Source organism: Streptomyces sp. NPDC001219 (genome assembly GCF_053597915.1).
The window spans coordinates 1-54808 of sequence record NZ_JBSFJF010000047.1 but is presented as its reverse complement, the minus strand read 5'-3'; the positions used below and the strand labels follow the sequence as shown (position 1 = coordinate 54808).

Here is a 54808-nt window from a genome sequence, read left to right as displayed (position 1 = left end):
CCCCTCCGGCACGGACCCGGCACCAGGCGGCGGCACCCCGCCACGCGGGACGGCCGCGTACTTCGACGCCGCGAACCGCTCCAAGCGCGGCCTGGCCCTGGACCTCGACGCCCCGGAGGACGCGGCCGCCGCCCGCGAGTTGGCGCGCCGGGCCGACGTACTGATCGAGAACTTCCGCCCCGGCTCGCTCGCCCTCCCCCAAGGACCCGACAAGCTCCGTCCAGGGGGGACCCCCATCGGCCTGGACCCCACCGCCACCCTCGCCGCCAACCCGGGCCTGGTGCACTGCACCATCACCGGGTTCGGTTCCGGCGCCGGCGCCCGGCTGCCCGGCTACGACTTCGTCGTGCAGGCCGTCGGCGGGCTGATGAGCATCACCGGCGAGCCCGGCGGCACCCCGCTGAAGGCGGGCGTCGCGCTGGTGGACGTGCTGACCGCGAAGGACGCCGCCACGGGCATCCTCGCGGCGCTGTGCCACCGTGACCGCACCGGCCGGGGCCAGCTGGTCGAGGTGAATCTGCTGTCGTCGCTGCTGGGGTCGCTGGTCAACCAGGCGTCCGGCCATCTGGCCACCGGCCGCGACCCGGGCCCCATGGGCAACCGCCATCCGAGCATCGCCCCGTACGAGACGCTGGCCTGCCGCGACGGGCAGCTGCTCGCGGTGGCGGTGGGCAATGACCGTCAGTTCCGGGAGCTGGCACGAGCGCTGGGCGCCCCGGAACTCGCCGACGACCTCCGTTTCGCCCGTAACGAGGACCGGGTGCGAAACCGCACAGATCTCATCAAAGCGCTGGAGGACCGGCTGGCCGCCGACACCCCGCACGGCTGGACCGAGCGGCTGTCCGCCGTCTCCGTGCCGTGCGGCCCGGTCAACAGCCTCTCCGAGGCCCTGGAGTTGGCGGCGCGCCTCGGCCTCGATCCGGTGACCCCGGTCGGCGAGGGGCGTGTCCCCCAAGTGACCAGCCCACTCCGTCTTTCGGGGACGCCGGTGGCCCAACCCTTCGCCCCACCCCGCCTGGACGAACACGGCACGGCACTGCGAACCTGGCTGTCAGGGCCGACCGACCGCCCCTTGCCGCCGCGATTGTGACCTTCGTCACAAGAGAGCCGTACCCGCAACCAAATCCGCCCGCTCGTGCTGTTTACCAGCACGGAAAACCACAACACCCCTGTTATGGAGCAGCTCGTGACAACGCCGGACACCCCCGCTCCCGCTCGGTCCCGCACCCCGCACCAGCTGCTCCTGTCAGCCGAGCAGCAGGCGCCGGGCGCGCCGCGCCGCACCCGGCGGATGCGCCGCACGCTCGCCGTGACGGCCCTGTTCGCCGCGAGCGCGCTGACCCTGTCCGCCTGTGGCGGGGACGCCTCGGCCGGTGGCAACGACGACGGCAAGAACGGCCAGGCCGGCGCGGACGCCGCGGCCGCCAAGAACGCCTCCGACGTCAAGATCGAGGTCTCGTCGAAGGACGGCGCCACCAACGCCAGCATCAACGACACCGGGGTGAAGACCACCGGCGGCAAGCTGACCGAGGTGAAGCTCACCGAGGCCGACTCCGGCAAGGACGTCGCCGGTGCCATATCGTCCGACGGCACGTCCTGGAAGCCCGGCGTCCAGCTGGAGCGCGGCACCAAGTACCGGATCGTGGCGAAGGCCAAGGACGCCAAGGGCCGGGCCGCCACCGAGAACGCCTCCTTCACGACGGTCTCCTCGGCGAACAGCTTCATCGGCAGCTACACCCCCGACAACGGCAAGACCGTCGGCGTCGGCATGCCGGTGTCGTTCAACTTCGACAAGGCGATCAGCAACAAGAAGGACGTCCAGTCCCACATCACGGTGACCTCCAGCAGCGGCCAGAAGGTCGTCGGCCACTGGTTCGGCACCCAGCGCCTGGACTTCCGTCCCGAGGACTACTGGAAGGCCGGCTCCAAGGTCACCATGAAGATCGACCTGGACGGGGTGAAGGGCGGCCAGGGCATCACCGGCGTGCAGTCCAAGACGGTGTCCTTCACCATCGGGCGCTCGCAGGTCTCCACGGTCGACATGAACACCCAGCACATGACGGTCAAGCGGGACGGCAAGACCCTCAAGAACATCCCGATCTCCGGCGGCAGCCCCGAGAACCCCACCTACAACGGCCAGATGGTGATCTCGGAGAAGTTCGAGCAGACCCGGATGGACGGCTCCACGGTCGGCTTCAAGAAAAAGGACGGCAAGGGCGAGTACGACATCCCCGACGTCCCGCACGCCATGCGGCTCTCGGCCTCCGGCACCTTCCTCCACGGCAACTACTGGGGCGCCCCGTCGATCTTCGGCCAGGCCGGCACCAGCCACGGCTGCGTCGGCCTGCGTGACAACAAGGGCGGCGGGGGCGACACCCCGGGCAAGTGGTTCTTCAACGAGTCCCTGATCGGCGACGTCGTCATCGTGAAGAACTCGAAGGACGAGACCGTCAAGCCCGACAACGGCCTCAACGGCTGGAACATGTCCTGGTCCGAGTGGCAGCAGGGCAGCGCGGTCTGACGCACGACGACGCGCCAGCGGAGCACAGCTGAAGGCGGTGGCCGGTCCCTTGGGGGCGGCCACCGCCTTTGTGTGTGCAGGGGCACGCCGCCCCCAGTAGGAGGGGCAGCGCGTCCGTCCGGCCTCTGTCAGTCGCCGCCCGGGGCGGGCTCGTCAGGCACCGCCCGCGTCAGCCCGGGACGTCCGTACCAAGAGGGCGGCGAGCGGCGCCAGCAGGCCCGCCGCACCGGCCCACAGCCGCCACGCGCCGTTGTCCGGCACGGCCAGCAGGGCTCCCATGATCGCCACCGAGCACGCCAGTCCGACCAGCAACGGCTTCGACACGGTCGCGGACCAGGCGGCGCCGAGGTCCAGCAGCGGGACCTGACGCCCGGTCTCAGCCCCGGGGGCCGGCCCGCGCTCCGGGGCCGGGACGTCCGCCCGCACTTCCTGAGCCACCCGGACGGGCACCGCACCCGGCAACTGCCAGCCGTCATCGCCGATCAGCTCGGCGAGCACGTCCTTGCCCCGGCCCCGCTGCGGGTGCCACACCAGCAGCCCTGATGCCCCTGCCAGGACGGTCCCCGCGACGGTGCTGGACAGCTCGCCGTGGAAAGGAACGGTCCGCTCCGTGCCGTCAACGGCGAGCAGCAGACACTGCAGCCGCCGGGTGTTGTCCCGGCGTTCGCGCGCGGTCATCTGTTCCGTGCCCTCGGCCGGCGGGGCGTCGGTGTGCTTTCCGCCGCCCGTGACGCGGACCCGCAGGGCGACCCAGTCCTCGCCGGTGCTGCGCGCACCCCGGCGCGTGACGCCCTCCCGCCACCAGCCTGCGCAGAGTGCCAGCGTCACCAGAATCCAGATGCCCGCCGCCACCCAGTACACCGAGGCTTCCACCGCCCGGCCGGACAGCTTCCTCTCCACCTCGGCCCGCTGGTCGTCGCCCACGGCCCCCAGTTCGGGGTGCCCTGGCACGTGGCCGACGTATATCGTCCCGCCGGCCTCATGGCGCCGTTCGGTGGCCGCCGTGAAGGTGGCCGGAACCCCACGGCCGCCCCGCTGCCCGTTCGCCGGTGGAAGGAGGACGGTGTAGTCGGCCGTGGCGTGCGCCCGCCGACCGCGCCCCTCGGTCACCTCGTGCTCGATGGCGGCGATATGGAAGCTGCCGGTGACGGCGCCGGCCTCGCGCAAGGCCGGCGCCCGGCTCCCGGAGTCCGGTTCCGCCGCCGCGAGCATGATCCACAGGCACACCAGCGTCGGCAGCGCGACGAGCAGGCCGACGGCGCGGAGCGACGGCCACGGTGTGCCGTGCAGCCGTGCGGGAACGGCGGCGGGCCGGGTGCCCGCCGATGCCGCGGAGGCGGCCCGCACCGCCCGTGCGTAGGTCTGGTTCCGGGGCGCACCGGCCCGGAACACACTCACCCCGACGGCTCCCAGGCACAGCGCCAGCACCCCGAAGGCGAGCCAGACAACGACCGTCCGCACGGCCCCGGCCCCGAGAAAGAGCCAGGCCGCGGTGAGCGCCACCAGCGCGAGAGGCGCGGCCACGGACACCCACCGGCCGCTGCGTGCACCGACCGCCCCGGCCACGGACGGCTGTTCCCGATCACCGGGCCGGTCGTCCGGCTCGGACAGGGTCACCTCGGACGCCTGCTCGCCCTTCATCCGGACGCTCCGTACGTGCCCGTGCCGGGTGTTTCCTTCATCTGCTTCGTGCCCTCTCCGGCCGCGTCCAATTCCGTGACGATGGTGCCTTCGAGGCCCCGGCCGCTACTGACCGGGGCCTCGACCAGCGCCTCTGCGCACACGACGCCGGCCCCCGTCACCGGTGGGCGACGGGGGCCGTGTCGTGGAGTTCAGGCGCTGGTGAGCCCGCCGCTCTTCACGGCAGTGACGAAGGACGACCACGCGGAGGCCTCGAAGAGGAGGGCCGGGCCGTGGGGGTCCTTGCTGTCACGGACGGGGACGACGGCGGGGAAGTCGTCGGCCACCTCAACGCACGCGCCGCCCTCTTGGTTGCTGTAGCTGGACTTACGCCATCGAGCGGCACTCACTTCGAATCGGGGAGCAGGCATGGGACTTCCTCCAGGAGACGCTGAATGAACACCGCGGACTCACGCGGGGACAGCGCGTGGTCGCGCAGCCGATCGTAGCTGAACTGAAGATGCTCAACTCCGGCGTTTTCCTCGACCAGTTGCCCGTCGTATCCGGTCTCCACCCAGGCGACGGTCCTGCCCTCCGGAAGTCGCAGAAGTGCCGTATCCGTGTTGATCAACTCGCACGGCCCAGCGGCGAACGGGAGGATCTGGAGCGTCACATTGGGCTTCCCGGCCATCTCGTCGAGGTGCCTCAACTGCTCCTGCCACTCCTCGCAGTCCAGCAGCGTGCGACGCAACACGTTCTCGTCGAGGATCGCGCGGAAAAGCGGCGCCCCGTTCTCGGACAGGATCTCGCGACGGGTCATCCGCGCCGCCACCTGCTGATCGAGTTTGGCACCTGGCCCTAGGCTGCCACGAAGCAGCAGCCTGCGGGCGTACGCCTCGGTCTGTAGCAGGCCCGGCACCACACACGGCGAGTACCAGAGAATGCCTGTCGCTTCGGCTTCCAGTGACATGTACCGCCGATATTGCTCCCGGAACTGCGTAGGGTCCCCCGCCGCCAACTCCCACAGCGTCAGCAGCAGTCCAGCCGTCCCGTAATGCTGGTCCAAGGCCTGAGCGACCTCCGGGCCGCCGAGGGTCTCGCCCTTCTCCATCTTCCCGAAGAGCGACCAGTCCCACCCCAGCACGTCGCCGAGCTGGCGGAGGCTGTCGCCCTTCTGCTGCCGCAGTAATCGCAGCTCTTCTACGTAGCGCTGGCGCGGCTCCTGGCTCCGACCGGTGACCGCTCGCCTCGGCGGCATGGCGACCTCCTCCGTGGAAGGTGTGGAACTAACGGTGCGTGGCGGCGAAGTACCGCGGACAAGCGGCATTCGCGCCCAATTCCGGGCCCTTTCCCGTAAGGGCCGGAATACGCACGGTAGTGGTCCGCCAGGGGCTCGGGCAGGGAAACGGCAGACAGGGGCGGCAGGGATCAGGCGGCCGCCGGTACCTCGTTCGGGGTGTCGGTGGGCGTGGGTGCCGGCTGCGTGGGGGACGGCTTGCGCAGGCCCTTGAGGAGGATCACCAGGGCCGTGCTGACGCCGGTGCCCGCGGCGATGGCGAGCAGGTAGAGGAGCGGCTGGCCGATCAGCGGGACGACGAAGATGCCGCCGTGCGGGGCGCGGAGGGTGCAGCCGAAGGCCATCGACAGGGCGCCGGTGACCGCGCCGCCGGCCATCGCGGACGGGATGACGCGCAGCGGGTCGGCGGCGGCGAAGGGGATCGCGCCCTCGGTGATGAAGGAGGCGCCGAGCACCCAGGCCGCCTTGCCGTTCTCGCGTTCGGTCTTGGTGAAGAGCCGGCCCCGGACGGTCGTGGCCAGCGCCATCGCCAGCGGCGGGACCATACCGGCCGCCATCACCGCGGCCATGACCTTCAGGCTGCCCTCGTTGGGGTTGGCGAGGCCGCCGACCGCGAAGGCGTACGCCACCTTGTTGAGCGGGCCGCCGAGGTCGAAGCACATCATCAGGCCGAGGATCACGCCCAGGATGATCGCGTTGGCGCCGGTGAGGCCGGACAGCCAGTCCGTCAGCCCCTTCTGGAGCGCGGCGACCGGCTTGCCGATCACGAGGAACATCAGGAGGCCGACGACCGCCGAGGAGACCAGGGGGATGACCACGACCGGCATGATGCCGCGCAGCACCGGGGGGATTCGGACCTGCTGCAGCGCCATCACCACGGCGCCCGCGAGCAGACCGGCGATCAGTCCGCCGAGGAACCCGGCGTTGATGGTGAGCGCGATGGCGCCGCCGACGAAGCCGGGGACCAGGCCCGGCCGGTCCGCCATGCCGTACGCGATGAATCCGGCCAGGACCGGGACGAGGAAGCCGAACGCCACACTGCCTGTCTGGAAGAGCAGCGCCGCCCAGCTGGCGGACTCGGTCCAGAGGAAGTGCTCGGCGACGGACGGCGCCTTGTCGACCGTGTAGCCGCCGAGGGCGAAGGCGAGCGCGATGAGCAGACCGCCCGCGGCGACGAACGGGACCATGTAACTCACGCCGGTCATCAGCCACTTGCGCAGCCGGGTGGCGAAGCCGTCGCCCGTGTCGGCGCCCTGGTCCATGGGGGCGGTGGCCCGCGCCGGGGCGCCGGTCTCGCCGTGGGCGGCCTTCTGGCGTACCTCGGCGATGAGTTCGGCGGGGCGGTTGATGCCCGCCTTCACCCCGACGTCGACGGTGGGCTTCCCGGCGAAGCGTTCCCTGTCCCGTACCTCGACGTCATGCGCGAAGATCACGCCGTCCGCGTCCGCGACCAGCTGCGGGTCGAGCCGCTGGAACCCGGCCGAGCCCTGGGTCTCGACGAACACCTCGACTCCGGCGGCCTGCCCGGCCTTCTCCAGTGACTCGGCGGCCATGTAGGTGTGCGCGATGCCGGTGGGGCAGGAGGTGACGGCGACGATGCGGAAGGGGGCGGGGGTGGGCTCGTCGGCCGCCTCGGGGGCGGGCTCGTCGGCCGCTGCGGCAGGGGCGACCGCTTCCGGCTCCGTCTCGCCTTCGGCCCCCGCCGGTTCGTCGCCGCGTATCAGTGCCGCCGTACGGTCCGGTTCGGTGGCGGAGCGCAGGGCGCCGGTGAAGGTGTCGTCCATCAGGTGGCGGGCGAGGGTGGAGAGGATCGACAGGTGGTCGGCGTCGCCGCCCGCCGGGGCCGCGATCAGGAAGATCAGGTCGGCCGGGCCGTCCGGTGCCCCGAAGTCGATACCGGAGGCGCTGCGTCCGAAGGCCAGCGTGGGCTCCGTGACGTGCGCGCTGCGGCAGTGCGGGATGCCGATCCCGCCGTCCAGCCCGGTCGGCATCTGGGCCTCGCGTGCCGCGACGTCCGCGAGGAAGCCCTCCAGGTCGGTGACGCGGCCGGCGGCGGCCATCCGCTCGGCCAGGGACCGTGCGGCGGCGTCCTTCGTTGCTGCGGACAGGTCGAGGTCGACCAGTTCCGCGGTGATCAGCTCACTCATCGCGGGCTCCCTTGCGCGCGGTACCGCCGTGCGGGCGGTGGGGACGGGACGGGGGGTGGCTGAGGCGCCGCCCGGCGGGGGCCGGGGGAACGGCGGAGGGGACGCGGGGATGCGCCGCGGACCCGGCAACCACCGCTCCGTACGCGGCGGTCACGGCAACGGCCCGGAGCGAGGTGCTCATGGCACCGGCGAGGCGCGCGGTGCTCATGGCACCGGCTCCGTCAGCGGGCGGTCGAACGGCACCGCGTCGGTGGTCCGGACCGCGGCCGGGTCCAGGTCGTCCGGCGTCGGCATCTGGCTGCCGGGCAGCTGGACGGCGGCCGCGCCGTGGGCCAGCGCGACGGCCAGCGCCCCCGGCCCCGTACCGCCCGCCGTGAGGAAGCCCGCCAGCGAGGCGTCGCCCGCGCCGACGTTGCTGCGGACGGCGGCGACCGGGGCGCTGCCGAAGAAGGCGCCGTCCGCGTCGACCAGGAGCTGGCCGTCCGCCCCCAGGGAGGCCAGTACGGCGCGGGCTCCCCAGGTGCGCAGTTCCTCGGCGGCCTTGACCGCGTCGCCGAGGGTGGTGAGCGGGCGGCCGACGGCCTGCGCCAGCTCCTCGGCGTTCGGCTTGACGACGTCGGGGCGTTCGCGCAGCGCGGCGGTCAGCGAGGGTCCTGAGGTGTCCAGGGCGATCCGGGCGCCGGCCCGGTGGGTGCGGGCGACCAGCTCCGCGTACCACTCGGGGGCCAGGCCGCGCGGCAGGCTGCCGCAGCAGGCGATCCAGTCGGCGCCCACGGAACGCTCGCCGACCGTGGCCAGCAGCGCCTCCGACTCCTCGGCGGTCAGTTCGGGCCCGGTCGCGTTGATCTTGGTGAGGGTGCCGTCGGGTTCGGCGGCCGCGATGTTGGCGCGGGTCTGCCCGGCCACCGGCACGCCCGCCACCTCGATGCCCTCGGCACCCAGCAGCCCGGCCAGCGCCGCACCGGCGGCTCCGCCCACCGGCAGGACGGCGACGGTGCGGTGTCCGGCGGCGGCGACCGCGCGCGAGACATTGACGCCCTTGCCGCCGGGGTCGACCCGGTCGCCGGTGGCCCGGAGCACGGCCCCGCGGTCCAGCGCCGGGATCTCGTACGTGCGGTCCAGGCTGGGGTTGGGGGTGACGGTGAGGATCATGCGCGTACCACTTCCGTGCCCGCGCGCTCGATGGCGAGGGCGTCGTCGGGGCTCAGCCCGGTGTCGGTGATGAGGACGTCCACGTCCGACAGCTCGCCGAAGCGGGCGAAGTGCTGCTGCCCGTATTTGGCGGAGTCGGCGAGGAGGACGACCCGGCGGGCGGCGGCGATCAGCGTCCGCTTGACGGCGGCCTCCGCGAGGTCGGGGGTGGTCAGGCCGCCGTCGACGGAGAAGCCGTTGGTCGCGAGGAACAGCACATCGGCGTTGATCTCGCGGTAGGCGCGCAGCGCCCAGTCGTCGACCGCGGCCCGCGTACGGTGCCGGATGCGACCGCCGACGAGGTGGAGGGTGAGCCCGGGGTGGTCGGCGAGGCGGGCGGCGACCGGCAGACCGTGGGTGACGACCGTCAGCTCGGCCTCCAGCGGGATCTCGGCGGCGAGCCGGGCGGCGGTCGTGCCGGCGTCCAGGATCACGCTCCCGGAGCGGCCGGAGCTGCCGGTGCCGCCTTCGCCGCCGGGCAGCTCGGCGAGCGCGGCGCGGGCGATGCGCTGCTTCTCGTCGGCGGCGACGGCGTCCCGTTCGGCGAGGTCGGGCTCGAAGTCCAGCCGGCCGGCCGGGATGGCTCCGCCGTGCACCCGGCGCACCAGACCGGCCCGGTCCAGGGCCTTCAGGTCGCGCCGCACGGTCTCGGCGGTGACCTGGAACTCGTCCGCGAGGGAGAGCACATCGACCCGGCCGCTCTCACGGGCCAGCCGCAGAATCTCCTGCTGGCGCTCCGGTGCGTACATCAGCGTGTGTCCGTTCCATGCCCGAGCCTGTGGTTTCAGCGGGATGCTACGCCCGCATATCCGCGAAGTAAACAGATCCGGGCTTCGGTCGGACTCAAACAGACATCGGGAGGAGGCGGGGGTGTGGATGCGGGCGGCCGGTGCGGACGCGAGGCGGGGGGCGTGGATGCGGGGCGGCCGCTGTGGACGCGCGGCGGACTGGTGCGGACGCGTGGCGAGCCGGTGCGGACGCGTGGCGGGCCCGTGCGGACGCGTGGCGGGCCCGTGCGGACGCGTGGCGGGCCCGTGTAGCTGACGGTGCTACCTACCCCCGCGGGCTCCGGACGCGACGGAGCCCCGACGCCGGAAGGGGCGTCGGGGCTCGTCCGTCACAGACCGGGCCTCGGATCTCGGCGCGCGCACCCGCGCACTCGCTATGCGGCCGCGTCGAATCCCGTGTCATGCGCCATCCGCTTCAGCTCCAGCAGCGCGTGCTTCTCGATCTGGCGGATGCGCTCGCGGGTCAGGCCGTGCTGCTTGCCGACCTCGGTCAGCGTGCGCTCGCGGCCGTCCTCGATGCCGTAGCGGGCCTTGATGATCGAGGCGGTGCGGTGGTCGAGACGGTCTATCAGGTCCTCCAGCTCCTCACTGCGCAGCAGCGTGAGCACGGACTGCTCGGGCGAGGCCGCGGAGGTGTCCTCCAGCAGGTCGCCGAACTGGGTGTCGCCGTCGTCGTCCACCGACATGTTGAGACTGACCGGGTCGCGCGCCCAGTCCAGGACGTCGGTGACGCGGGCGGGCGTGGAGCCCAGTTCGCCGGCGACCTCCGCCGGCTCCGGGTCACGGCCGTTCTCACGGTTGAACTCGCGCTGCACCCGGCGTATCCGGCCCAGCTCCTCGACGAGGTGCACGGGCAGCCGGATCGTGCGCGACTGGTCGGCGATGGAGCGGGTGATGGCCTGGCGAATCCACCACGTCGCGTACGTCGAGAACTTGAAGCCCTTGGTGTAGTCGAACTTCTCCACGGCGCGCACCAGACCGGCGTTGCCCTCCTGGATCAGGTCCAGCAGGGGGAGGCCGGCGCGCGGGTAGCGGCGGGCTACCGCCACCACGAGGCGGAGGTTGGAGCGGATGAAGATGTCCTTGGCCTTGTCGCTCTCCTCGACCAGCGCCGCCAGCTCCTCGCGGTCGGCCCCCACGGCATTGCCGTCGGTGACCTCGCCGTCCAGGATCTGCCGGGCGTAGACGCCCGCCTCGATGGTCTGGGACAGCTCGACCTCCTTGGCCGCGTCGAGCAGTGGCGTACGCGCGATCTCGTCGAGGTACATGCCGACCAGGTCGCGGTCGGCGATCTCCCCGCCTACGGCGCGAACACTGTTGGCCCCGTCAGAACCGCTGCTGGCTTCCTGACGGCGGGCGACGGCACGGGTTGCCATGCGTGTGCTCCCTTTGCGATGAGTCGGTCGCGGGACGGTGGGCGGGCCAGTGGTGATCGAAACCGATGCTTGCCGAGTGGCCCGTCCGAAGGAAACAACGGCTGGAATCCGGACAGAATTCCCAGGCGTCCCCGCTATTTTTCTGATCATGCAGTACCCTGCGCCTCGCTCTAGGAGGTCACATGCGGCAACAGCACGGGGAAGTGCAGGTCAGGGCGGGCGTGGAGGCGGACCTTCCGGCCCTCACGGATCTTTACAACCACTTCATCCGCGAGACTTCCCTCACATTCGATCTGGAGCCCTTCACTCCGGAACAGCGCCGCCCGTGGTTGCTCTCCCACCCCCAAGACGGCCCGCACCGACTTCTGGTTGCCCAAGAGGCGACAGAACGGACGAAAATCCCGCACAACGGGCCGCCGCCCGCTCCCTCCATAGGCGCGGCGGCACCCGGCGGGGCAGGACACCCGGACGGTGCGCTGCTCGGCTACGCGACCAGCAGCGCGTTCCGCCCGAAGGCCGCCTACGGCCCGTCCGTCGAGGTCACCGTCTACTGCGCCCCGGACGCGGGCGGCCGCGGTATCGGCACGCTGCTCTACAAGGCCCTGTTCGAGGCGCTGGCCGGCGAGGACGTGCACCGCGCCTACGCCGGGATCGCCCAGCCCAACGAGGCCTCCCAGCGCCTCCACGCCCGCTTCGGCTTCCGGCACATCGGCACGTTCACGGAGGTGGGCCGCAAGTTCGGCCGCTACTGGGACGTGGCCTGGTACCAGAAGGACCTGGGCTGAGCCCACGGGCCAACCGGCTCCTCGCGCCGCTCCCGGCCCCGCCGCCGCCCGTTCCGGTTGCCGCGGGCGGCGCCCGGGTGTCGCCTGGACAGAAGGGGCCGCGGGGGAAACCGAGAGGAGCCCGCCATGGACCAGCACGCCCAGCGGCACGGCGCGAGGGCCGCCCGCTCCCACGGCACGGTCGAGACCGAACACGGCGCGACGGCCGCCACCCGCGGCCCGGAGGAGTCCCCGCGAACCGCCGGGATGAACGGGATGAAGGAGCGGGCCAGGCACATCCCGGCGACCGTCTCACTGCCGGTCATCACGGCGCTCGCCTTCGGCTGCTTCATCATCTTCCGCACCCACACCGCGGGCATCAAGGGCGGCCCGGCCATGCTGTACGGGCTCTCCGGGGCCGTGGTGTCCGGCGCACTGGGCCTGATCGTGGCCCACTTCCAGTCGACCCTGATCACCGAGACCCGGGCGGCCGCCTACGGCGCGCTCTTCGGCTGCTCGATGGGCTGGGTCTACAGCCTCGGCGGCGAGGCCATCCTCAAGTCGTGCGCCTTCGGCTTCACCATGGGCGCCGTGATGTTCGTGGCCGCCCTCTACGTCTTCCGCACCCACCGCACCCGCGAGCCGCACGGCCTGCACCGGCCGCACCAGCACCACCACCGGGGCGAACGGTCCCACCGCCTGCCGGTGGCCACCCATTGACGCCCGGCGGAGCCCGCCGCCCCTGCGGAGGCCACCCCTTGACCTCAACCGCGCTTGAGGTCCTAGCGTCGGCGACATGACCACCCCCTCTCCCTCCCCGAACCCCGGCGCCCCGGCCCCGGACGCCGCCGGCCCGTCCTCCGCGGAGGCGTCCGCCCCCGGAACCCCCGGGCAGGTCTTCACTCCAACGGAGCGCGCCTACCTCGCGGGCCAGCCGCTGGCCCGCCTGGCGACCACCGGACCGGACGGCGGCCCGCAGGTACGCCCGGTCGGCTTCGTGCTGAACGACGACGACACCCTCGACATCGGCGGGCCCACGATGCGCCGCACCCAGAAGTACGGCAACGCCCAGGCCCGCCCCGAAGTCTCCCTGCTCATCGACGACATGGCCCCCGCCGACGACCCGGTCGCCCCCGGCTGGGGCCGCGGTGTGGAGATCCGCGGCCGCGCCGAACCGCTGACCCTCGACGCACCCCCGATGGCCCCCGACTTCTTCAGCAACGACGTGCTCCGCATCCATCCGCGCCGCGTCATCAGCTGGCATCTCGCACCGGACGACGGCCGCTCACAGGGCCGCGACGTCGGCTGAGCGCGGGCCGCGCCGCCTCCTCACTCCACCTGGCGCGCCGGGTCATGGGACGTCCGCCGGATGGTGCGCGGCGCCCGGCCCGGCACCCAGGCCTCCACCACCACGTACGGGTCCTCGATGGACGTCCGCACCACCTCCGTCAGCTCCGCACGAAACAGGTGGAACGGCTCCGGCGGGCGCACCGCCGCCGCATAGCGCGCGACCGGACCGGGGTCGGTCACCTCCACCGCCCGCCCGGACACCCGTACGTCCCCGCCGGCCAGATCCGTGCCCGGCCCCGGATTGGCGTGCAGCGAGAACCGGGGGTCGCGCCGCAGGTCGGAGACCTTGCGCGAGCCCGCCATCATGCCCAGCCACAGCTCCCCGTGCCGGAAGTCCGCCTCCAGACCGGTGAGCCGGGGCGCGCCGTCCTTCCGTACGGTCGCCAGGACGTGGTGCCGGTACGCCCCGAAGCGCTCCCGCACCCGCCCGGCCAGTTCCGGTGCCGCCGCCTCCACCACCGACCAGCCGACCGCCCCGCCCACGCCGCTCTCCCGGTATGCCGTACCGCTGTTTTTCTCCGTCATGGCAGCACCCTCTCCCGGATACCCGACACCTCCTGTCCGGTATGGAGAAGCCGGTGGGGGGATGGGGAGACGGGGAGCGGGAGCGGGAGCGGGGGCCGGCGCCGTGGCCTGGCTCCGGCGGCCGCACCGCCCGCCCTCCACCGCGGCCGTACGACCAGCGCCGTGAGCCGCCGACCAGCGGTGTAGGCCGAAGGCCCGATGTCTGGCGCCGCCCGCCGAACCTGGCCTCGGGCCATGGACACGACGAACGGCACGCTCGACGAGGCCCTGTTACGACTGCACGCCTCCGGACCCGAGTTCGCGGGCTTTCTCAGCAACCACGGGCCGATGGCCGTGGAAGCCATGGTCCGCAACGGCCAGGCCTGGACCGTCCACCGCTGGCTCGACGGCTACGCGCCCAAACTGGAGGACGTACCGGCTCCCCGGGCCCGTATTACCGACGCCAACTGGCGGCAGGCACTGGGCGATCCGAGCCGGGTCACCGACTGGACCCGCTACTTCACCGAGCAGATCGCCGAGCACCCCTGGCGCGAGCTCCTCGCCGCGTGGTGGCCACGGCTGCTGCCGGGCATCGCCGGAGCCGCCACCCACCCCGTCATCCGCGTGGGCCATGCCGTACGCAGCCTGCTGGCGGAGGGGGAGAACCCGGCGCTGACCGCGGAGTTCGCGCACGCTCTCGGCTACTGGGCCACCCGCCATCTGCCGCTGCCCACCGCGGTGCACCCGTCGGGCAGCGCCACCCCGGCGGCGGCGCTGGCCGCCCTCCCCCGGCTCGCCGACCGGCCCATGTCACCCCTGGACGGCTACGCCCAACTACCCGGCACTCCCGGCTGGTTGCGCACCACCGAGTCGCTGCACGTCCCCGACGACCCCGAGGCCGCACGCGACGGCCTGACCGCCCTGGTACGTGCCGCCACCCTCAACTACGCGGACCACGGCCACGGTCACGGCATTCTGCTGGTGCACGCCGCCACCGCGCCGAACGCGGTGCTGCGCACCCTGCCGGCGCTCCCCCGGGAGCTGTGGGCGGGCTCGTTCGCGGTGGCCTGGGCGGCGGCCTCGGCGCTCACCACGCTCTACGCCGCGGACGCCCCGCGCCCGGCACCGGACGCCCGCACGGTCACCCCCGAGGAGGTGTTCGCGCGGGCGGTCGCCCACGGCAACGAGCACGCGATCAAGTTCGCGGACACCGCGCTGGACGTCGCGGCGGGCGCCGAGGACGGCGACACCCGCGCCCTGTCAGCGGCCCTGAACGCCCTCGCACTGATCGACACGGACGACGACTGACGGACGCCCCCGCGCGGCACGGCTTCCTCACCCCGGCCCCTCGCCGCCGCTCCTCACCTCACCCGTACTGCACCGACCGCCTCGCCAGCCCCATCCGGAACCCGTCGATCACACTGCGCACGCTGTCCAGCTGCCCGTAGGCGTCCGCGGCCCCCAGGGTCACGAACAGCGGCGCGAAGTGCTCGGTACGCGGATGGGCCAGCCGCCCGGCCGGTGCCTTGTGCGTGAAGTCGAAGAGGGCGTCGAGATCCTGGGCCTCCAGGGCCTGCCGCCCCCAGTCGTCGAACTCCGCCGACCAGGCGGGCGTCCCGCCCCCTGGGTGCCGCAGCGCGGCCAGATTGTGGGTGAAGAAGCCACTGCCGATGATCAGCACGCCCTCCTCCCGCAGCGGTGCGAGCCTGCGGCCGATCTCATGGAGCCGGCGCGGGTCGAGGGTCGGCAGGGACATCTGGAGCACCGGGACACCGGCGTCCGGGAACATCTCCACCAGCGGGACATAGGCACCGTGATCGAGCCCCCGGTCGGGGATGTCCACTACGGGCATCCCCGCCGTCCGCAGCGTTCTACGGACCCGGTCGGCGAGCTGCGGCGCCCCCGGGGCGGGGTAGCGCACCTGGTAGTAGCGCTCCGGGAAGCCCCAGAAGTCGTAGACCAGCGGCACCGTCTCCGTGGCGCCGAGCGCGAGCGGGGCCTCCTCCCAGTGCGCGGAGACGATCAGTACGGCCCGCGGGCGCGGCAGCGCGGCGGACCAGGCGGCCAGTTGCCCCGGCCACCACGGATCGTCGGCGAGCGGGGGCGCACCGTGGCTCAGAAAGAGGGCCGGCATCACGGACATCGCCACCTCACCAGATCACCGCTCGACGGCGTCACACTTGGCAGTAGTCGGTGCGGATGACCGGAGCACCCGCAGGACCCTGTGCTTGAAAGTTCAAGCGTTGCCTCAGCAGCATAACGCGACGTTGTTAAAACTTAAATAGCTCTCCGAGTGGTGAGAGAGTGGATGGTATGAGCAACGAACCCGCAGCCGAGCCGCGCTGGCTCAGCGACGAGGAGCAGTACGCCTGGCAGTGCTACCTCCATGCCACCACGCTCCTGGAGGATCACCTCGACCGTCAGCTGCAACGGGACGCCCGGATGCCGCACGTGTATTACGGCCTGCTGGTCCAGCTCTCCCGTGCACCGCGGCGCCGGATGCGGATGACCGAGCTGGCCCAGAACGCCAAGATCACCCGCTCCCGCCTCTCGCACGCGGTCGCGCGCCTGGAGAAGAACGGCTGGGTACGGCGCGAGAACTGCCCCTCCGACAAGCGGGGCCAGAACGCCCTGCTCACGGACGAGGGCATGCGGGTTCTGGAGAAGGCCGCCCCCGGCCATGTCGCCGCCGTACGCTCCGCGATCTTCGACCGCCTCTCCCCGGAGCAGGTCGGCCAACTGGCCGAGATCTGCCAGGTGATGACCGAGGGACTGCAGCCGAAAGGCGCCGACCTCCCCTGGCTGCGCTGACGGATCAGCGGAGCTGGGGAGGACGACGCCGGGTGTGCGCGGGGCGGTCGGGCGGGGTGGGGCGGTGGGATGCCGCTACGGGCCGGCCGGCCCGGCCCGTCGGGGCATCCCGTACGGGCCGGGCGGGGACGCCCGTACGGCCCGTAGGGGGGCGCCGTACGGCCCGTAGGGGGGACGCCGTAAGGGCCGTAGGGGACGCCCTACGGGATTGCGCCCGTCGGGTCAGTGCACCATCACCGGAACCTGGATCTCGCCGTCCTCCTCGGACGAGCCCAGGGCCTTGCCCTCCCCGTCAGCGGAGGACGCCACCGGTGAACCGGCGCCCGGTCGACCGGTGTTGATGAAGGTGAAGGCGATCACGCCTGCCAGGGCCAGGATGCCGACCGCCCACCAGATGGCGGTGGTGTAGCCGTGCACCATCGACTGGAGCTTGAGCAGATCCGCCGAGCGCGCACCGGCCGCGTGCGAGGTGGCGTACGCGGTGGTGGCGCTGGCCGCGATGGTGTTCAGCAGGGCGGTACCGATCGCGCCGCCCACCTGCTGCGAGGTGTTGACCATCGCGGAGGCGACACCGGCGTCGCGCGGCTGCACCCCGTGCGTGGCCAGCGACATGGCCGGCATGAACGCCGTACCCATGCCCAGGCCCATCAGCAGGAAGCCGGGCAGGATCAGCGTGGGGTAGGACGTGTCCAGATCGATCCCGGTCAGCACCAGCATGCCGAGCGCGGCGACCGCGAAGCCGGGCGCCATCAGCAGCCGCGGCCGGACGCGGTTCATCAACCGGGCACCGATCTGCGTGGAGCCGGTGATCATGCCGACGATCATCGGGAGGAAGGCCAGGCCCGTGGTGACCGGCGTGTAGCCCTTCACGATCTGCAGGTAGTAGGTCAGGAACAGGAAGAGCCCGAACATGCCGATCACGGCCAGGCCCAGCGAGGCGTAGACACCGGCACGGTTGCGGTCGGTGACCACCCGCAGCGGCAGCAGCGGGGCCTTCACCTTGGACTCGACCAGCACGAACGCCAGCAGCAGCACCGCGGCCGCCACGAACAGACCCAGGGTCGGGCCGGCCAGCCAGCCGTCCGACTCGGCGCGGGTGAACCCGTAGACCAGCGACACCAGTCCGAGGGTGGCCAGGATGACGCCGGGGACGTCCAGCCGGGACGGGTTGCGGCCCTCCGCCGGCTCCCGGATGACCAGGAGGGCGCCGGTCGCGGCGACCACGGCGAACGGGATGTTGACGAAGAAGGTCCAGCGCCAGTCCATGTACTCGGTCAGCACCCCGCCGAGGATCAGGCCCACGGCGCCGCCACCACCGGCGATCGCGCCGAAGATGCCGAACGCCTTGGCGCGCTCCCTGGCCTCGGTGAAGGTCACCGCCAGCAGCGACAGCGCGGCCGGTGCCAGCAGCGCACCGAAGACACCCTGGAGCGCACGTGCGCCCAGCAGCATCCCCTGGTTGACCGCGGCCCCGCCGAGCGCGGAGGCGACCGCGAACCCGACGAGCCCGATGACGAAGGTCCGCTTCCGTCCCCACAGGTCGGCCACGCGCCCGCCGAAGAGCAGCAGACCGCCGAAGGCCAGCGCGTAGGCGGTGATCACCCACTGCCGGTTGGCGTCGGTGATACCGAGGTCCTGCTGGGCGGAGGGCAGCGCGATGTTCACGATGGTCGCGTCGAGCACGACCATCAGTTGGGCGAGAGCGATGAATATCAGCGCTTTCCAGCGCCGGGGATCGACGGACGGGGCGGTTTCAGGCATGGCGGTATCCACCTAGTGGTGCGGTGAGCGAACAGGAGCGAAGACGGGACGGCGGGACTACAGGACTACGGGTCGGCTGAGGCGCCCGTCGGCGCGACGGCGACGCCGACGGGCGGGACGTGGCAACGGACGGGGCGTGGTGACGGACGAAAGGAGACGAGGCCGGAGAACGGAGTCAGGGACGGGTCGGGTACGGGGATGGGGACGGAGTCGGGGAGGGAATCGGAGACCGACGGCCGGGAGGCACTCGGCGGGGACGGGCGGTACCGGGGCGGCGGGACGACCCCGCGCACCCCTCCGGCTTACGAGCGGCGCCTCAGGTCGTCCAACGTGGCGGCGGTGCCGGGGAGTTCGGAGCGGGCGGGCGCCTGCAGACCGTCCAGGAACAGCTGCAGATGCCGGTGTACGAACTGGTCGAAGTTCCCACAACGGCTGCCCGGCAGCGGCCGGGTGAGCTGGGTGATCGCGACCATCAGATCGCCGACGGCGATATCCGTCCGCAGCTCACCGCTGTCGCGCGCGGCCGCCATGACGGCCTCCACGGCAGCCTCCAGCCGCTCCCGCGCCGCGACCAGCTCGGGATGATCCCGGTCGACGCCGTCGGAGAGCAGCGGACACAGCGCCCCGATCCGCTCCTCCACCGCGTCGTGGACGAAGCGCCTCAGCGCCTGGAAGGCATCGGACTCCTCGGCGAGGGCGCTCTCCGCACGGTCCGCGGTACGGGACATGACGGAGAGCGTGACGTGGTGGATCAACTCCAGACGATCCGCGAAGTGACGGTAGAGCGTCGCATTGCCGACACCCGCACGACGAGCGATCTCATCGAGCGGGACCTCGGCCCCGAACTCGACCATCGTCTCGCGGGCGGCCGCGATGATCCGCTCCCGGTTGCGTGCGGCATCGGCCCGCAGCCGGGGCTGCTGCTCCGGCTCCCCGGCCTTCCGCTCCGGCTTCCCGGACCTCGCACCTGCGGCCACGGCGGTCACGGCAGCTCACTCCTCTCGCCTCTCGTCCGTTCAGGGGCCGGCGTGAACCGGGGAGCAGCTCCCCGTTTCAGCCGGACGTCTGGTTAAACGGGGACACCCTCCCCGGATATTTCACGCCCTCATGTGACCTGCGCCACAGCTGGGCGCGACCCGGCCTGCCCGCCGCGTCGGCCCCCACGGCAGCCATCTCCCCCAGCCCCCACCCACCACGGCGGCCCGCCCCTCAGGCCGGCTCCCCACCCACGGCGGCCCACTCCCCAGGCCCCACCCACCGCGCACACCCGAGCGGGCCCACCACGCCCGGCACCGCCCCGCCGCCACCGAGCCCGGCGCACCCACTCCGGATACGCCCACCCCCGACACGCCCACCCCGACCCATCCGGCCCCGCCATGACTCCGGTTGATGTAATTCCGCGCGCGAGCGATCACCCGCCGAACCAAGGTGATCGATATGAGGCACAAGGTAACCGCGGTTCTGGCCGCCGGTGCGGCCACCGCAGCCGCGGCCATAGCCCTGGGCTCACCGCCCAGCGCCGTGGCCATACCCTCCGTGCCCGGAGCCCCGCCCAGCGGCCCGTGCGCACTGCGCGGCATCAGCGACGACGTCGCCGAATCCGCCGACACCCCCGCAGGCTTCTCCCGCTCGTCCGGCACCGTAGAGGCGCTCACCCTCTTCATCGACTTCCCGGACGCCCCGGCCACGATGTCGCCCGGCGCCCGCTTCGCCGAGTTCTTCCCGGCCGCGACGGACTACTTCCGCACCAGCTCGTACGGCAGGCTGACGTACCGCCCCAGACCGCTGCTCCGGTGGCTCCGTATGTCCCGGCCGCTCGCCGCGTACGGCATCCAGCGCGGCGCCGGCTTCGACCCGGCCTCGGACGGCGGCTACCACGCCCTCTCCCGGGAGGTCGTACGCGCCGTCGACCCGCTCGTCGACTTCCGCGACTACGACGTCATCAACATCATCGCCACCCCCAACGCCGGGCCGCCCGCGACCCGTACGGTCCTCTCGGTCACCTTCAGCGGCGGCGACATGGGGCTGCGGACCGCCGACGGGGTGCCGTTCCGGAACGCGTCCTTCATCTGGAGCCGGCAGTCCGGGGCGAGCGCCTTCCGCGTCCTCAACCACGAGAACGCCCACAGCTTCGGCCTGCCCGACCTCTACTTCACGGACGGCCGCAACGCCCCGCCGCCCGCCGGGCACTGGGACCCGATGGACGAGGACTGGGGCCCGAGCAACGACTTCGTCGGCTGGCACAAGTGGAAACTCGGCTGGCTGTCCCCCGGTCAGGTGCACTGCGCACCACGCCGCGGGACGCCCCACGAACACACCCTCACCCCGGTCGCGGCCCCCGGCGGCACCAAGATCGTCGTCATCCCGACCTCCCCGCACACCGCCCTGGTGGCCGAGGCCCGTACCCGTGGCCTCCTGGACCCGACGGTCTGCCGCCCCGGCATCCTCATCTACCGTGTCGCCACCCACGTCCCCTCCGGCCGCGGCCCCCTCCGCATCGTGGACGCCACCCCGCACAGCGGCGGCTGCTACCGCGACAACAAGTACGTCGACCCGGAACTGACCGACGCCACCTTCCGCCCCGGCGACACCTACACGGACCGCACCACCGGCGCGGCCGTCACGGTCCTGACCGAAAACCCGGACGGCACCTTCCGCGTACGAGTCACCCCGGCCCGCGCCTGATCACCCCCGGCGGCACACGCACGCCCACGCCGCGCAAAACCGCCCCACCACTACTGCCGAACAGCCCAGCCCCCAACACAGGGCTGCCCCGCCGCCGAGCCCCCACACCGCTCTACTCCCTACTCCCCACAGACCACACCTCCCCCCTTCCCCCTCCCCTCGGCCTGCCAGTGCCGCCGACCGATGCTGATCAGCCGCATCTGACGGCGCGCCACCCGTACGACCTGCTCGGCCGCGCCCTCCGCACCGTCCGCCTCGGCGTCGAGCAGCGCCGCGGCCGTCGCCACCAGCCGGTCCACATACAACTCGGCCAGCATCCGCACATCGTCATCCCGCCAGCCCTCCGACACCGGCTGGGACTTCAGCGCCGCCGCGACCTCCTCAGCGAACCGGTCCAGCTCACCCGCGATGGCCTGCCGCACGGCCCGTACACCGCCGTGCCGCTCGCGCGCCACGAACCGGATGTGCAGCGGATGCAGGCGCACATGCTGCTCCACGACCGCGACCGTCCGGTCGATCCGCTCCTCCGCCGCGTCCTGCTCGGCGAGTATCGCCCGCACCATCACATGCAGGCTCCCCAGCGCCTCCTCGACCAGCGCGACACCCAGCTCCCCCATGTCCTTGAAGTGCCGGTAGAACGCGGTCGGCGCGACCCCCACCACCCGCGTGACCTCCCGCAGCCCGAGGCTGCTCAGGCTCTGCTCCTCCAGCAGCCCGAGCGCCGCGTCGAGCAGCGCCTGACGGGTCTTCTGTTTCTGGGCCTGCCGGACTCCAAGACTGTGACTCATGTCATCCAGTAAACAGCCGTTCTCTGAACTACTCCACCCGGAGACGGTCGTAGACTGAAGGAACTGAGTGAACAACTGTCCTCTGGAATCGGAAAGGAAGATCATGCTCTTCCTCGTCGCAGCCCTCCTCCTGATGGGAATCCTGCTGGGCACCGCGGCACATCTCCCCGTCCCGGTCACCCTCGCCGCGGCCGCCGTCATCGCCGGCTGGCTGCTCGTCTTCTTCCTCCGCGAACGCCGCCACCACGACGAGGTGACCTCCTGATGACCACGCTCAGCGAAACCCTGCGCACCCCCTCGGCAAAGCCGGCCAAGGCCGCCACCGGCCCGACCACGTCCCGCCTCCGCGCCCAGGCCGACGGCATGGCCGTGGCCTCCTTCATCCTGGGCCTGCTCGGCACCCTGGTCCTCAACGTCCTCCTCGGCCCCTGCGCCCTGGTCCTCGCCACCCTGGCCCTGACCCACGGCACCACCCGCCGCGCCCGCGCCCTCCTGGGCCTCACCCTCGGCGCCACCGACCTCCTCCTCCTGGCCCTCCTCATCACCACGGACGGCACAGTCAGCTGGTCCATCACCGGCTGACCCCAGCCGGAACGTGAGACCACACAACGGTGGCGGTGGCCCCAGGCCCCCGGGACCACCGCCATCTCCACCCCCACCCCCAGGCCCCCGAACCACACCCACCACCCCACATCCCCCACACAAGCGATCTCCAGCGAACGCATCAGCTACCCTGTCAGGGGTCCCATCCCATGCCTCCGTAGCTCAGGGGATAGAGCACCGCTCTCCTAAAGCGGGTGTCGCAGGTTCGAATCCTGCCGGGGGCACCATGCGATACCGCTCTGAACTGGGGTTTCTCCCCCAGGGAGGCGCTCTGTTCGGCCCCGGGCTCTTCGTCCGGGGCCGTTCGCATGAACGGCCGGTGGGCCCGCGTCCTGGCGCAACCGCGCCCGACGAGCGGGACGACTGCGCACCCTCGCATCCCTGTACGGGCCGGGCGCAGACGCTGCGCACCATCAGGGGCCTCGCCACAGGAACCTGGCGACGCTGAGGCGTGAAACGTAATCAGTCGCTTCAGTCGCTTCAGTCGCTGAGATAGAGGGCTTCCATGTGGCTGGTGGCGTGCTCGCTGTGCCGTACCCGGAGTGTGGAGGCGTCCAGGTCGGCCCTCCCCCAGGGGTCAGCGCCGGCGAGGCAGGCCGTGGCGAGGGCGGCCCAGTCGTTCTGGTTCGGTTCGTCGTCCAGGTCGACGTACGCGTCGAGGTCTTCGAGGGCTTCCGCCGTGATCCCGAGGGCGGACAGCACCGCCTGCGGGTCGCCGGTCACGACGAACGGTTCGTCACCGGGCCAGCCGCAGGCGTGGAACATGGTGCCGTCCGGCAGCCACACGAGGTCCTCGGTGTGCTCGGCGCCGCAGTGCACCTCCACCCGGCCCACGATCCGCGCATCGGGGAAGCGCTCCCGCAGCCGAGTGGCCTCCGCCAGAAGCGGCATGTCGTTGCCGTCGTCCGCGAACGCCGGATCGGAGACCGACATGAGATTCCCCCACGCCCCGGCCCGCACGAGGTCCAGATCAGCTCTCGTGACGACCGTGATCGTGTCACTCTGCTTACGGGGCCCGAGGTCTTCGATCACGTCGTCGATCGTGCTCAGGGAGCGAACGAACTCTGCGGCGCGCTCTGGGTCGTTGGGCGGTAGGTCGTCGGCCTCGACAGTGAATGGCGGGTGCAGGACGGTCAGTTCGTAGCGGACGCCGCCGCCTCGGGTTATGCGGTCGGGCGGGACGCTCCAGAAGCCGGTCTCAGACATGCCGGTCAACGTAACGGGTTCCCGGCCCGCCCGAGGTGCGCTCGGCCGCGTCGGCTAACGGCGCCGTGGGCCGGAACGGGGCGGCGGAAGTCACGTCTGCGCGCACCGCTGATGGATCGTATGGAGCAGCGCACTTCCGGACGGGGCCTGAGGGCGGCTGTTCGAACATGGACCCAAATGTCGTCGACCGGGCTGAGCTGGGGCGCCCCGTGCCCGCATCGCATCCGCCGTTCTGATGCGTTCAGTTGATCTCCAATGCCAGGATGGCGTCATGGTGCTTCAGGTGGGGGCCAAAGCGCTCCGAAAGCGGCGGACCGAGCTCCGGGACTCAGCGGAAAGCGTGGGGGCAGGTGGGGCGCTGGGCGATCTGGCGACGGTAGGGCTCTTACTGTTCTACGCTGCCGAATGTGGACTCAAGGAGCGGCTCCTGACCCGGCAGGGACACCGTGATACCGCGGCTTTGATGCCCACTCACGACCTCCGCAAGCTGGCCAAGGAGCTTCGGCTGCCACCAGCCCTGGGCGCGCGTCTCGAAGGGCTCCAGAGCTGCCGATTGCGTGTGCCGGCGCGTGGCTCCGTCGCTCTGGCTGATCTGCATCAGGCGTGGCGCTACGGTGCGACGCTTGACGCGGCGGACGAAAAGGAAGCCCAGGAAGCCCTCCGCGCTCTGATCACATGGAGCGAAAGGGACTAAGGCCAGAAGGGTACGAAGCCGTGGCTGAACTGATCGACCTGGAAGGGCCGACGCCCCCAGAGCACCTGTTCACTTGGGTGGACATCGACGAGCATCTCGCGGTCCTGGCAACTGCGGGCCGGTGGCCCGAGTGGCTTCACGCGGCGGACGGCTGGTGGGACGGCCTGGAGCTGGTCGTCTCCAGTGGTACGGAGGCCGAGGAAGCCAAGCAATGGTTGGACGAGGCCTTCGGGGCAGGGTCGACCGAATGGCGTGACGGCACGATCGTGCTCGGGCTGGACGACCCTCGGACGAGCGAGTTCAAAGGCACGCCTGTCATTCTGAGCCCTGCGCCGGAGACCCCCGACCAGCCGCGCCGCGTCCCATTGTTGCGTGAAAAGCACATCACGCCTCAGCTGGCACAGCCCCTGGAGCGGCCCGCCGACGGTCGTTTCCATGCCGATGTGCAAGTAGTGGCGTTCCACTCCTTCAAAGGGGGAGTCGGGCGCACGGTGCACGCAGTCGCCATGGCTGACGCAGTCGCCCGTCGCGGCGGCAACGTCCTGTTGGTCGACGCCGACCTTGAGGCCCCAGGAATTACGTGGATGCACAGAGCCCAAGGCGGACAGCTCGACTTCTGCTACGAGGACTTGCTGGCCCTGCTCCAGGGGTCCGAGGACGGCAGCTGGTCGGATGCAGTGGGCATCGCCGCAGCGTATCTGCCGAACCAACAGGTCGGACGGTACCCCAATGGGGGGCGTGTGATCGTGGTCCCCACCAGCAGGAGGCCACAGCTGGGCCCGCCCCGCATCGAGCCGGCGGACTTGGCCACACCGGGACGCTCTCCCTATTTCCTGACCGAGGCGCTGGCGGCGCTCGCCGCCAGCGCCGGTGCGGACACCGTCGTCGTGGATCTGCGGGCCGGTGCCTCGGAGTTGTCCGCCCCCGTATTGCTCGACCCCCGAGTCCAACGAGTCTTCGTCACCACTCTCAGCCATCAGTCCCTGGCCGGCACCAAGACGTTGTTGAGGCAGCTGGGAAGCCGGGCACCAGCCCTGCAGGGGACTGACCCGGCCAGCGCCGTGATCATCACCCAGTACCGGCAGGACGTTCACGAGACACAGGCGGAACAGGCGCAGAACGAGCTGCGAAACGCGCTGTTCTCGTCACTCAGGCGCACGGGCGGAGTGACCGAAACCGATCCTGACGACACCGGTGAGGTGGACTTCGACGTCTTGTCACAGCCCTTGCTCAGCCCGTTCCGGGAGGAGCTGCTCGCTCTCCCGTCTTCTTGGGACTCCGTACTGCGGGTACTGGACAGCTGCAAGGTCGCCGATGCCCTGGGGCCGATCGTGCCGACTCCGATCAGGCCGTCATCGCCGGACACAGGCGGGCCGCAGGCGGTTGTGGACTACACGACACTGCGCAAGCGTCTTGCGGACACCGCGCAGCCACTCATCTATGCCGAGCGGGAAGGCATGTCATCGGCCAGCGGCTTCTTGGTGACCGACCCGCTGCGCAGGCTGCTGGGAGACCACCGTACGGAACCGCCGGTTGCTCTCGTCGTAGGTGCCAAGGGTGCCGGCAAGACCTTCATGTATGCGAAGGCATGCGCAGCCCGGACATGGAAGGAGTTCGCCGAGCAATCCGGCATCGCGGACGTACGACTGGAGCTGCCCGTGGTGCCGGTGCTGGAGTCGGACAACCTTGAGGACGGTGACCTGACCACTCAGGATCTCCGGGACGCCTTTGCCGCACGCCACAGCGGCAAATCTGACGGGGGCGGAACCTCTCAGGAGATCAAGGACAGGCTCAGAAAGGGCCTTTCGACTCTCGACGCACAGGACGAACTCGGGTGGCGGCAGCTGTGGCTCGAGTGCTTGGCCATCGCGGCCGGAGTTTCGCTGTCCGGCGGTGACAGCCCGGAAGCCGCGCTGACGGAACTCGGCAAACGAGCTCGGGCCGTGTTCGTCATGGACGGGCTCGAGGACCTGCTTCAGTCGCTGGACAGCGAAGTCAAGCGCACGGCGTTGCGCGTACTTCTCATCGACGTGCTCGCGTGGCTGCGGTCACTTCGGGGGCACCCGCTCGGGTTGGTCGTCTTTGTTCGACGAGACCTGGTGAAGCGGGCAGTCCAACAGAACAGCGAGCAACTCCTCGCCCGGTACGAGCCCTATGCCCTGCGCTGGGACAAGGAGGAAGCGCTGCGGCTCGCCCTATGGGTCACCGCTCATGCCGACGCGCTGCCCACAGCTGCGGCAGAGTCCGAAATCGCCGAGCAGTCATACGACGCACTGGTGGAATCCCTCATCCCGGTGTGGGGATGGAAGATGGGAACGGAGAAATCCAAGGAAGCGCGCTCCCATCTTTGGGTTCCCGCAGCCCTCGGGGACTTCAAGGATCAGGTACAGGCCAGAGACGTGGTGGTGTTCCTCGCGGAAGCGGCGCGTCAATCCATTCCGCAGACGACATGGGATGACCGCGTGCTGGTTCCGAGTGCCATGCGCAAAGCCCTGCTGGCCTGCAGCAAGATCAAAATCAGCGCGATCCAGGACGAGAGTCAGGAGATCGGAGACCTGTTGAGCCGACTTCAGCAGGTGCGCGAGCCGGTAACCGTGCCCTTCTGGCTGGAGGAAGTGGGGCTTGAGGTGCGGGAAGCGGACTTTCTCGTGGAGTCTGGAGTCTTCGCCCGGGGCAACGACGGTCGCTACTGGGTAGCTGAGATCTACCGGCATGGACTGGGGTTCGGCAGTGAGCGTAGGGCGAAGGTGCTGTGGCGAAGGTGAGGCTCCTGCTGCACGCATCCGCCACTCGGGATTGAGCGTTACAGCCTTACCGGCGACCACGCAGACTACGTCGCCGGTGAGGTGAGGCCTGTTTGCCAGGACCAGGCGGCTATTTCTACGCGGTTGCGGAGTTTTAGTTTGGACTGGATGTTGGCCAGGTGGGTCTTGGCTGTGCCCGGTGAGATGACGAGGTCGGTGGCTATTTCCTGGTTGGTGCGGCCTCGGGCGACCAGGCGGACGATTTCGCGTTCGCGGGCGGTGAGGGTGTCAGGGCCGGGGCCGGCGTGGGGGTGGGTTGGCGGCGGTGACAGGTGGCGGAGGAGGCGCACGGTGATCTGGGGGCTGATCAGGGCGTCGCCCGCCATGGCTGCGCGGACGGCCTCGATCAGGAGGGTCGGGCCGGAGCGTTTGAGAAGGAAACCGCAGGCGCCGTGGTGCAGGGCGGTGTGTACGTAGGCGTCGAGGTCGAAGGTGGTGACGACGACCACCCTGGTCGGCGTGGTGGCCTCGGGCCCCGCGAGCAGGCGGGTGAGTTCCAGGCCGTCGAGGCGGGGCATGCGGATGTCCGCCAGGACGACGTCCGGCCGGAGGTGTCGGGCCAGGTCGAGGGCGGTGGCGCCGTCCGCCGCCTCGCCGACGACCGTCATGTCCGGCTGCGAGTCGAGGACCAGCCGGAAGCCGCTGCGGACGTCGTCCTGGTCGTCGGCCAGGAGGATGCGGGTGGGGGTGCCGCTCATGGCGTCTCCTGGGGGAGCGGGTGGGCCTGCGGGAGTACGGCCCGTACCCGCCAACCGCCCCCGTAGGGGCCGTAGGGGCCATAGGTGAGGGTTCCGCCGGTCGCCTGTGCGCGGGCGCGCAGGGCGTTCAGGCCGCGTCCGCCGTGGCCGTCGCGCCCGGGTCGGGAGCGGGGGCGTTGCGCGGGGGTGGGGGCCGTTCCGGCGTCGTTGGTGACCTCGACGACCAAGGCGGGGGCAGGGCGGGCGGCCGGAGTGAGGGTCACCTCGACGCGGGTGGCGCCGGGGGCGTGGCGGCGGATGTTGGTGAGGGCTTCCACGACGATTCGGTAGGCCGTGGAGCTGGTTTCCCGGGAGAGGCTGGATTCGGGGGTGGTGGAAGGCATGGTGAGCCGGGCCTCGATGGAGCCCGAGTCGGTGAAGCGTTCTACGAGGGTGGGGAGTTGGTCCACGCCTGGTAGGGGATGGGGGTGGGGGGAATTCGGGGGGCCGGGCTGGGGCGTGGGGGTGCCTGGTGGAGGGTGGGGGCTTGGGTGCGTGTGGGCGGGTGGTGGGGTGGGGGCGAGTGGTGGGGTGTTGGTGTTCGGGTGGGGCAGGGTGTTGCCGTTTGCTTCGTGGAGCATGTGGACGGTGCGGTCCATGGATGCCAGGGCGTTCAGGCCGGCTGTTTCGATGCGTTCCAGGGCCGGCAGGGCCTGGCCCGGGTCGGATGTGGCCACGAAGCGGGCGGCCTGTGCCTGGGCGACGATGCCGCTGATGTCGTGGGCGACGAAGTCGTGTAGGTCCTGGGCGAGTTGGAGTTGTTGGGAGCGCCGGGTCTCGATGACCAGCAGGCGACGCCGACGCTCCGCGAGCCTCGGATAGCCGCCGATGACAGTCGCGCCCAATACCGGCAGTGTCCAGAAGGCGGCGGCACCGGCCAGCGGCAGCACGGACGGCGCCGGGAGCAGGGGCAGCGTCCACGTCGCGACCGCCACGCCTGCCATCGCACCCGCGACCACCGCCTGCCGGAGCGGCGCCCAGCGGGCCACTACGGCAAGGAGCATCAGCAGCATTGCCATTTCGGCCAGCCGCCATACGGAGGCCCATGGGGCCGATGGAGGGTCGGCGAACACTGTGGTCAGCAGTGACAGGCCGCCGACGAGCGCCAGCGGGCGGGCGAGGCGGTCACGCGAGTGCGGCCAGCGGACAACGGCCCAGAGGAGCAGGGCGGCGGAGGCGAGGGCCGGGACGGCCCCGTTGGGGAAGGCCGCCACCCATGTGCCGTACGCATGGGTGAGGGCGAGGGTGAGGAGCAGGGCGGCGGTGAGGGTGATTGCGAAGGGCGCCAGGGCTGTGCGGCGGCTGCGTGGTCTGGCGGCGGTCGCGGCCCGAGGCGGGGGCGTTGCCGGGAGCTTCCCCGGGGCCGGCATCGACTTCGGGGCCTGTCCCGGGGCCGGGGCCTGTCCCGGGGCCGGGGCGCGATTGCGACGTCTCATGATGCGGCCGTCGGCATGTGGCAGCTCGTAGCGGGCTCGTTGCCCACGGGGTGCCTCATCTCGCGTCCGCCCCGATACGGCACTTCATGTGGCACGCGATGCGGCACGTCGTTTCGCACGTCGCGTCGCACCTCATGTGGCACGTCATCCAGGCCCACCCCCCATGTAACGCCACGGAGTTCATCGCCCCCGTGTCGTCCTCTCGCCGACCACGCGTCGATCCTACGAGCCGTCGTACGGGCGCCCCCTCCCCCGAACGGCAGAGATGGCGGCCACTTCGGTGCCAGGAATCCGCTGAACGGCAGATGGTCCGGTGCGGTGGTCCGGCAGCAGGCTGGAGGTGTTAGCGAAAGGGCGCGACCGCCTCCAAGGCGGCTGCATATACGGGGAGTTCGCCGTGACCAGCATCAATGCTTCTTCCGTTCCGCCTTCCTCGGCAGTCTCAGGTCGTGGCTCCGGCGCCCGGTCCGGCTCCGGCTCGCCCCGCAGTTGTAGGGCCGTGGTTGGGGTCGTCGCCGCCTCGGCCGCCGTAGCCGCGCTGACGGGGGTCACTCCCACGGCGTCCGCCGCATCGGCCATATCCGCCGCGCCCTCAAGCGCTGCGGCCGCCGCCAAGGTGTCGACCGGGCTCGCCAAGGTGAGTGGTCAGGGCCGGGTCTTCTACACCTACTCGCCGCGGGACGACATCCGCTTCTCCATCGATGCGCAGGCGGCCCCGTTCAGCCGGCCCGTCGACGGGCTGCCTCAGGGGATGCCCACCGACGCGCGGGGCAAAGTGACGATCTACCACTGGTCGCCGGAGAAGAAGCAGGGCCGGCGTGCGGAGGCCGCGGTGGACTGCCTGGTCACCGGGGGCGACACCGCGACGCTCAGCGCCGTCGTCACCAAGTCCGAGGACTCCGGGGAGATCGGGGAGCGGTTGGGCTTCAGCGTCAAGAGCGGCGGTCCGGGCCGAGGGCGGTTCGGCTTCTCCTGGGCGGTGTCGAACGTCGATGTCGTCGACGGCAAGGCCGTCTTCCCGCACGTCGGCACCTGTATGGCGCCGGCTCCGTTCGCCGCGGTGACGAAGGGCGGCTTCAAGGTCAGGCATGCGGAGTTGCCGCCGCTGCCGGCGGGGTGGGGTAAGCGGGCCGGTGGGGCCGATGTGGCAGGTACGCGATGAGGACGGCCGAGCCGGGACCGGTTGTTCCCCGGCCGGTGCGGTGGGCGGCGCATGCCGTGCCGCTGATGCTGCTGCCGTCGGGGCTGTGGCGGTGCGCCGTGGCGTTCGGGGTGCCCTCCGGGTTCGCGGTGAGCCATCCGCTGCACCAGAGCAACTTCCCGGGCTGGATGTCGCTGTATTTGATCGGGCTGAGCCTGGTCGCCGAGGGGCTCGGACTGCTCACCCTCGGGCTGGTCCGGCCATGGGGCGAGCGGGTGCCGCGCTGGGTACCGGTGCCGGGCGGGCGGAACGTTCCCGTCCTGGCCGCGGTCGTCCCCGCGTCACTGGGCGCGGCCGCGGTCACCGTGATCACGGTGGTGTCCTCGTTCGGCTGGGAGCAGGAGATGGCCGACCCTGCCGCCCCGCGAGGTGCGGCAGCCTGGCTGATGACCGCCTGCTATCTGCCGCTGCTGGCCTGGGGCCCGCTCCTGGGGTGGGTGACGGTGGCCTACTGGCGTCGGCGCCGCAGCTCGGGCGAAGGGGCGGGAGCGGGCTGGCACGAAGCAGCGCGTACGGTGCGGTGAGCCGGGCGAGGCCGAGGCCCGGCGGAAGGCCGTAAGCAGAGCACCGCAGGGCGGCGGCGAGGCACGAAGCCGCAGGTGAGCCACACGCTCCGTGAGGCGCCCTGGCCCCAGCCGCCTACGCGGACCTCGTCGGCTGCACGTCCGGCCAGCCATGCCGGCCGGCGGTGCCGTCCGGCCGGCCCGGCAGAGATGAGTTATCCACAGGGTCGACGAGGACCCCCTCGGAACTCGTAGGCTTTCGGAATGGCTCTGGCGGACGTGGAAGTGGTCGTGGACATGGATGTGGAAGGCGCTTCGGACGCAAGCGAGGCGGTGCAGGTGCTGCGCCGGGTGTTCGGGTATGACGCGTTCCGCGGCAGCCAGCAGGAGATCATCGAGCACGTCATAGGGGGCGGGGACGCGGTCGTCCTGATGCCGACCGGTGGCGGCAAGTCGCTCTGCTACCAGATTCCCTCGCTGGTCAGAGGCGGTGTGGGGGTCGTGATCTCGCCGCTGATCGCGTTGATGCAGGACCAGGTCGACGCCCTGCGGGCGCTCGGTGTGCGGGCGGGGTTCCTGAATTCGACGCAGGATCTGGAGGAGCGGCGGCTCGTCGAGGCCGAGTTCCTGTCCGGGGAGCTGGACCTGCTGTATCTGGCGCCCGAGCGGCTGCGGGTCGAGCAGACGCTGAATCTGCTCGACCGCGGGAAGGTCTCGCTCTTCGCGATCGACGAGGCGCACTGCGTCGCCCAGTGGGGCCACGACTTCCGGCCGGACTATCTGGCGCTGTCGATGCTGCACGAGCGCTGGCCCGAGGTGCCGCGGATCGCGCTGACCGCCACCGCGACCGAGGCCACGCACCAGGAGATCACCTCGCGGCTGCGGATGGCCGACGCCCGGCACTTCGTGGCGAGCTTCGACCGGCCGAACATCCAGTACCGCATCGCGGCGAAGAGCGAGCCGAAGAAGCAGCTGCTGGAGCTGCTGCGGACCGAGCATGCGGGGGACGCGGGGATCATCTACTGCCTGTCCCGGGCGTCGGTGGAGAAGACCGCGCAGTTCCTGGTGGACAACGGCATCGCGGCGGTGCCGTACCACGCGGGGCTCGATCCGCGGACGCGCGCCGAGCACCAGAGCCGCTTCCTGCGGGAGGACGGGCTGGTCGTGGTCGCCACGATCGCGTTCGGCATGGGCATCGACAAGCCGGACGTCCGGTTCGTGGCCCATCTGGATCTGCCGAAGTCCGTGGAGGGCTACTACCAGGAGACGGGGCGTGCCGGGCGCGACGGGCAGCCGTCGACGGCCTGGCTGGCGTACGGGCTGCAGGACGTGGTGCAGCAGCGGAAGATGATCGACGGGTCGGAGGGGGACGAGGCGCACCGGCGGCGGCTGTCGGCCCATCTCGACGCGATGCTGGCGCTGTGCGAGACGGTGCAGTGCCGACGGGTGCGGCTGCTGGCCTACTTCGGGCAGGAGAGCAGCGCGTGCGGCAACTGCGACACCTGCCTGACCCCGCCGCAGACCTGGGACGGCACGGTGGCCGCGCAGAAGCTGCTGTCCACGGTCGTACGGCTGCAGCGGGAGCGCGGGCAGAAGTTCGGCGCGGGCCAGATCATCGACATCCTGCTGGGCAAGAAGACCGCCAAGGTCATCCAGTTCGATCACGACGGGCTGAGCGTCTTCGGCGTGGGCGACGACCTGCGGGAGGCCGAATGGCGGGGCGTCGTACGGCAGTTGCTGGCGCAGGGGCTGATCGCCGTCGAGGGTGACTACGGCACGCTGGTGCTCACGGAGGCCAGCGGCGAGGTGCTGGGCGGCCGGCGTGAGGTGCTGATGCGGCGGGAGCCGGAGAAGGCGGCGCGGGCGGCCAAGGCGAAGACGAAGGGCAAGCGCGCGGCGCCGGCGGATCTGCCGGAGGCGGCGCTGCCGGTCTTCGAGGCGCTGCGCGGCTGGCGGGCCCGTACGGCCAAGGAGCAGGGCGTGCCCGCGTATGTGATCTTCCACGACGCGACGCTGCGGGAGATCGCCACGCTCGGGCCGACGACGACGGCCGAACTGGGCACGGTCAACGGGGTCGGCGAGAACAAGCTCGCGAAGTACGGCGAGTCCCTCCTGGCCGTGCTGGCCGGGCGGGAGACGGAGCCGCAGGGCGGTACGGGAGCCGACGGTGCGGGCGCCGGCGCCCCGGCGTCGGCCGGAACCGCGGCGTCGGCCTCTGCCTCGGCCAGGGGCGCCGCGGAGCAGTACGACGTTCCGGAGCCCGAGGACGAGGAGTTCCCGGAGCCGCCGGATGACATCGACTGGTGAGAGCGGATGCGGAGGGGGAATGGGGCGGTTTCGGGCCGGTTCGGGAGGGCGTTCCTTCACACGACCGATCACAGAGATCCTGGTGACTGTTACACAACGGATGGATCGCCGTTAAGGACGCTCCGTAGCGTGCTGACTCTTATCGCATCCCTACGGCGGCCCGAGCCGCCCACGACGAGGAGTACCCATGCGGGCCCAGCGCCGCTCCGTGATCCGTACCGCCACCGTCGCGACCGGTGCACTGGCCGTGCTGCTGCCTCCCGCGGGTGCCGCCTTCGCCGCGGACACCACCGGCCCCTCGGAGAGCCGGACCTCGATCATGCTGCCCGACAGCGGGCTGGCCGGACTGGCGGAGAAGGCCGGTCAGCTGCCCAAGGCGGGGCTGATCGGCGGGGCGGGGGTGCTGGGTGTGGCCGGCGCGGCCCTCGCCGTGCACCGCCGGCGGCAAGGGGGCCACGGTCAGCAGGCCTGAGCCCGTACGCGGAGGGTCCCGCGGCGCGACGTCCGGGGCGGCCCCACGGGTCCGGCAGCCGGTCCCGGCCCGGGCGCCTGTCCTCCCCGGCGTCCCTACTCCTCCTCCGTGACCAGCCGCTGTACCTCCTCGTAGCCCAGCACCTCGCCGCCCGCCCCGGCCGCTTCCGTCGGCTGCCCGCCCGTACGGATGGCGTCGGCCGCGGTGAGCGTGGCCTGGAGGGCGGTCCGGAAGAGCAGCGAGCCGGTGCTGATGCGGCGTACGCCGAGCTCCGCCAGACGGCTGAGGGTGTGCCGCCCGGGAGCGAAGAGGATGTTGAGCGGGGCGGGGACCCCGGCGACCAGGGCCGAGATCTCCTCGTCGGCGACGACGCCCGGCACGAAGATGCCGTCCGCGCCCGCGGCCAGGTACGCCTCGGCGCGGGACAGCGTGACCGAGAGGGGCGGCGGGCTGTCCGCCAGCCAGTGGGTGTCGATCCGGGCGTTGAGGTACAGGCCCGGCGCCCGCTCCTTCACCGCGCTGATCGATTCGGCCTGCCGCGCCGTGTCCTGCAGCCCCTCGCCGCCGGGAAGCCCGTCCTCCAGGTTCAGCCCGGCCGCCCCCGCCTCCGCCAACTCGGCGGCCAGGTCTCCCACTTGACCGGGGTCGCCGCCGAATCCGCCCTCCACGTCGACCGTGTACGGGCAGGTCAGCCGGCCGTTGAGCCGTAGCGCCAGCGCCACCGTGGCGTCCCGTGCCTCGGCGAGCGCGCGCCCGTCCGGATAGCCGTGGGCAGCGGCGACGCCCAGGCTCGTGGTGCCGACCGCCGCGTATCCGGCCTTGGCGAGGGCCACGGCCGAGATGACGTCCCAGGCGTTGGGCAGCAGCAGCGGCTGATCGGCGTGGTGCAGCGCGTGGAAGTGGAAGGTGGCGTACTCCGGGGAGGTGCTCATACGGGCACCGTAGGCCGGAGCCCCAGGGGTAGGGGTCGAAGACTCGCGGCGGACCGCGGAGTCATGACCACTCCGGCGTACAGCCACCACGCGCCACCGCCCGGCCCGCCCCGCGCCCGCCCCCGAAATCGCCGGGCGTCCGCCCGCCCCGGCCTCGTACCGTACGCGCATGACCGAGACGCCGCCCCGGAGCGGGGCCACGCCCGCCACCCTCACCCTCTGGCGCCCCACGGGCCCCGAGGAGCTCGCCCTGGTCGAGGCCTCCGGCTGGCGCGCCTGGCCGCCCCGCCTCCCCGACCAGCCGATCTTCTATCCCGTGCTCAACGAGGACTACGCGATACGGATCGCCCGCGACTGGAACGTACCGGCCTCCGGCGTCGGCCATGTCACCCGCTTCGAGGTCGAGGCGGACTTCGCCGGGCGCTATCCGGTGCGGCAGGCGGGCGGCCGCACGATCCTCGAGCTGTGGGTGCCCGCCGAGGAGCTGGCGGAGTTCAACCGGCATATCGTCGGGCGCATCGAGCTGGTCCGCAGCTTCCGTCCGCCGCAGGGCGGGTGACGGGGCGTGGACGCGGCCGCTGCCCGCTGCGGCCCGCCCGGGCGCCGCTCGTGACGCGACGCGCGTACGCCGCCCCTACCTCCCGCCGCCGCACTCCCCCGCCCGCCCGTACACCGTGATCCGGGCGCCGCGTACCTCCTTGGTGCGGCAGATCCCGAACGCGGCGCGCAGCGTGGACCGCTTGGCGAGTTCCTGGTCGTTGTCGTCGGCGGGCTGGCCGTCCGGGTCGCCGGCGACGACGATCCGGCGGGCGGCCAGCATCCGGTCGCGGATCTCGTCACCGGAGCGCTCGGTGCCGTAGAGGGTGTGCGAGGCCGACGGGCTCTCGGCCAGGGCCAGATCGTGCAGGCCGCGGAAGTCGCGCGGCAGGGTCGCCCGCCAGATCCGTCGCCGGGACGGCATGAACAGCAGCCCGTCGCCGGGCTCGGCCAGCTCGCGTACGGCGTGCGCGACCGCGGTGACATCGTCGACCCGGCTGTCCGGGCTGCGCAGATGGACATCGACCGGCAACAGCGCCGCCAGCAGCAGCGCCACCGCCGTCCCCCGCCGCAGCCGTCGCGCCCTGGTCCGGTCCCGCTCGCCGTCCGGCCACAGCAGCCGTGCCAGCGCGGCGCCCGCGAGCAGCGCGAACCCGACCACGTAGTAGAGGACATAGCGGTCCACGTAGGCCGGCTCGACATGGGAGAGCAGCAGCAGGAGGAGGGTGGGCAGGAGCAGCAGGGGGACGCCGAGGGCGCGCAGCCCGATGGGGCCGCGGGAGCGGACCCGGACGCGGGCGCAGGCGAGACCGAGGACGGCGAGTACGGCGAACGTCAGCAGCTGCAGCGGGTCGGGCCACATGAGCCAGCTGATCTGCGCCGACTGCCGGGTGCTGAACACCGCGAGCGGGGCCAGACCGGCGAGGACGGTGCCCGAGGCGAGCAGCCAGGCGCGCAGGACGCGGCGCGGCAGGCGCGCCAGGACCACCGCGGCGCCGTGCGCGGGCAGCGCCAGCACCGCGAACTCGTGCAGCAGGCAGGCGCCCAGCATCAGCGCCGTATAGCCGCACCACAGCGCCCTGCGCGGGCCGGCGGCGGCGAGCACCAGCACGTGGGTGGCCCAGACGACGAGCGCACAGACCATCGCGTACGAGCGGCCCTCCTGCGCGTACTGCTGGACGACCGGGATCAGCGCGAAGGTGAGGCCCGCCAGCAGTCCCGCCCGCCGGCCGACCAGGCGCTGCCCCAATAGCGCGACCCCGGCGGCGGCGACCGTCATCGCCACCACGGACGGCAGCCGCAGACCGACCGCGTCGCCGAGAGCGCCGCGGAGGGTGGCGTCGTAGCCGGCGAACCAGAGGTGCATCAGCGCGTAGTACAGGCCGTGCACGACGTCGACGTGCTGGAGCGTGGACCACAGACCGGCGAGGCCGCGGTGCGCCATGTCGTAGGTGACGGCCTCGTCCCGCCATATGGCGTCCTGCCGACGGATTCCCCACGCCCCCAGGAACAGCATCAGCCCGGAGGGCACCAGCACCACCGCGCCCTGCGCCACCCAGGTACCGCGGGCGGCGACGGGGGACACGTACGTCTTCTGCGCTTGTGCTACGTCGATGACGGACTCCGGTCACGCGCGGGGACGGACGGACAGACAGTCAGAAAGGCAGGCTCACGATAGAGCGTGCCGCGGGGCCGCCGGGCCGCCTGTGGACAACCAGACGGGCGAGCGGGACGGCGGCCACAGGCGGCGACCACGGGCCGCGGCCGGGGAGGAACGCCGGCGATGGCCGCGGGGCAGAAAGGAATCAGGCCCCCGGAACCGGTCGGGACCGGTGAACCAGGGGCCGTGAGCGGTGCTCCGGGGGCCGCGGGACGGACGCCCGCGGCCCCCGGGCCGCTCAGGTGATGCGGATGAGCTTCGCTCCGAAGGACGGCTCGACGAGGTCCTTCTGCAGGGCGACCGGCACCTTCTGCATGCTCTCGCCGTTGCCGACGGTCAGCACACCGACCTCGGTACCGGCCTTCGCGGTGTGCGGGACGGTCTTGCCCCCGTCACCGACGCTCAACGTCAGCTTCTGGCCGGGGACTCCGACCGCCTTCAGGTCCTTGGTGGCGACGACCGGCGTGAGTCCGTTCAGGCCGTCGTCGACATACCCGACGACCTGGCCCTTCTTCACCGCCGTGGCCGAGGCCAGCGCGTTGCGTACGGCCTCGATGACCTTCTGGCTGTTCTCCTTGACCATCGTGAGGCTGTTGGCGCCGTCGGGGTCCAGGCCCTTGAAGTGCTGGTCCATCATCGTGCCCAGTATCAGCCGGTCCTTGCCGTCGACGGTCTTGTAGGCCGCCCAGGACAGCGTGCCGCCGGCCGCCGTGCTGGAGCCGGTCTTGATGCCCTTGATGCTCAGCCCGGCCAGCAGCAGGTTGTCGATGTTGCTGTTGATCCGCCCCGGCAGGCCCGGGATGTCGGCGTTGGTCATGGCGACGATCGGCCGGAAGGCGTCGAACTTCATGACGGCCTCGGCCAGCTTGAGCTGGTCGACCGCGGTGCTGACCGTCTTGGGGTCCAGGCCGCTGGGGTCGGTGTAGGTGGTGTTCTTCATGCCCAGGTCCTTGGCGGCGGCGTTCATCTTCTTGACGAACGCTGCCTCGTCGCCGGACTTGGTGTCCCAACGGGCCAGCAGCCGGGCGATGTTGTTGCCGGACGGGATCATCAGCATCTTGAGCATGTCCTGCTGGCTGAACCGCTGCCCCGCCTTGAGTCCCTCGATCCGGGACTCGTGCTTGGAACCGCCCTCGGTCACCGCCTTGCCGTCGACCTCGATCTTCGGGCCCGCCTTGTCCTTCTTGAGCGGGTGGTCCCGGAGGACGACATAGGCCGTCATGATCTTGGCCACGCTCGCGGTCGGCACCGGCTTCTGCGGGCCGAACGTCCCCACGTCCCCGGAGCCCACCACCTTGACCGCCGCCTGACCCTGTGCGGGCCACGGGACGGCGAGCTTGCCGCCCTCGAAGGTGAACGAGGACTTGGCGTCGCCGACGGTGAGCGTCGGGTCGGGCAGCGGGCGCACCGCCTGGGCGACCACGAAGATGATCACCAGTAGCACCGCCAGCGGGGTCCAGATCTTGAACCGGCGGACGACCGTGCGCAGCGGGGTCTCGGGCGGCGGCGGGGTGTTGGTGAGCTGCGCCAAGAGGTCGAGCGGCGGCAGCGGCTGCTGCTTGGTGCGCTCGGCCTCGGGCAGCTCGGACGGGGCGGCCGTGGTGGTGGGCGGCATGGTGCCCGGCCGGTCAGCGGGCTTGGACGGCGCGGCGGCCTTCGCGGGCTTCGCGGGCTCGGCGGCCGGCAGCGCGCCGCTCGCCTTGCCGGCCGGCTTGGCACCGGCCTTGTCGCTCGCCTTCTCCCCCGGCTTGTCGCTCTCCCCGGGCTTGTCCTCGGCCTTGTCGCCGTCCTTCTCGGGCGTACGGGCGGGGGTCTTCGGCGCCGTCTTGCCCAGCGACTTGCCCGCCGTGCCGTCGTCCGCCGACTTCAGCGCCACGAACTGGCTGGTCCGCTCCGAGTCCCGCTCGGCGACGTTCGCAGCCTTGGCCTTGGCGTCGTCCTTGGCCTCGGTCTTGTCCTTGGCGTCGTCCTTGGCCGCGGTCTTGGCCTCGGGCTTGGACGCGCTCTTGGAACCGCTCTTGGAGTCGGCGCCGGCCTTGTCCCCGGCACCGGCCTTGTCCGTGGCGTCGGACGCGCCCTTGCTCCCGGGCTTGCCGGCGCTCTCCGGCTTGTCCTTGGCGTCGGCCTTGGCGTCCGCCTTGTCCTTGTCCTTGGTCTTGCTCGTGGCCGCGTCGCCACCCTTGGCGGGCGGGGAGATCTTGAACGCGGTGGTCGCGTGATCGATGGCCTCGGCCTCGGCGCCCTTCCCCTTCAGATTCGCGAAGGCAAAGACCCGGGTCGCGTTGTCGACCTCCGACTCCTCGGTGCCGGCAGCGGCCTCTTCACCGCCCTTGCCGTCACCGGTGCCGTCACCCTTGCCACCGCTCTTGCCCGCGCCCGCCGCAGCGGCCGCCCCACCGGGCTTGCCCTTCTGCGGCCCGACGGTCTTGAACACGGCGGTCGGCTGGTCCACGACCTCGGCGCCCTCGGACCGCGACTCACCCTGGTCATCGGACCCGGACTCATCCCCGGACGCAGACTCAGCCGCGGGCTCGGCCTTGCTCTTGCTCTCGCCCTTGCTCTTGGGCTCGCTCTTACCCTTGGACTCCGCCTGGGACTTGGCACCGGCCTTGGCCGCGACCTTGGCGCCGCCACGACCGGAGTCGGCCTCGGCGTCGGCCTCGGCGTCACTGTCGGCAGACACGCCGGCCTCGGCAGACACGTCAGCGTCGGCAGCCACATCGGCGTCGGACTTCGCCCCCGACGCGCCCTTCGCCTGCGACTCCGCCTTTGCTGCCGTCTTTGCGGCAGCACCCTCAGCATCCCCGTCCGCATCCTCGGACACCTCGGATGCCTCAGCACCGGCCTTCCCGGCCGCACCGGAACCGGCCTTCTCCCCCGCCTCGGCCCCGGACTTCGCCCCGGACGCCTCCTCGGACTCCGCATCCGACGCCGCGGCGGCATCGGCGCCGTCGCCGCCCTCACCCACCTCGGCGCCCTCCTCGGCGTCCTCGTCGTCCTTGCTCGCCACCCAGGCGGCCACAGCGGCGCGCAGCCGCTCGTCGCCGCCCCCGGAGCCCTCGGCGCCCTCCTCGGCCTCCTGAGGCTCCTCAGACGCACGTTCGGACCCCGACGCGGCCCCGGCCCCGGCATCGTCCGCCGACGTGGTCTCCGCCCCGGATTCCGGCTTCTCCGCGCCGTCCTTCCCGGGCTTCGCCTTCGCCCCGGACGTGGATTTCGCCCCGGACTTCCCCTTGGCCGCCGTCTTCCCCTTCGCCGTGGACTCCGGCGCCGGAGCGGGCTTCGGCTCCGCCGCGGCCTCCGCCCCGTCCTCAGGCTTCGGGTTCTTCCCGGAACCCGATTCCTTCGCCGATTCGTCCGGCTTCCCGCGGAAGGCCGACAGCCGCGGATCGCGTTCGCTCCGCGCCGTCTTCCCCGACGACTGCTTCTTGTCCGACTTGTCGGGGGACTCGCCCGCCACCGATGTCTCCTTCATATGTCCCACGCTGCTGGCCCAGTGTTCCCAAGTGTCCTGTGTCCACGTGGCCCCATCTCGCCGCCACGCGTACCGGTAGGTACCGCACCCCTCAGAAAGATGTCGCCGAGGTGCAAGACGAGAACGACATACCTACCGGTTCCATACCGAACCTCCCACGCACTCTCGACAGATGAATGTGAGAGGGGTCACCCTGTCATTCATCCACGCGGGGAGGCATGGATGGGCAGGAGCCGCAGAACAATTCCGGAGGAGCTTCTGCTGCTCGCTCTGGACCCGGCAACGGGTACCACAGCGCAGCCGCAGTCGCTCGACCTCGGCCTGGCCGGGGCACAGCTAGTAGAGCTGGCTCTGGCAGGACGGATAGCCCCAGACGGGGATCGTATCGCCGTGGTGATGGCACGGCCGACAGGAGATCCAACTCTGGACTCCGCGCTCGAACTGCTGCGCCGACGCGGCAGTCCGGTGCGCGCGGTCCACTGGATCGGCGGGCCCCGACTCGGGCTGCGCCAGACCTACCTCACGCATCTCGAACGGTGCGGCATGGTGCATGCCGTGGCGGGCCAGATGTGCGGAGTACTGCCGACGACGCGCTACCAGGCGACGGAGACGGCCATCAGCCGGGAAATCAGGGCCCGGCTGGACAACGCGATCCGCACCGGCGTACCCCCGGACCCGCGGACCGCGGCACTCGCCGCGCTGGCCCATGCGGTCGGGCTCGGCAAGCATCTGTATCCAGGGAACGAAGGGCGTTCATCGCGCTCCCGTCTCCGGGATCTGATCCGGCACGACCCGATGGGCGGCCTGGTCGCACATGCCGTCATGGACGTGCAGAACGGCGTCGCGGCGCAGCCCCGGCGGCCCCAGGCGGCGGCCGGCGCGGGAGCCGTCCGGCAACCGGCCGCACGAGCCACGGCGGAACCGGCCGGCGCGCCGGTCCCGTCACGGCACGGCCACGGCCGGATGGCCCGGGTGGGCGCCCGCTGACGCAGGAGCACGCCGCACGGCCTCTCGCACCACCCGGCGCAGCACTCGCGCCGCTCGTACCACCCGTCCCCGACGTCCCGTCCGGGAGCCGCAGCACCACGCGCGGGGTGGCGGGCCGACCGTTACCGACAACGGCCGGTCCGCCGCCCCGCGCCTGCGTTCGCTCGCCTTCTGTGTGCGTTTCACTGCGCGGCGTCACCTCGGAGTGGCAGTCTGCTGAACAGAAAACGACAGCAGTACGGAGCCGGAGGTGCACGTCCCGTGGCGTCCCATGTCAATCCCACCGTCAGGCGACGCCGATTGGGCCAGGAGCTGCGAAGGCTCCGTGAGCTCAAAGGCATGACGGCGGAGGAAGTGGCCGAGCGTTTGCTGGTCTCGCAGTCGAAGATCAGCAGACTGGAAAACGGCCGCCGCAGCATCAGCCAGCGCGATGTGCGCGATCTGTGCGGGGTTTACGAGGTCGAGGACCACCGCATTGTGGATTCGCTGATGCAGATGGCCAAGGATTCGCGTCAGCAGGGCTGGTGGCACGCCTTCGGCGACATCCCCTACAGCGTCTACATCGGCCTGGAGACCGAGGCGGCCTCACTGCGGATTTACGAGTCCCTGCTGGTGCCCGGTCTGCTGCAGACCCCCGGCTACGCCGAGGCGGTCATTCCCGGCACGGTCCCCGAGCTGGCGCCGGACCATCTGGAGAAGCGCATCCAGGTGCGGATGCGCCGCCAGGAGCGGGTGACCGACCCCGAGCGCCCGTTGCGGCTGTGGGTGGTGCTGGACGAGAGCGCGCTGCGACGGGTGGTCGGCAGCCATCTGATCATGCGCGAGCAGCTGGACCATCTCGTCGAGATGAGCCAGCTGCCGCATGTGACGGTGCAGGTTCTGCCGTACGACACCGGTGCGCACGCCGGCATGTCGGGAACGTTCTCCATCCTGGAATTCGACGACGCCGCCGATTCCAGCGTGGTGTACATCGAGGGCGTCACCAGTGACCTCTATCTGGAGAAGACCAACGATGTGCACAAATACACGATCATGTACGAGCATTTGCGTGCGCAGGCGCTGAGTGCGGAGCACAGCCGGGAGTTCATCGCCGACGCGGCGAAATCTCATGCGGATGCCATGAGTTGACGCTCGCCGGGAGCCAATCCCGGCAGTCAATCCGGAGGGCAATCCAGGGCGCCAATTACACGGAATCCGGGATTCCGGAGAAGCGGGATCGCACGGTACACCTGCCGTCGCCCCGGTGAAAAGAGATCAAGAAATATGCCCTTCGTACGGGTGAACGGCCTCTGCGGCTCGTGATGTTGGCGCGTAGCGTCGTCAGTACCGAATCCCCGGTAACTCAGAGTGAGCTGGAGTGAACATGGCCGTGCAGCCCAATTCCGCATTCTCCTGGACCAAGTCCTCGTACTCCGGTGGCAACGGCGCCTGCGTGGAGATCGCCGTGCCGACTGCCGCGGCCATCGCCGTGCGGGACTCCAAGGACCCCGACGGTCCGCGCCTCACGTTCGACAACTCCTGCTGGAGCCACTTTGTGTCGGACGTCGCCGGTGGCGCGTTCGACGCGGCGTGACCTGAGCCGTCACCGTCCGCACTCCGCAGATGTGAGCCCTCTCGACTGGATCGCCGTCCCGGCCGAGGGGGCTCGGCCATGCCCGCCTCGGCTTCCGGCGGGCCAGCGGGCCGGCGGACGTACGGGTGCGGCCGCCGGCCGTACCGGTCAGCGCAGTTCGGACACGTACCGGTCGGTCCCGGGTACGGTCGGGAGGAACGGAGCCACCAGCTCCACCCGCCCCAGCCCCGACTCCGCGACCTCCTCCTCCAGGCCGGCGAACCGTTCGGTCCAGCTCTCGCGCGGGTCCTGCTCAAGGAACCAGAGCAGGGTCAGCCGGATGTCGACGCCCTCCACCTGCCGCACATACGACATCCGGTCCCCCGGCAGCGGCGTCGGCCGGAAGACCGTGACCATCGCGGCGGACGACCCCGACAGCCGCCGCGGCAGATGCCGGGCACACAGCCACTCCAGCAGCTGGTCCCGCTGCTCCGGGCCGTCCGTGTCGATCACCTCCAGCAGCAGCCCGGCGTACGGGTGGTCCAGGGCGTGGAAGTCGCGGGGGCCCGCCGCGCCGTCCCGGTAGACGGTCGCCAGATGGTCCTGGAAGGCCGTGAAGACATGGGTGCGGTGCCGGTAGACCCGGCCGTCCCGGTTGAGGCGGGTGTTGATGCCGACGGTCCACTTCATGTGCTCGTCGTAGCGGCCCTCGGTGAGCCAGTACGTGGAGAGGTAGCAGCCGGCCGTGACGGGGCAGGCGACGGCGGACTTCTCGGGGCGGCGCAGCAGTTGCAGCTCGCGGGTGGCGACCCAGCGGCGGCCCGCGAAGATCCATGGCATCGCCATCGCGCCCGCGATGTAGTGATCGTCCTCGTACCAGCGGTTGTAGGCGTGTTCATGGCCGGGGTGCGGTTCGACCATGGTGATCAGCGCATGGCCGGGGCGCACGCCGTAGGGGCCGACGGCGGCCAGCTCGGCGTAGGCGGCGGGCCCGTCGGCGGCCGCGGCGGTGGTGACCTCTGGCGTTCGTTCGCTGTCTGCGGTCATGACAGACAGGTGTAGCTGACGCGGCATCAGATGGGGAGGGGGCCCGCGTTCCCGCCCGGCTCATCATGCGGTCACCCCTGCGCTCCCGCCCCGGGCCGCTTAAGCTGCCGCGCATATGCGGTTAACAAGGGTTACGTGCACCACACGAGTGACAGGAGTCGCCATGCCGGACGCGATAGTCGACCGCACCGCCCCCGTCCCCGGGCTCGCCGCCCGTGCGGCACGGACCGGCAGTTCACCGGTACGCGACATTCTGGCGCTCACCGCGCGGCCCGAGGTCATCTCGTTCGCCGGCGGGCTGCCCGCGCCCGAGCTGTTCGACACGGCGGGGCTCGCGGCCGCCTTCCGGCACGTGCTGGCCGAGGACCCGCTGCGGGCGCTGCAGTACTCCACCAGCGAGGGCAGTCCGGAGCTGCGCGCGGCCGTCGCGGCGCGGACCACCGCGCGCGGGCTGGCGACCGACGCCGACGACCTGCTGGTGACCACCGGCTCCCAGCAGGGCCTGACGCTGCTGGCCACGGCCCTGTTGGAGCCGGGGGACGTGGTGCTGGTGGAGAACCCCTGCTACCTCGCGGCGCTGCAGATCTTCTCCTTCGCCGGCGCCCGGGTGGTGCCGGTGCCGACCGACGACGAGGGGCTGGACCCGGCCGCGCTGGACGAGATCACCGCGCGGGAGCGGCCCAAGCTGCTCTACCTCGTGCCGACGTTCCAGAACCCGACCGGTCGCACGCTGTCCGCCGAGCGGCGGGCCGCGGTCGCCGGGATCGCCGCCCGGCGCGGGCTGTGGATCGCCGAGGACGACCCGTACGGGGAGCTGCGCTTCGAGGGTGAGCCGGTGCCGTGGGTCGCGTCCTTCCCCGGGGCGGAGGACCGTACGGCGCTGCTGGGCTCGTTCTCCAAGGTGATGGCGCCCGGTCTGCGGCTGGGTTCGCTGCGCGCGCCGGCCGCGCTGCGGCGCGCCTGTGTCATCGCCAAGCAGGCCGCCGACCTGCACACCTCGACGGTCGACCAGGCCGCCGCGGCACGGTACTTGGCGGTCGCGGACCTGGACGCGCATCTGCGGCGGGTGCGCGAGGCCTACCGCGAGCGGCGGGACGCGCTGGTCGACGGGCTGGCGGCGGCGCTGCCCGAGGGCTCACGGTGGAACCGTCCGGCGGGCGGCATGTTCGTGTGGGCGACGCTGCCCGAGGGGTACGACGCGACGGCGCTGCTGCCCGAGGTGGTGCGGCACGACGTCGCCTACGTCCCCGGTGCGCCGTTCTTCGCCGGGCCGCCGGACGCCGCGGCCGCCCGACTGTCGTTCGTGACGCACTCCCCGGAGGAGATCCGCGAGGGGCTCGGCCGGCTGCGCAAGGCGCTGGAGGGGGCGCCTCGGCACGACTGAGCGCGGGTGCCCCGGCGCACGGTGTCCCGGCGTACGACTCTGGCCTTCCCGGGCTCCCGGCCCTAACCTGACGCACCATCAGATGCGCGCTGGGCGGCCGCCGGGAGGCACACATGCTGCTGCGGAACAAGACCGTCGTCATCTCGGGTGTGGGGGCCGGGCTCGGCCATCAGGTCGCGGCGGCCTGTGTGCGGGAGGGCGCCTCGGTGGTACTGGGGGCGCGTACGGAGGCGAACCTCGCCAAGTCGGCGGCGCAGCTGGACCCTTCGGGCGCGCGTACCGCCTGGCGGGCGACCGACATCGGCGACGAGGAGCAGTGTGCGGCGCTGGCCGCGCTGGCCGTGGAGCGGTTCGGCGGGATCGACGCGGTGGTCCATGTGGCCGCGCTGGACTCGCTGTTCGGGGGCCTGCGGGACGCCGACTTCGACTCCTGGCAGCGCGTCGTGGACGTCAATCTCCTCGGCACGCTGCGGATGACCCGGGGCTGTCTGCCGTCGCTCACGGCGCGCGGCGGCGGTTCGGTGGTGGTGATCGGCACCCAGTCGTCGGTCGCCGCGCCCTCCCAGGTGCAGCAGGCGGCGTACGCGGCGTCCAAGGGCGGGCTGGTTTCGGCGATGTACTCACTGGCGCGCGAGCTGGGGCCGGACCGGATACGGGTCAACACCGTGCAGCCGGGCTGGATGTGGGGACCGCCGGTGGAGGCGTACGTACGGTTCCAGGCGCGGAGTGAAGGCGTCCCGGAGGCCGAGGTGCTGGCCCGGCTCACCGAACGGATGGCGCTGCCCGAGCTGGCGACGGACGCGGATGTGGCGGAGACCGTGGTCTTTCTGGCCTCCGACCGGGCGCGCGCGATCACCGGCCAGTCGCTGCTGGTCAACGCGGGGGAACTGATGCGGTAGGCGGCGTTCCAGCTGCGGTGCGGGGGCGGGGTTTCCCGGAGGAGGCGCGTACGGGGAGGGCCCGGGGGCTCAGGTCATCAGGACGGTCGCCAGGAGCGCGCCCCCGGCGATGAGTTCCACGCAGAAGTAGAACCAGGACGGGTACCAGGACTCCGGCGCCTCGACGGGGCGGGCCGCGAGCCGTCCGAGGGCCATCCCCAGCAGTGCGACGGCGACCGCGAGCGCCGCGCCACGCCGCAGGGGGTCCACCGGTCCGGCGGCCGTCCAGCCGAGCAGCGCGGCCATCGCGATCCCGAACCCGCCGTAGACCGCCCGCACTTCGGTACGGGCCGTGGCCCCGTTCAGAGCGATGCGGAAGGGGCGGACCAGACGGGCGGGAGCGGCCAGCCCGTACAGCCCCATGCCGAGGAAGAAGAGCGCGCAGGCGGTGCGCAGGGCGGCGACGGTGAACGCGGTGGCGTCAGGAAGGGGCATACCGGGAGGATGCCGCCATGGCCGACGACGCGCTTTCACCAACGTGCTGCCGCCCGGAGCCGTACCCGGAACCCTCCGCCCGGCTGAGTCTGTGGCCCGGACGCGCCCGGTACAGCGGTCCCGCCCTGGAGCTGGACATGCACTCCGGCTCGGTGACCTGCCTCGCCGTGGGCGAGGAGGCCGGTTTCACGGTCGAGACGGCGGCGGACGGGGTACGGCGTACCGCCCGGAGCGCGCTGATCCGTCCCCGGGTGGCGCACCGGATCGATGCCCACGGCGGCCGGATGACCTTCTGCTACGTCGAGCCGGGCTCGGCGACGGAACGCGCCTGCCGGGAGGCGCTGGGCGCGGGCGGGGAGCCGGTGACGGTCTCCGCGGCGGCGGAGCTGGACCTCGTACGGCGGCTCTGTGCGGCGCCGGAGCGGGCGGAGCGCCCGGACCTCGATCCCCGCGTCCGCGCCGCCGTACGCCGGCTTCTCGCGGAGCCGCACCTCCCGGACGGCGCCACGGAGTACGCCGCCGCGGCCGGCCTGTCCCGGTCGCGCTTCCTGCACCTCTTCCGCGCGGAGACCGGGACGAGCTTCCGCCGCTACCGGATGTGGGCACGGATGCTGCGCGCCGCCCGGGCGCTGCGCGACTTCGGGACCCTGACCGCGGCGGCCGCGGAGGCGGGCTTCGCCAGCCCGTCCCACCTGAGCAGCACCTTTCACGCCACGTTCGGGGTCCGGCCGAGCCGGGTGCTGGGGGCCGGGTGCGTCATCGTCGATGAGGTGCGGGTTCCGGGGGCGGATTCTGGGGTGGGGGGCCTGTCTTTGCGGGCGCGCTAGGCGCGCGGGTAGCGGGCGAGCCAGCCCGGTGACGACCCGGCCGGGCCGTGCAGCGCGGCGCCCTGCGTCATCTCCATCGAGAAGTCGTCGGCCAGCTGCAGGATGGTGTCCCGGCCCTCCAGCTCGACCAGCCAGTCCGGCGGCAGCGCCGTCTCGCCGTGCAGGGTGCCCAGCAGATTGCCGCAGACGGCGCCGGTGGAGTCGCTGTCCCCGCCGTGGTTGACGGCCAGCAGGAGGCCGTGCCGGATGTCCTCGGCGACCAGTGCGCAGTACACGCCGATCGACAGCGCCTCCTCGGCCGTCCAGCCCTCGCCCAGGGACTCCACCCGGGCGGGCGTCGGCATGCCCTGCCGTACGGCGCCGAGCGCGCGCTTGAGGGCGTCGGTGGTCTCCTCGTGGCCGGGGCGGGTGGCCAGGTGTGCCAGCGCCTTCTGCACGGCGCCGTCGAGGTCCTCGCCGCGGGCCAGCCCATGGCTGATGACCGCGAAGGCGCCGGCCGCCAGATAGCCGGTGGGGTGGCCGTGGGTCTGCGCCGCGCACTCGGCGGCGAGCTGGAAGACCAGCTGCGGCTCCCAGCCGACCAGCAGCCCGAACGGCGCGGAGCGCATCACCGCGCCGCAGCCCTTCGAGTCCGGGTTCTTGGGCGTCTCCAGGGTGCCCATGACCTCGTCCCCGAGGCCGCTCAGGCAGGCCCGGCCCGGTGCCCGCCGGGAGTACAGCCACTCCTGACGGGCGAGCCAGCCGTCGTCCTCCCTGCGCTCGTCCGGGCCCCAGTCGCGCTGGGTGACGGCCCAGCGCAGATAGGCGCGGTGGACGTCGGTGGGCGGGTGCCAAGCGCCGGTGTCGCGGCGCACCTGGGCCCTGATCAGGCCGTCCACGGTGAACAGGGTCATCTGGGTGTCGTCGGTGACCGCGCCGCGCCGCCCGAAGGCGGGCACCAGATCGGTCACGCCCTCCTGGCCGTGCGCCCCGCGGATCGCGTCGAGCGAGTCGAACTCGATACCGGCGCCGAGGGCGTCGCCGATGGCGCCGCCGAGCAGACAGCCGCGTACCCGGCTGCGGAAGTCCTGCTGCTCCGCGCGCCCCCAGAGGGCGCCGCCGCCCGCCACGCTCATGCCGAGACCTCGCCCCGCCCGGCCTCGCATGCGTGCGGCGCGCACCTCTGAACGGCACGTTCGCTGCGCTCGCTCACTGCGCCCTCCTGAAACTCACTACGTTCCGGGGCCGTGCGGGGCCCCTGGCGCAGCACTGTAATCGACCAGGAATGATCAATTTTTGGCCAGGAGGGTATTGCGAATAGTCATTCGTAAGGAGGCTTTTGGCCGGTACCGTCCCGATGGGTGGGGGTCGGTGGGTGTGGGGCGGGGAGGCCGGTCCGGCCGGTGCGAGCCCGGCGATGCACCACGCCGCCACCGACCTGGCGGGCAGCCCGATCCGTCAACCGAACTGAGACGTCGCCGGTCATCCGGACGTGGGACCCGCCCCAGGGACGAGCGGCCCGGTCCCCCCGGAGGACCGGCCCCACCCCGTCCCTTCCTCCCCGCCCTCCCCTCCCGCCCCCACCTCGGCGCTCATCCGTTCGATGATGGCGGCGGCGCCCGTTGGGCATGCTCTCCCCATGTCCGAGTACGAGTGGGATCGCACCACCATGGCTGTCGTCGCCTCCGCGCTCTCCGGAGACAGCGACGGCGCGGTGGAACTCCTCCGGCCGCTCCCCCAGAGCGATGTGTGCCATATCGCCGTACGACTCGCCGCCATGGCCGCCGACGCACTGATCGTCGCCGCCCAGGACAGCGGAGGCGACCGCGAGGAGGCACTGTCCCAGTGGCAGCAGTGCATCCTGCAACACGAGGCGGAGTACGAGGGGGGCTTGGGCGAGTGAGGGGGCGGCGGCCGGCCTGTGCCCCTGCCCCCGCTCAACGGCCGGTGGGAAGGACGGCTCCGCTGCGCTTGAGGGTGCGGAGCACCGGCGCGCTCTCCATGGACCGGACGCCGTCGAGCGCTGCGACCCGCTCGGTGAGATAGCGGCAGAGGTCCTCGGGGCCCCGGCAGTTGACCGCGGCCACGAGATTGCTGGGCCCCGTGGTCATCGCGGCGAAGGAGACCTCCGGGTGCGTCGCCATGGCCCGGGCGGCCTCGGCCAGCGCGGCGGGCCGGACGGACATCCACAAGCGGGCCTCGGTGGGGAATCCGAGAGCGGCGGGCGCGAGGTCGACGGCGTAGGTGAGAACACCGCTCTGACGCAGGGCATCCAGACGGCGCTTGGCGGTGGAGTCGGACACGCGGGCCGCGGCGGCGAGCGCCCGGTAGCCGGCCCGGCCGTCGTGGGCCAGCAGGTCCAGCATCGCCCGGTCCTGTCCGTCCGGCACCGGCGGCTGAAGGTCCGGGGACGGCACGGGCGGCTGGAGGCGGCGCACCTGCTCCGCGGAGAGCCATGACGCCCCCGCCCACGTGTGGGGCAGGGCCGTCGCCCGGAGCAGCAGATGCGCGGAGACGGCGGTGACGCGGCTGGTTCTCGGGAGCTTCCGCAGGAGCAGCGCATCGCGCTCGTCGGCAGACGGAGTCACCACGTTGCACGAGATCTCCGTTCCCCCGGAGAGCAGGTGCACGAAGGCGGTGTCGGACCGGGCGGCCAGGGAGGTGGCGAGGGCTTCGCCGGCGTCGGGGGTGCACTGCAACCGGAGCGTCCAGGAGGTGTGGCCGAGCGGGACGCCGTTGAGTACGCCGACCACCCGCAGCACCCCGTGGGCGCGCAGCCGGCGGTAGCGGCGGGCCACGGTGTTCTCCGAGACGCCGAGCACCTCGGCGAGGGTGCGGAACGGTGCGCGCCCGTCGATCCGCAAGGCGTGCACCAGGCCGCGGTCGATTCCCTCCAGGGTGACGGGATTCATCACCAGCACCGTATGCCACGCCGGATTTCTGCGGATCGAGGAGCCACGACGGGCGCATCCGTGCAGGTCCGGGGAGGGTGGCCGACGGCCGGTCCCGGGCGGCGGAGGTACCGGCGCGGGCGGGACACGGCAGACAAGGAGCGCGTAGATGGCCACCCAGGGGAGAGTCCTCGTCACAGGAGCGACCGGGACAGTGGGCCGGCAGGTGGTGTCCCAGTTGCTGTCGGCCGGGGTGGGCGGGGTACGGGCGGTGACCCGTACCCCCGACACCGCCCGGCTTCCGCGCGGTGCCGAGGTACGGCAGGGCGATCTGACCTCCCCCGGGACGCTGACGGCCGCGCTCCACGACGTGGCCGCCGTCTTCCTCATGTGGCCCTTCCACAGCGCCGAACCGGCCGCCGCCGTCGTGGCGGAGATCGCGCGGCAGGCGCGGCGCGTGGTGTTTCTGTCCTCCGGGGCCGTGCAGGACGGGGTCGCTCCCGAGCGGCAACCACATCCGGTGGGCCGCTCGCACCGGGCTGTCGAGCAGCAGATCGAACGGTCCGGGCTCCGGTGGACGCATCTGCGGCCGAGCACCTTCGCGGCCAACAGCCTGTGGTGGGCCGACCAGCTCCGCGCCGGCGACGTCGTACGGGGCGCCTACGGGGCGGTCCCCATGACGCCGGTGCACGAGTCGGACCTCGCGGCCGTGGCGGTACAGGCGCTGACCGAGGACGGGCACGAGGGCGTGGCCTACCCGCTGACCGGCCCGGCGGTTCTCACACCGGCGGAGCAGGTACGCGTCATCGGCGAGGTGCTGGGCCGTCCCACCCGCTGGAAGGAACTGTCCCGGGAAGCGGCCCGGCAGCATCTCCTTGCCGAGGACGGTTTCCCCGACGCGTTCGTGGACGCGCTGCTCGACGGCCACGCCGAGATGCTGGCCGCCCCTCGCCCCGCCCCCACCTCCACGATCGAGAGGGTCACGGGCACCCGGGCCCGCACCTATCGCGGCTGGGTCGCCGACCACGCCGCCGCCTTCGGCTGACGGACCGCCCGTCCGCCCGGGGCCGCCGTTACCGGGGGCGGTGGCGTCGGGGGCGGTGGGGAGCGGGCGCCGGGCGGCTACTCCACGACCGGCAGCAGCTCCGGCAGATGGCCGTCCGACGCGAGGGCGGCGGCCTGGCGTTCCTCGGGGACCGGGCCGTAGGCCGTGGTGCGGGGGCGGGCCGGGCGGCCGGCGCGGTCGGCGATGGCGATGAGGTCCTGGATGGAGCGGTAGGAGCCGTAACTCGATCCCGCCATACGGGAGATGGTCTCCTCCATCAGGGTGCCGCCCAGGTCGTTGGCGCCGGAACGGAGCATCTCGGCGGCGCCTTCCGTGCCGAGCTTGACCCAGCTGGTCTGGATGTTGGTGAGGTGCGGGTGGAGCAGCACCCGGGCCATGGCCGTCACCGCGCGGTTGTCACGGGTGGTGGGGCCGGGCCGGGCGATGCCGGCCAGGTAGACGGGGGCGTTGGTGTGGATGAAGGGGAGGGTGACGAACTCCGTGAAGCCGCCGGTCTCCTGCTGGATCTCGGCGAGCAGACGGAGGTGGCCGAGCCAGTGGCGGGGCTGGTCGACATGGCCGTACATCATCGTCGAGGACGAGCGGATACCCAGCTCGTGGGCGGTCTTGATGACCTCGACCCAGGTGGCGGTGGGCAGCTTGCCCTTGGTGAGAATCCAGCGGACCTCGTCGTCGAGGATCTCGGCGGCGGTGCCGGGGATGCTGTCCAGACCCGCGGCCCTGGCCTCGCTCAGCCACTCGCGGATGGACAGCCCGGTGCGCGTCGCGCCGTTGACGACCTCCATGGGCGAGAAGGCGTGCACATGCATACCGGGGACGCGTTCCTTGACGGCGCGCGCGATGTCGAAGTAGGCGGTGCCGGGCAGGTCGGGGTGGATGCCGCCCTGCATGCACACCTCGACCGCGCCCACGTCCCAGGCCTGTTGGGCGCGGTCGGCGACCTGGGAGAGGGAGAGGGTGTAGGCGTCGGCGTCCGTGCGGCGCTGGGCGAACGCGCAGAAACGGCAGCCGGTGTAACAGACGTTGGTGAAGTTGATGTTCCTGGTGACGATGTAGGTGACGTCGTCGCCCACGGTGTCGCGGCGCAGTGCGTCGGCGAGGGCGCAGAGGGCGTCCAGGGCGGGTCCGTCGGCGTGCAGCAGCGCCAGGGCCTCCGCGTCGGTGAGCCGGGTGGGGTCGTCGGCGGCCTGCGCCAGGGCCTGGCGTACGTCGGAGTCGATGCGCTCCGGCACCATCCCGGGGGCCGCCGCCTCGCGCAGCGCCTCCCAGTCGCCGTAGACCTCGTCGAAGTCGTCACGGCGGTCGGTGGTACGGCCCTCGGTGTCGATGCTGTGGTGCAGGTCCGTGCGGCCGGAGGCGCTCATGGTGAAGCCCTCGTCGGGCTCCTGCCAGGGGCGGCCCACCACGGGGGCGTCCTCGATGGCCAGGCCCGTCTCCGGGTCGGCGAGGGCGCGGACATGCGGCAGCAGCCGGGGGTCGAGCCAGGGCTCACCGCGCTGGAGGAACTCCGGGTAGATGGGGAGCCGTTCCCGCAGCTCGAAGCCGGCCGCGGCGCAGCGCTCGGTTAGCTCGTCGATCTGGGGCCAGGGGCGCTCGGGGTTGACGTGGTCGCGGGTCAGCGGGGAGACGCCGCCCCAGTCGTCGATTCCGGCGTCGATCAGCAGCTGGTACTCGCCGTCGACCAGGTTGGGCGGTGCCTGGATGCGGGTCGACGGGCCCATGAGGTGCCGGGCCACGGCGATCGTCGCGGCCAGCTCCTCCAGTTCGGCGTCCGGCATTCCGCGCATCGCCGTGTCCGGCTTGGCGCGGAAGTTCTGCATGATCAGTTCCTGGATGCCGTGGTAGGCACGCTGGATGCGGCGCAGCGCGAACAGGGACTCGGCGCGCTCCTCGTACGTCTCGCCGATGCCGATGAGCAGCCCGGTGGTGAAGGGGACGTTGGAGCGGCCGGCGTCCTCCAGGACCCGCAGCCGGACGGCCGGGTTCTTGTCCGGCGATCCGTGGTGGGGGCCGCCGGGCTCGCTCCACAGCCGCTCGGCGGTCGTCTCCAGCATCATCCCCAGGGACGGGGCGACGGGCTTGAGCCGCTGGAAGTCCGTCCAGGACAGCACCCCGGGGTTGAGGTGCGGCAGCAGGCCGGTCTCCTCCAGGACGCGGATGGCCATGGCGCGGACGTACGAGAGCGTGTCGTCGTAGCCGTGCGCCTCCAGCCACTCGCGGGCCTCGGGCCAGCGGTCCTCCGGCTTGTCCCCGAGGGTGAACAGCGCTTCCTTGCAGCCCATTTCGGCGCCGCGGCGGGCGATGTCCAGCACCTCGTCGGGCGACAGGAACATGCCGTGGCCGTCCCGGCGCAGCTTGCCGGGCACGGTGACGAAGGTGCAGTAGTGGCACTTGTCCCGGCACAGGCGCGTCAGGGGGATGAAGACACCGCGCGAGTACGTGATGACCCCGGGGCGGCCCGCGGCCTCCAGGCCGGCGTCCCGCACCCGGGCCGCGGAGGCGCACAGGTCCCGGAGGTCCGCGCCGCGGGCCTGCAGCAGCACCGTGGCCTCGCCGGCGTCCAGCGCGACACCGTCGCGGGCCCGCCTGAGTGCCCGGCGCATCGCGTTCGCCGTGGGCCGGCCGGCAGCCGGAGCGGCGCTCGTCTCGCGGTCGGATGCCTGGTCAGGTCCCTGCACGCTGGAAGTCATCCTCCGAGGATACGAGCGGCCACCGACAGCCCCGCCGCCGGAGAAGAGGCCGTTGATGTGCCGCTGATCACTGCGGACGGATGTTCCGGCGGGACGCGGAACGGGCACTTCCCTGCGGTGGCGGATCGCACGCTTACATACCGGCCAGCAGCTCGTCGGAGTACGTCCTTGTCAGGAACTCCATGTTGTGGCCATCGGGGTCGAGGAGGTAGAGACCACGGCCGCCGTCCCGGGTGTTGATCTCCTGGGGCCTGTGGTGCATGGGGTCGGCCCAGTAGGACAGCCCGCGCTCCTGTATGCGGCCGAAGATCTTGTCGAACTCCTCCTCGGTCACCAGGAACGCATAGTGCGTCGGGACGAACTCCCCGCCTGCGGCGTGCTCGGCGTAGTCGAGGGCCACCCCGTTGTCCAGCTTGAGGGCGGCGAAGGGGCCGAACGCCTGGGGCTCGGGCAGGCCGAGCAGATCGGCCAGGAAACGGGCGGAGGCGAAACGGTCGGTGCTGTGCACGATCGTGTGGTCGAGGCGAGGCATGGGGTCTCCTTGATCTCTGTTGTCCCGTGATCGGCGTGGTCCCCTGATCTGCGGGATCGTCCGGACCGTTGCTCTTCTCGGACCGAGGGCCGATCTCCGTGACCGCTGAGTGCGGGTGGCTCAACGGGTCCTCACCTCCGACGCTACGTCCACGGCGGGCGGGCGCGAATCGGTCCCCGGTCCCGGACCGGGGAGAGGTGCCGTACGTCGATGGACCTAGTGACCTGAGTCAGAGATTCGGTGGCAGTAGGCCGCGACTTTGTCGAGGATCTCGTCGGCGGTCTTGGTCCAGATGAATGGTCTGGGGTGG

49 protein-coding genes and 1 tRNA gene (1 of these 50 cut by a window edge) are annotated in these 54808 nt (G+C 71.8%); 26 read left to right on the top strand and 24 right to left on the bottom strand.

The features are described from left to right. A protein-coding gene (locus ACWC9R_RS26235) for a CaiB/BaiF CoA transferase family protein (RefSeq protein WP_450735062.1) crosses the window boundary here: on the top strand, positions 1-1090 show its 3' portion. Its footprint begins 251 nt before the window's first position; 1090 of the gene's 1341 nt are visible here — the last part of the coding sequence; the start codon falls outside the window, past its left edge; it ends in the stop codon at positions 1088-1090. Positions 1091-1174: 84 nt separating this feature from the next. Beyond that, positions 1175-2521: a L,D-transpeptidase gene (locus tag ACWC9R_RS26230; RefSeq protein WP_450735061.1), complete on the top strand. Its 1347-nt coding sequence runs from the start codon at positions 1175-1177 to the stop codon at positions 2519-2521. Between the two features lie 153 nt (positions 2522-2674). Here ACWC9R_RS26230 and ACWC9R_RS26225 read toward each other — a convergent pair whose 3' ends face one another. The 7 genes from ACWC9R_RS26225 to ACWC9R_RS26195 form a co-directional block, all read right to left on the bottom strand. Next, positions 2675-4162, bottom strand: a complete 1488-nt coding sequence (locus ACWC9R_RS26225) for a hypothetical protein (RefSeq protein WP_450735059.1) — start codon at positions 4160-4162, stop codon at positions 2675-2677. Between the two features lie 191 nt (positions 4163-4353). Beyond that, a complete protein-coding gene (locus ACWC9R_RS26220) occupies positions 4354-4572 on the bottom strand; it encodes a DUF397 domain-containing protein (RefSeq protein ID WP_450735058.1) in 219 nt (72 codons plus the stop codon). Beyond that, on the bottom strand, positions 4548-5399 hold the full coding sequence (locus tag ACWC9R_RS26215; RefSeq protein WP_450735056.1) for a helix-turn-helix domain-containing protein: 852 nt from the start codon (positions 5397-5399) through the stop codon (positions 4548-4550). The genes ACWC9R_RS26220 and ACWC9R_RS26215 overlap by 25 nt, the downstream gene beginning before the upstream one ends. A gap of 170 nt (positions 5400-5569) precedes the next feature. After that, on the bottom strand, positions 5570-7585 hold the full coding sequence (locus ACWC9R_RS26210; protein WP_450735054.1) for a PTS fructose transporter subunit IIABC: 2016 nt from the start codon (positions 7583-7585) through the stop codon (positions 5570-5572). Positions 7586-7789: 204 nt separating this feature from the next. Continuing rightward, positions 7790-8737 (bottom strand): 1-phosphofructokinase, encoded by a 948-nt coding sequence (gene pfkB, locus ACWC9R_RS26205; protein WP_450735053.1) that lies wholly within the window; start codon positions 8735-8737, stop codon positions 7790-7792. Continuing rightward, positions 8734-9525, bottom strand: a complete 792-nt coding sequence (locus tag ACWC9R_RS26200; protein ID WP_450735051.1) for a DeoR/GlpR family DNA-binding transcription regulator — start codon at positions 9523-9525, stop codon at positions 8734-8736. Before ACWC9R_RS26200 ends, pfkB begins: the two co-directional genes overlap by 4 nt. A gap of 413 nt (positions 9526-9938) precedes the next feature. Continuing rightward, on the bottom strand, positions 9939-10940 hold the full coding sequence (locus ACWC9R_RS26195) for a sigma-70 family RNA polymerase sigma factor (RefSeq protein ID WP_450735050.1): 1002 nt from the start codon (positions 10938-10940) through the stop codon (positions 9939-9941). Positions 10941-11122: 182 nt separating this feature from the next. On the opposite strand from ACWC9R_RS26195, the gene ACWC9R_RS26190 reads away from it, so the two are divergent. The 3 genes from ACWC9R_RS26190 (at position 11123) to ACWC9R_RS26180 (ending at position 13013) form a co-directional block, all read left to right on the top strand. Beyond that, positions 11123-11725, top strand: coding sequence for an N-acetyltransferase family protein (locus tag ACWC9R_RS26190; RefSeq protein WP_450735048.1), 603 nt, complete (start codon positions 11123-11125; stop codon positions 11723-11725). Positions 11726-11851: 126 nt separating this feature from the next. Continuing rightward, complete coding sequence (locus tag ACWC9R_RS26185; protein WP_450735046.1) at positions 11852-12424, top strand: hypothetical protein; 573 nt, start codon at positions 11852-11854, stop codon at positions 12422-12424. 76 nt (positions 12425-12500) lie between these two features. Beyond that, positions 12501-13013 (top strand): PPOX class F420-dependent oxidoreductase, encoded by a 513-nt coding sequence (locus tag ACWC9R_RS26180; RefSeq protein ID WP_450735045.1) that lies wholly within the window; start codon positions 12501-12503, stop codon positions 13011-13013. A gap of 20 nt (positions 13014-13033) precedes the next feature. Here ACWC9R_RS26180 and ACWC9R_RS26175 read toward each other — a convergent pair whose 3' ends face one another. Then, complete coding sequence (locus tag ACWC9R_RS26175; RefSeq protein WP_450735043.1) at positions 13034-13579, bottom strand: pyridoxamine 5'-phosphate oxidase family protein; 546 nt, start codon at positions 13577-13579, stop codon at positions 13034-13036. 234 nt (positions 13580-13813) lie between these two features. Here ACWC9R_RS26175 and ACWC9R_RS26170 point away from each other — a divergent pair, with 234 nt between their 5' ends. After that, positions 13814-14866 carry a questin oxidase family protein gene (locus ACWC9R_RS26170; protein WP_450735041.1) on the top strand — a complete coding sequence of 351 codons (1053 nt, stop codon included), beginning with the start codon at positions 13814-13816 and terminating at the stop codon, positions 14864-14866. 58 nt (positions 14867-14924) lie between these two features. On the opposite strand, the gene ACWC9R_RS26165 is transcribed toward ACWC9R_RS26170, so the two are convergent. After that, positions 14925-15692 carry a DODA-type extradiol aromatic ring-opening family dioxygenase gene (locus ACWC9R_RS26165; protein ID WP_450735077.1) on the bottom strand — a complete coding sequence of 256 codons (768 nt, stop codon included), beginning with the start codon at positions 15690-15692 and terminating at the stop codon, positions 14925-14927. Positions 15693-15871: 179 nt separating this feature from the next. On the opposite strand from ACWC9R_RS26165, the gene ACWC9R_RS26160 reads away from it, so the two are divergent. Next, a complete protein-coding gene (locus tag ACWC9R_RS26160; protein WP_450735040.1) occupies positions 15872-16369 on the top strand; it encodes a MarR family winged helix-turn-helix transcriptional regulator in 498 nt (165 codons plus the stop codon). 222 nt (positions 16370-16591) lie between these two features. On the opposite strand, the gene ACWC9R_RS26155 is transcribed toward ACWC9R_RS26160, so the two are convergent. Next, positions 16592-18130, bottom strand: coding sequence for an MFS transporter (locus tag ACWC9R_RS26155; protein WP_450735039.1), 1539 nt, complete (start codon positions 18128-18130; stop codon positions 16592-16594). A gap of 302 nt (positions 18131-18432) precedes the next feature. After that, positions 18433-19107 carry a TetR/AcrR family transcriptional regulator gene (locus ACWC9R_RS26150; protein ID WP_450735075.1) on the bottom strand — a complete coding sequence of 225 codons (675 nt, stop codon included), beginning with the start codon at positions 19105-19107 and terminating at the stop codon, positions 18433-18435. A gap of 460 nt (positions 19108-19567) precedes the next feature. Here ACWC9R_RS26150 and ACWC9R_RS26145 point away from each other — a divergent pair, with 460 nt between their 5' ends. After that, entirely contained in the window at positions 19568-20815 is a 1248-nt protein-coding gene (locus tag ACWC9R_RS26145; protein ID WP_450735037.1) for a M6 family metalloprotease domain-containing protein, read from the top strand. Positions 20816-20934: 119 nt separating this feature from the next. On the opposite strand, the gene ACWC9R_RS26140 is transcribed toward ACWC9R_RS26145, so the two are convergent. Then, positions 20935-21603: a TetR family transcriptional regulator gene (locus tag ACWC9R_RS26140; RefSeq protein ID WP_450735035.1), complete on the bottom strand. Its 669-nt coding sequence runs from the start codon at positions 21601-21603 to the stop codon at positions 20935-20937. Between the two features lie 67 nt (positions 21604-21670). Here ACWC9R_RS26140 and ACWC9R_RS26135 point away from each other — a divergent pair, with 67 nt between their 5' ends. The 3 genes from ACWC9R_RS26135 (at position 21671) to ACWC9R_RS26125 (ending at position 22433) form a co-directional block, all read left to right on the top strand. After that, entirely contained in the window at positions 21671-21868 is a 198-nt protein-coding gene (locus ACWC9R_RS26135) for a hypothetical protein (protein ID WP_393361489.1), read from the top strand. Then, positions 21868-22185, top strand: coding sequence for a hypothetical protein (locus tag ACWC9R_RS26130; RefSeq protein WP_450735034.1), 318 nt, complete (start codon positions 21868-21870; stop codon positions 22183-22185). Before ACWC9R_RS26135 ends, ACWC9R_RS26130 begins: the two co-directional genes overlap by 1 nt. A 172-nt stretch (positions 22186-22357) precedes the next feature. After that, positions 22358-22433: transfer RNA gene (locus ACWC9R_RS26125), tRNA-Arg, on the top strand. 253 nt (positions 22434-22686) lie between these two features. Here ACWC9R_RS26125 and ACWC9R_RS26120 read toward each other — a convergent pair. Further along, positions 22687-23412: a DUF6333 family protein gene (locus ACWC9R_RS26120; RefSeq protein ID WP_450735033.1), complete on the bottom strand. Its 726-nt coding sequence runs from the start codon at positions 23410-23412 to the stop codon at positions 22687-22689. Positions 23413-23683: 271 nt separating this feature from the next. On the opposite strand from ACWC9R_RS26120, the gene ACWC9R_RS26115 reads away from it, so the two are divergent. Both ACWC9R_RS26115 and ACWC9R_RS26110 read left to right on the top strand, forming a co-directional pair. After that, positions 23684-24106: a hypothetical protein gene (locus tag ACWC9R_RS26115; RefSeq protein WP_450735031.1), complete on the top strand. Its 423-nt coding sequence runs from the start codon at positions 23684-23686 to the stop codon at positions 24104-24106. Positions 24107-24126: 20 nt separating this feature from the next. Then, positions 24127-26871: a KGGVGR-motif variant AAA ATPase gene (locus ACWC9R_RS26110; RefSeq protein WP_450735029.1), complete on the top strand. Its 2745-nt coding sequence runs from the start codon at positions 24127-24129 to the stop codon at positions 26869-26871. A gap of 65 nt (positions 26872-26936) precedes the next feature. Here ACWC9R_RS26110 and ACWC9R_RS26105 read toward each other — a convergent pair whose 3' ends face one another. Both ACWC9R_RS26105 and ACWC9R_RS26100 read right to left on the bottom strand, forming a co-directional pair. Next, on the bottom strand, positions 26937-27608 hold the full coding sequence (locus tag ACWC9R_RS26105) for a response regulator (protein WP_450735027.1): 672 nt from the start codon (positions 27606-27608) through the stop codon (positions 26937-26939). Then, positions 27605-29083 carry a sensor histidine kinase gene (locus tag ACWC9R_RS26100; RefSeq protein ID WP_450735025.1) on the bottom strand — a complete coding sequence of 493 codons (1479 nt, stop codon included), beginning with the start codon at positions 29081-29083 and terminating at the stop codon, positions 27605-27607. Before ACWC9R_RS26100 ends, ACWC9R_RS26105 begins: the two co-directional genes overlap by 4 nt. 499 nt (positions 29084-29582) lie before the next feature. Here ACWC9R_RS26100 and ACWC9R_RS26095 point away from each other — a divergent pair, with 499 nt between their 5' ends. The 4 genes from ACWC9R_RS26095 (at position 29583) to ACWC9R_RS26080 (ending at position 33566) form a co-directional block, all read left to right on the top strand. Further along, positions 29583-30245, top strand: a complete 663-nt coding sequence (locus ACWC9R_RS26095) for a hypothetical protein (protein WP_450735023.1) — start codon at positions 29583-29585, stop codon at positions 30243-30245. Next, on the top strand, positions 30242-30808 hold the full coding sequence (locus tag ACWC9R_RS26090) for a hypothetical protein (protein ID WP_450735021.1): 567 nt from the start codon (positions 30242-30244) through the stop codon (positions 30806-30808). Before ACWC9R_RS26095 ends, ACWC9R_RS26090 begins: the two co-directional genes overlap by 4 nt. Before the next feature lie 243 nt (positions 30809-31051). After that, positions 31052-33094 carry a DNA helicase RecQ gene (recQ, locus tag ACWC9R_RS26085; protein ID WP_450735019.1) on the top strand — a complete coding sequence of 681 codons (2043 nt, stop codon included), beginning with the start codon at positions 31052-31054 and terminating at the stop codon, positions 33092-33094. 187 nt (positions 33095-33281) lie between these two features. Next, positions 33282-33566 carry a hypothetical protein gene (locus ACWC9R_RS26080; protein ID WP_450735017.1) on the top strand — a complete coding sequence of 95 codons (285 nt, stop codon included), beginning with the start codon at positions 33282-33284 and terminating at the stop codon, positions 33564-33566. 95 nt (positions 33567-33661) lie between these two features. Here ACWC9R_RS26080 and ACWC9R_RS26075 read toward each other — a convergent pair whose 3' ends face one another. After that, positions 33662-34498, bottom strand: a complete 837-nt coding sequence (locus ACWC9R_RS26075; RefSeq protein WP_450735015.1) for an isocitrate lyase/PEP mutase family protein — start codon at positions 34496-34498, stop codon at positions 33662-33664. 169 nt (positions 34499-34667) lie between these two features. Here ACWC9R_RS26075 and ACWC9R_RS26070 point away from each other — a divergent pair, with 169 nt between their 5' ends. Continuing rightward, the gene (locus tag ACWC9R_RS26070; RefSeq protein ID WP_450735013.1) at positions 34668-35057 is read left to right on the top strand and encodes an ADP-ribosylation/crystallin J1; all 390 of its coding nucleotides are present in this window, start codon (positions 34668-34670) and stop codon (positions 35055-35057) included. 75 nt (positions 35058-35132) lie between these two features. Here ACWC9R_RS26070 and ACWC9R_RS26065 read toward each other — a convergent pair whose 3' ends face one another. Together ACWC9R_RS26065 and ACWC9R_RS26060 are read right to left on the bottom strand one after the other, a co-directional pair. Then, positions 35133-36551, bottom strand: a complete 1419-nt coding sequence (locus ACWC9R_RS26065; protein WP_450735073.1) for a glycosyltransferase family 39 protein — start codon at positions 36549-36551, stop codon at positions 35133-35135. A 382-nt stretch (positions 36552-36933) separates the two neighbouring features. Next, a complete protein-coding gene (locus tag ACWC9R_RS26060; RefSeq protein WP_450735011.1) occupies positions 36934-40170 on the bottom strand; it encodes a D-alanyl-D-alanine carboxypeptidase family protein in 3237 nt (1078 codons plus the stop codon). Positions 40171-40392: 222 nt separating this feature from the next. Here ACWC9R_RS26060 and ACWC9R_RS26055 point away from each other — a divergent pair, with 222 nt between their 5' ends. From ACWC9R_RS26055 to ACWC9R_RS26045, 3 genes are all read left to right on the top strand, one after another. Beyond that, positions 40393-41157 carry a GOLPH3/VPS74 family protein gene (locus ACWC9R_RS26055; RefSeq protein ID WP_450735009.1) on the top strand — a complete coding sequence of 255 codons (765 nt, stop codon included), beginning with the start codon at positions 40393-40395 and terminating at the stop codon, positions 41155-41157. A 261-nt stretch (positions 41158-41418) separates the two neighbouring features. Then, positions 41419-42285 (top strand): helix-turn-helix domain-containing protein, encoded by an 867-nt coding sequence (locus tag ACWC9R_RS26050; protein WP_362602785.1) that lies wholly within the window; start codon positions 41419-41421, stop codon positions 42283-42285. A 235-nt stretch (positions 42286-42520) separates the two neighbouring features. Beyond that, positions 42521-42730 (top strand): DUF397 domain-containing protein, encoded by a 210-nt coding sequence (locus ACWC9R_RS26045; protein ID WP_362602788.1) that lies wholly within the window; start codon positions 42521-42523, stop codon positions 42728-42730. Between the two features lie 147 nt (positions 42731-42877). Here the strand turns inward: ACWC9R_RS26045 and ACWC9R_RS26040 are convergent, their stop codons facing one another. Beyond that, positions 42878-43756, bottom strand: coding sequence for a hypothetical protein (locus tag ACWC9R_RS26040; RefSeq protein WP_450735006.1), 879 nt, complete (start codon positions 43754-43756; stop codon positions 42878-42880). A 163-nt stretch (positions 43757-43919) separates the two neighbouring features. Between ACWC9R_RS26040 and ACWC9R_RS26035 the strand changes: the two genes are divergently transcribed. Together ACWC9R_RS26035 and ACWC9R_RS26030 are read left to right on the top strand one after the other, a co-directional pair. Further along, a complete protein-coding gene (locus ACWC9R_RS26035) occupies positions 43920-45140 on the top strand; it encodes an aminotransferase-like domain-containing protein (RefSeq protein ID WP_450735004.1) in 1221 nt (406 codons plus the stop codon). A 113-nt stretch (positions 45141-45253) separates the two neighbouring features. Continuing rightward, positions 45254-46039 carry an SDR family oxidoreductase gene (locus tag ACWC9R_RS26030; RefSeq protein ID WP_450735002.1) on the top strand — a complete coding sequence of 262 codons (786 nt, stop codon included), beginning with the start codon at positions 45254-45256 and terminating at the stop codon, positions 46037-46039. A 69-nt stretch (positions 46040-46108) separates the two neighbouring features. On the opposite strand, the gene ACWC9R_RS26025 is transcribed toward ACWC9R_RS26030, so the two are convergent. Beyond that, entirely contained in the window at positions 46109-46513 is a 405-nt protein-coding gene (locus ACWC9R_RS26025; RefSeq protein WP_450735000.1) for a DUF4345 domain-containing protein, read from the bottom strand. Between the two features lie 17 nt (positions 46514-46530). On the opposite strand from ACWC9R_RS26025, the gene ACWC9R_RS26020 reads away from it, so the two are divergent. Next, complete coding sequence (locus ACWC9R_RS26020) at positions 46531-47340, top strand: helix-turn-helix domain-containing protein (RefSeq protein WP_450734998.1); 810 nt, start codon at positions 46531-46533, stop codon at positions 47338-47340. On the opposite strand, the gene ACWC9R_RS26015 is transcribed toward ACWC9R_RS26020, so the two are convergent. Further along, positions 47337-48455 (bottom strand): ADP-ribosylglycohydrolase family protein, encoded by a 1119-nt coding sequence (locus ACWC9R_RS26015; protein ID WP_450734996.1) that lies wholly within the window; start codon positions 48453-48455, stop codon positions 47337-47339. The genes ACWC9R_RS26020 and ACWC9R_RS26015 overlap by 4 nt on opposite strands. A 503-nt stretch (positions 48456-48958) precedes the next feature. Between ACWC9R_RS26015 and ACWC9R_RS26010 the strand changes: the two genes are divergently transcribed. Next, positions 48959-49222 (top strand): hypothetical protein, encoded by a 264-nt coding sequence (locus ACWC9R_RS26010; protein WP_450734994.1) that lies wholly within the window; start codon positions 48959-48961, stop codon positions 49220-49222. A 34-nt stretch (positions 49223-49256) separates the two neighbouring features. Here ACWC9R_RS26010 and ACWC9R_RS26005 read toward each other — a convergent pair whose 3' ends face one another. Beyond that, positions 49257-50231, bottom strand: a complete 975-nt coding sequence (locus tag ACWC9R_RS26005) for an Lrp/AsnC family transcriptional regulator (protein ID WP_450734992.1) — start codon at positions 50229-50231, stop codon at positions 49257-49259. A gap of 148 nt (positions 50232-50379) precedes the next feature. On the opposite strand from ACWC9R_RS26005, the gene ACWC9R_RS26000 reads away from it, so the two are divergent. Further along, entirely contained in the window at positions 50380-51255 is an 876-nt protein-coding gene (locus ACWC9R_RS26000; RefSeq protein ID WP_450734990.1) for an SDR family oxidoreductase, read from the top strand. Positions 51256-51332: 77 nt separating this feature from the next. Here the strand turns inward: ACWC9R_RS26000 and ACWC9R_RS25995 are convergent, their stop codons facing one another. Together ACWC9R_RS25995 and ACWC9R_RS25990 are read right to left on the bottom strand one after the other, a co-directional pair. After that, on the bottom strand, positions 51333-53966 hold the full coding sequence (locus ACWC9R_RS25995; RefSeq protein WP_450734988.1) for a bifunctional FO biosynthesis protein CofGH: 2634 nt from the start codon (positions 53964-53966) through the stop codon (positions 51333-51335). 133 nt (positions 53967-54099) lie between these two features. After that, positions 54100-54498, bottom strand: a complete 399-nt coding sequence (locus tag ACWC9R_RS25990; RefSeq protein WP_450734986.1) for a VOC family protein — start codon at positions 54496-54498, stop codon at positions 54100-54102. Between the last annotated feature and the right edge of the window lie 310 nt (positions 54499-54808).

What these genes read in the sequence shown, in the direction of transcription:
- ACWC9R_RS26230 (WP_450735061.1), top strand. Translation starts at nt 1,175, where the DNA reads ATGGAGCAGCTCGTGACAACGCCGGACACCCCCGCTCCCGCTCGGTCC.
- ACWC9R_RS26225 (WP_450735059.1), bottom strand. Translation starts at nt 4,162, where the DNA reads ATGAAGGGCGAGCAGGCGTCCGAGGTGACCCTGTCCGAGCCGGACGAC.
- ACWC9R_RS26220 (WP_450735058.1), bottom strand. Translation starts at nt 4,572, where the DNA reads ATGCCTGCTCCCCGATTCGAAGTGAGTGCCGCTCGATGGCGTAAGTCC.
- ACWC9R_RS26215 (WP_450735056.1), bottom strand. Translation starts at nt 5,399, where the DNA reads ATGCCGCCGAGGCGAGCGGTCACCGGTCGGAGCCAGGAGCCGCGCCAG.
- ACWC9R_RS26210 (WP_450735054.1), bottom strand. Translation starts at nt 7,585, where the DNA reads ATGAGTGAGCTGATCACCGCGGAACTGGTCGACCTCGACCTGTCCGCA.
- pfkB (WP_450735053.1), bottom strand. Translation starts at nt 8,737, where the DNA reads ATGATCCTCACCGTCACCCCCAACCCCAGCCTGGACCGCACGTACGAG.
- ACWC9R_RS26200 (WP_450735051.1), bottom strand. Translation starts at nt 9,525, where the DNA reads ATGTACGCACCGGAGCGCCAGCAGGAGATTCTGCGGCTGGCCCGTGAG.
- ACWC9R_RS26195 (WP_450735050.1), bottom strand. Translation starts at nt 10,940, where the DNA reads ATGGCAACCCGTGCCGTCGCCCGCCGTCAGGAAGCCAGCAGCGGTTCT.
- ACWC9R_RS26190 (WP_450735048.1), top strand. Translation starts at nt 11,123, where the DNA reads ATGCGGCAACAGCACGGGGAAGTGCAGGTCAGGGCGGGCGTGGAGGCG.
- ACWC9R_RS26185 (WP_450735046.1), top strand. Translation starts at nt 11,852, where the DNA reads ATGGACCAGCACGCCCAGCGGCACGGCGCGAGGGCCGCCCGCTCCCAC.
- ACWC9R_RS26180 (WP_450735045.1), top strand. Translation starts at nt 12,501, where the DNA reads ATGACCACCCCCTCTCCCTCCCCGAACCCCGGCGCCCCGGCCCCGGAC.
- ACWC9R_RS26175 (WP_450735043.1), bottom strand. Translation starts at nt 13,579, where the DNA reads ATGACGGAGAAAAACAGCGGTACGGCATACCGGGAGAGCGGCGTGGGC.
- ACWC9R_RS26170 (WP_450735041.1), top strand. Translation starts at nt 13,814, where the DNA reads ATGGACACGACGAACGGCACGCTCGACGAGGCCCTGTTACGACTGCAC.
- ACWC9R_RS26165 (WP_450735077.1), bottom strand. Translation starts at nt 15,692, where the DNA reads ATGCCGGCCCTCTTTCTGAGCCACGGTGCGCCCCCGCTCGCCGACGAT.
- ACWC9R_RS26160 (WP_450735040.1), top strand. Translation starts at nt 15,872, where the DNA reads ATGAGCAACGAACCCGCAGCCGAGCCGCGCTGGCTCAGCGACGAGGAG.
- ACWC9R_RS26155 (WP_450735039.1), bottom strand. Translation starts at nt 18,130, where the DNA reads ATGCCTGAAACCGCCCCGTCCGTCGATCCCCGGCGCTGGAAAGCGCTG.
- ACWC9R_RS26145 (WP_450735037.1), top strand. Translation starts at nt 19,568, where the DNA reads ATGAGGCACAAGGTAACCGCGGTTCTGGCCGCCGGTGCGGCCACCGCA.
- ACWC9R_RS26140 (WP_450735035.1), bottom strand. Translation starts at nt 21,603, where the DNA reads ATGAGTCACAGTCTTGGAGTCCGGCAGGCCCAGAAACAGAAGACCCGT.
- ACWC9R_RS26130 (WP_450735034.1), top strand. Translation starts at nt 21,868, where the DNA reads ATGACCACGCTCAGCGAAACCCTGCGCACCCCCTCGGCAAAGCCGGCC.
- ACWC9R_RS26120 (WP_450735033.1), bottom strand. Translation starts at nt 23,412, where the DNA reads ATGTCTGAGACCGGCTTCTGGAGCGTCCCGCCCGACCGCATAACCCGA.
- ACWC9R_RS26115 (WP_450735031.1), top strand. Translation starts at nt 23,684, where the DNA reads ATGGTGCTTCAGGTGGGGGCCAAAGCGCTCCGAAAGCGGCGGACCGAG.
- ACWC9R_RS26105 (WP_450735027.1), bottom strand. Translation starts at nt 27,608, where the DNA reads ATGAGCGGCACCCCCACCCGCATCCTCCTGGCCGACGACCAGGACGAC.
- ACWC9R_RS26100 (WP_450735025.1), bottom strand. Translation starts at nt 29,083, where the DNA reads ATGAGACGTCGCAATCGCGCCCCGGCCCCGGGACAGGCCCCGGCCCCG.
- ACWC9R_RS26090 (WP_450735021.1), top strand. Translation starts at nt 30,242, where the DNA reads ATGAGGACGGCCGAGCCGGGACCGGTTGTTCCCCGGCCGGTGCGGTGG.
- recQ (WP_450735019.1), top strand. Translation starts at nt 31,052, where the DNA reads ATGGCTCTGGCGGACGTGGAAGTGGTCGTGGACATGGATGTGGAAGGC.
- ACWC9R_RS26080 (WP_450735017.1), top strand. Translation starts at nt 33,282, where the DNA reads ATGCGGGCCCAGCGCCGCTCCGTGATCCGTACCGCCACCGTCGCGACC.
- ACWC9R_RS26075 (WP_450735015.1), bottom strand. Translation starts at nt 34,498, where the DNA reads ATGAGCACCTCCCCGGAGTACGCCACCTTCCACTTCCACGCGCTGCAC.
- ACWC9R_RS26070 (WP_450735013.1), top strand. Translation starts at nt 34,668, where the DNA reads ATGACCGAGACGCCGCCCCGGAGCGGGGCCACGCCCGCCACCCTCACC.
- ACWC9R_RS26065 (WP_450735073.1), bottom strand. Translation starts at nt 36,551, where the DNA reads ATGCTGTTCCTGGGGGCGTGGGGAATCCGTCGGCAGGACGCCATATGG.
- ACWC9R_RS26060 (WP_450735011.1), bottom strand. Translation starts at nt 40,170, where the DNA reads ATGAAGGAGACATCGGTGGCGGGCGAGTCCCCCGACAAGTCGGACAAG.
- ACWC9R_RS26055 (WP_450735009.1), top strand. Translation starts at nt 40,393, where the DNA reads ATGGGCAGGAGCCGCAGAACAATTCCGGAGGAGCTTCTGCTGCTCGCT.
- ACWC9R_RS26045 (WP_362602788.1), top strand. Translation starts at nt 42,521, where the DNA reads ATGGCCGTGCAGCCCAATTCCGCATTCTCCTGGACCAAGTCCTCGTAC.
- ACWC9R_RS26040 (WP_450735006.1), bottom strand. Translation starts at nt 43,756, where the DNA reads ATGACCGCAGACAGCGAACGAACGCCAGAGGTCACCACCGCCGCGGCC.
- ACWC9R_RS26035 (WP_450735004.1), top strand. Translation starts at nt 43,920, where the DNA reads ATGCCGGACGCGATAGTCGACCGCACCGCCCCCGTCCCCGGGCTCGCC.
- ACWC9R_RS26030 (WP_450735002.1), top strand. Translation starts at nt 45,254, where the DNA reads ATGCTGCTGCGGAACAAGACCGTCGTCATCTCGGGTGTGGGGGCCGGG.
- ACWC9R_RS26025 (WP_450735000.1), bottom strand. Translation starts at nt 46,513, where the DNA reads ATGCCCCTTCCTGACGCCACCGCGTTCACCGTCGCCGCCCTGCGCACC.
- ACWC9R_RS26020 (WP_450734998.1), top strand. Translation starts at nt 46,531, where the DNA reads ATGGCCGACGACGCGCTTTCACCAACGTGCTGCCGCCCGGAGCCGTAC.
- ACWC9R_RS26015 (WP_450734996.1), bottom strand. Translation starts at nt 48,455, where the DNA reads ATGAGCGTGGCGGGCGGCGGCGCCCTCTGGGGGCGCGCGGAGCAGCAG.
- ACWC9R_RS26010 (WP_450734994.1), top strand. Translation starts at nt 48,959, where the DNA reads ATGTCCGAGTACGAGTGGGATCGCACCACCATGGCTGTCGTCGCCTCC.
- ACWC9R_RS26005 (WP_450734992.1), bottom strand. Translation starts at nt 50,231, where the DNA reads ATGAATCCCGTCACCCTGGAGGGAATCGACCGCGGCCTGGTGCACGCC.
- ACWC9R_RS26000 (WP_450734990.1), top strand. Translation starts at nt 50,380, where the DNA reads ATGGCCACCCAGGGGAGAGTCCTCGTCACAGGAGCGACCGGGACAGTG.
- ACWC9R_RS25995 (WP_450734988.1), bottom strand. Translation starts at nt 53,966, where the DNA reads ATGACTTCCAGCGTGCAGGGACCTGACCAGGCATCCGACCGCGAGACG.
- ACWC9R_RS25990 (WP_450734986.1), bottom strand. Translation starts at nt 54,498, where the DNA reads ATGCCTCGCCTCGACCACACGATCGTGCACAGCACCGACCGTTTCGCC.